We start from the raw sequence: 56,981 nt of genomic DNA, 5'->3' as shown, positions 1-56,981 counted from the left end.
GCGTATGCCAAAATCGAGCAGCGCCCACGGCGCGTGCTCTCTGCTGGAGCCGCAGCCGAAATTGTCGCCGGCGACCAGGATCTGCGCCTTGTGGTAGGCAGGCTTGTTGAGCACGAAATCAGGGTTTTCCGAACCGTCGTCCTTGTAGCGCATTTCGGCGAACAGTCCGCTGCCGAGGCCAGTGCGCTTGATCGTCTTGAGATAATCCTTTGGGATGATCATGTCGGTGTCGACATTGACGATCGGCATCGGTGCTGCGACGCCGGTGAGCTTGGTGAATTTTTCCATGGTCTTTGCCCGTCTTCTTTTCGCTGCGGGGGATGTGTTGGCGCCCGGTTTACACAAAGCTGCGGGCAAATAAAAGGCGGCTGTTTTTGCTCGCAGATGATCCAGCACAAGATCGACACCAAGCAGCTTCAAAACCATTGCCCTGTGGTACACTTTCACCGGCATGACAACGCGATCCAAAATCCTCTACGCCAGTGAACCAACCCTCGACGCTGCCGAGTTCCGCCGCGTGCTGGTGGAATCCGGCCTCGGCGCCACCCGGCCCACCGATGACGAAGCCCGTTTGAAGACGATGCTGGCCAGCGCGGATATGGTGTTGACGGCGCGCCTCGATGCGCCTGGCAAGCCGCTGATTGGCCTCGCCCGCGGGGTCACCGACTTCTCGTGGGTGTGCTACATTTCCGAGCTCGCCGTTTGCAAATCGGCGCAGGGGCTCGGCATCGGCAAGGGCCTGCTCGACGAAGTGCGGCGGCAGCTCGGGCCGGCCGTTGCCATCTCACTGATTTCCGTACCCGATGCCGTCGGTTTCTACGAGCGGATCGGCATGACGCGCATGGCCGACGCATTCTGGTTCGGCCGCGAGCACTGACGGCCGCTAAGACCATCGCGACGACAGTCACGTCGACTGCTGCGATCCTTCGCGCGCCCTATGTCTTGCCCTCAAATCACGTTCAGCTCGCGAAAAGCCCGGCCTTCAGCGACACGGCTATACCCAAACGCCGTGCAATCCACCGTGCGGTAGCCGCCATGCACGATCAACTCGGCCAGCGCCTTGCCGACGGCCGGCGCCTGCTGCAGGCCGTGGCCGGAAAAACCGTTGGCGAAGAGGAAATTCTTCACCTCGGGATGCGGTCCGATCACCGCGTTCTGGTCGAGCGTGTTATAGTCGTAATGACCGGCCCAGGCGCGTGTCGGCTTGATCGCCTCGAAGGCTGGAATACGGGTCGCCAGCACCGGCCAGATCATCTCTTCGAACAGCGGCCAGTCGGGCGCGAAATCGCCAGGATCGGCAGGACCGTCGCCCTCTTCCGGCTCGGCCCCGCCGGTGATGTAGACCGAGCCTTCCGGCCGGACATAGATGCCTGAGGGGTCGACCAGCAGCGGCATGTCGGTATATTTTTCGCGTGCCTCGAAGACAAAGACATTACGCTTGCGCGGCTCCACCGGCAGCGCCAGCCCGGCCATATCAGCCACCTTGCCGGCATTCGGCCCGGCGGCGTTGACGACGATGCCGGCCTCGAGCCGCTCGCCATTGTCGAGGCTGACGCTGGTGACACGATCGCCCTGCCGCTCGATGCCGGTCACATCAGCGGTGACGAAATCGATCTTTTTCTCGCGCAGCGCCTTGCGGAACAGTATCAGCATCGCATGCGCGTCGAACCAGCCTTCGCCGCTGCGGCCATAGGCGCCGGCGGTGATGCCCTCTGCCGACAGCCATGGGAAGCGACGCACCAACGTCTCGGCATCCTCAAGCACGATGTCGGCCCCCTCGGCCATCTGCGTCTCGTGGTTGGCCCGCAGGATCGGCAGCCCGTTCTCGCCGGCAAGGATGAGATAGCCGCCCTCGCGAAAGCCGATATCGGCGTCGGCGCCGAACTCTTCCGTCAGCCGCCGAAACAGTTTTAGCGTGAACTGAGACAGGCGGATGTTCTCGGGAATCGAAAACTGCTGGCGAATGGAAGCGCAGGACAGCGTCGTTGCCGCATGGGCGAATTGCGGGTCGCGCTCGACCAGCGCAATCGAGCCCGAAAATCCTTCCCCGCGCAGATAATAGGCAATCGAGGAGCCGACGATGGCTCCACCGATGATCACGACGTCGTAGCGCACTTTTTCGCTTCTCCAGTTCTAGAGCATGATCCCGAAAGCCGGTTTTCGGAATCAGGCTCCAATTCATACAACCGGCAGGATGATCTCGAAGCGCGTGCCGCGCTCGGAGTCAACCAGCCGGATCGTGCCATCATGCGCTTTCAGGAGGGCCAGCACGATGCCGAGGCCCATGCCGGTGCCGCCTGAATCGCGGCGTGTGGTGAAGAATGGCTCGAAGATGCGGGCCCGGTTGCTGGGCGAGATGCCGGCGCCGTCGTCGCTCACCAGGATCGTTGCCTTGCCGTCGACGCTCGCCGCCGTGATCGAAACCAGCGTTGCGCCATGCCGCGCCGAATTGTCGATGAGATTGGCCAGCACGATTGCCGCGTTCTCGGCCGAGATGCGCAGGCCGATATAACCGCCCGCCTCGATACGAACCGCCAGCCTGTCTTCGGCCGGCAGCAGCGCCAGTGCGCCGCCGAGCGACGTGCTTTCGCCGCTGGGGGCAAGATTTTCGGCGCGCGCCAGGTCGAGCAGACGACGCACCAGCAAATTGAGCCGCCCGGCGTCGGTGACGATGTTATTCGAGAACCGCCGCCGCTCGGCCTCATCCATCGCGCTGCCCGAATCGCGCAGCAGTTCGGCCGCCCCCTGGATCGCCGTCAGCGGCGATTTGAGCTCGTGCGAGACATGCGTGGCGAAGGTCTGGATGCTGTCCGAGCGCGCATGCAGCTTTTCGGCCATGTCGAGAAAGGCGGCGGACAGCGCTGCCATCTCGCTCGTGCCGTGGTGTTCGAGCGGCCTGATCGCTTCGCGGTCGCCGGCGGCGATGCGCTTCGTGCGTTCCATCAGCGCGTAGATCGGCCGGCTGACGGTGCGCAGGAAGACGAGCGCGATGAGCAGCGTGCCGCCGAGGATGGCGATCGCCGCCAGCACCACCTTGCCGCGCTCGCCATAGAGGTGCTTGACGATGTTGTTCGGCGTTCGCGACAGGTAGACCACGCCGGCGACCTTGCCGGCGACCGCGACCGGCAGGGCGACGAAAACGCGGACTCTCGTGCCGCGGCTCACCGAGTAGAGCGATGGCGGCGGCTCGTCGGAGATCCTCTGCCTGAGCGCGCTGGCGTAGCGGCCGACAAGTGCTGCGTGAACCTCCTCGACGGCGCTGAGCGACAGGCCGACCTCTTCGCGTCCGGCGATGACGACGCCTTTTGCGTCGAGCAGCCGGAAGCCGGCAAGCGTGGTTTTCTGCGTCTCGGCAAGAATGCCCGACAGGCGGGCCCCGACCGCCGCGAAGGCGGGATCGACGGCAGCGGCGGTGGCCGCGGGTCGGGTCGGCTGAACGGAGTCAGAGGCAAGATCGAGGCGCGGCTCGATCGGCCGGTAGGGAGAGTTCGGATCGCTGGCACTGGCGGCAGGCACGGCCGCTCCGAGCTTCTCGGCCGGGATGCCGGCGTCGCGGACCTCTTGCGCATAGATGGCGGCAAGGGCGGCACCTTGCGCGATCAGCTCGGCTTCGGTCTGGCGGATCAGCTGGTTCTCGTAGAGCCGGAAGAAGAACAGACCGACCAGCGGCAGCGCCATCACCATGATGAGGATGGCGACAACGATGGTGGCGAGGCGCGGCCGCCATTTGCTGCCAATCCATTTTTGGGCGCTCACGCGCCGCACCGGCCCAGCCGGAAGCCGACGCCATGCACGGTCTCGATCGCGTCCGTGCAGCCGGCCGCCGCCAGCTTGGCGCGGATGTTGCGGATATGGCTGTCGACGGTGCGATCGGCGACATGGATGTTGGCTGCATAGGCATTGGCCATCACCATGTCGCGGCCGAGCACATGCGCCGGTCGCGCCAGAAACCCTTTCAGGATCGCGAATTCGATTCCCGTCAGCACCAGCGGCCTGCCATCGAAGCTGGCGGCGTGGCTGGCCGGCACCAAAGCCAGCCTGCCATGCGAGAACTGCCTGTCGTCGGTCTGTTCCGCCTTTGTCGGACGGGCGCGTCGCAGGATGACATTGACGCGGGCGACCAGCTCGCGCGGGCTGAACGGCTTGGTGACATAGTCGTCGCCACCCATTTCGAGGCCGAGGATGCGGTCGATCTCTTCATCGCGCGCTGACAGGAACAGCACCGGCACGTCCGATGTGTGCCGCAGCCGCCGGCAGACCTCCAGCCCGTCCATCTCCGGCATGCCGATATCGAGCACGACAAGATCGGGGGCGCGGCGCTCGATTGCCAGCAGGGCGGCAGCGCCGTCGGACACGGCAACCGTCTTCATCCCGGCCTTTTCGAGCGCAAAGCAGATGATCTCGCGGATGTGCGGATCATCGTCGGCGACCAGGATGTGATGCGGCATGAATCAGCGGCCCGGCACGAAGGGTTCGGAGCCCTGAGGAACCACGAACGGGATACGTGTGTCGAGAGTGCGAAGCAGCCGCCAGTCGCGAAAGCTCCAGGCGCGCCAGTTTTCTTGGCGCGCGCGATAGTGGGCCTCGTCCTGCCCAAGCAAACGGGCGAGCTCGCGGTACGAGGAAACGCTGGCCGCATTCGTCTTGCCCTGATGCTCAAGGAAGCGATCGAGCGCCGGCCAGGCGTCAGGACCGAGCGAACGCAGATACCAGAAATCGAGCTCGGTGCCCTGGCCGGTCATTTCGAAGGAGTGCTCGACATTGTAGTTGGCGATCAGCGCCGCGAAGTTGATGAAGCAGCAGGCATAGAGCGTCATCGAAAGCGTCAGAAGATTGGCGGAAAGCAGCCATTCATTGGATTTTTCGAGTGCGATGCGGGCGATGATCAGGGCAAGGCCCGCCGCCACCAGCCCCATCCAGACGAAGGCGGCGATGCGCCAGTAGGTCAGCGCATAGATGCCGATATAGAGGTCGAGCCGCAGGATCGACGAGACGACCAGCATGATGTTCTGCGCCACCCAGATATAGACCAGCCGGCGGATGAGCGGATCGCCGGAGGTCGTGCTGCCTGGCCGCAGCGCTGCCAGGACGAAGCCAGCGGCGAGCAGCGCCGTGACGATCAAGGGATAGGCGCCGCGATGCGCATAGGCGGCGTAGGTCAGCCCGTCGGGCAGGGCGATGCCGCCCCACAGATAGGTGACGTCGAGCGCGGTCTGCATCGCAAACAGGATGTTGAAGACGACCAGCGCGCGAAGAATGGCGGCCTTGCCGAAGATGATGTCCTCGATTGCCGTGGCGGGTTTTGTCGTCGTCACCTGGCCGACAGGCATAGACGATACCACACGCGGAATGGAGCGAAGAGAGCGCGGCAGGCGCGGGCGCAGAAAGGCCCAGACGCCGGCAAGCACGAACAGCCAGAAGGCTAGCCGCGGCAGCTGGATGAGCTTGAGCCACGCGAGCAGATCGATCAGCGACAGCCAGTATTCGATGACCGGATTAGCGGCGCCGAACAGAGCGAGAAACACCGTTCCCAGCGACAGCGGCATGACCCAGACGGCGATCGCCGCGAAGCGGATGCGGCGCCGGCCAAGCCGCCGCGCCGCCTTGCGCCAGCGGAAGAAATCGTGGACGAGCCGGAATGGTGCCGCGAGCAGGAAGAGCGCGACCAGGCCGGCAATGCGGGCAAGCCCGCGCCGCAGCCGGCCGACCAGCGAAAGCGCGAAGACGGCCATGGCCACCAGCCCGATGGCGACGGACAGCGCACTGACATTTTCAATGAGCGGCAGCAGCCCGACAAACAAGGCGGCAAGTCGGAGCCACAGGCCGCGGACGCTGAGCGCCGAAGGCTGGATGGCCGCGGCTGCGGCGGCAAGCGTAATGCCGAACAGGAAAAGCGTGATGCCGACGGGCTGGCCGTAGAAGAAGAAATCGGCCAGCGCGGCAAGCAGGACCGCAACGCCGAAGCGCGCGCAATAGCTCGGCGCGGCCGTAAGCAACGATGTCATGATCGGACTTTCTCAGCGGCTTTGATCCGGCCGGCATATCTGGGCAGAGATTTGGGGATGAAGGGGAAGAGGGTCGCCGAAGTGCCGGGTGGATCGACGAGCCACCAATCTTCGCTACGGAGCCGGTAAGGCAGCGACCAACGGGGTTTTTCTCTCTCTTGCATGCCGCCCTTTTCGCCGGCCGAAATGCAGGCAGCGAGGCGGGTCCAAGGAGATTTTCGGGAGTTTTATGCAGTTTTTGTGCAGGCGAAGACGGCTTGCCTCGACCGGCCGCAGGCGGCATAGATCTGGGATGACGACCGAAACCTACCGCCCGCGCCGCTCGGTGCTCTACGTCCCGGCTTCGAACGACAAGGCACTGGCCAAGCTTCCGTCGCTGGCCTGCGATGCCGTCATCATCGACCTCGAAGATGCCGTCGCCCCGGCCGACAAGGTTTCCGCGCGCGAAAAACTGGCCGGCATCTTCGCCGATCGCCCCAGCCGCCGCTGCGAGATGGTCGTGCGCATCAATGCGCTTTCCAGCGAATGGGGCGCCGACGATTTGCTGGCTGCGGCACGCTGCGAGCCCGACGCCATCCTGCTGCCCAAGGTCGACACACCGCGCGATGTCCTCGAACCCGGCGACGTCCTCGACGACAATTTCGCACCGGACGCGGTGAAACTATGGGCGATGATCGAAACGCCCAAGGCACTGCTCAACATCGGACCGATTGCCGAGCTTGGCCGCGATCCGGCCTCGCGGCTGGTCTGTTTCGTTGCCGGAACGAACGATCTGGTCAAGGAAACCGGCATTCTCGCCACGCCCGACCGGCGCTATCTCACACCGTGGCTGATGCAGATGGTGCTCGCCGCGCGCGCCGGTGGCCTTGACCTGCTCGATGGTGTCTTCAATGATTTTCGCGACCTGGACGCTTTTGCGCGCGAATGCGGGGAGGCAGCCGCCATGGGGTTTGACGGCAAGTCGCTGATCCACCCGGCTCAGATCGAGGCGGCGAACCGGGCCTTTGCGCCATCTGCCGAGGCGGTGGCCGAGGCGCGCTCGGTGAAAGAGGCCTTCGCGCTTGCCGAAAATGCCGGCAGCCAAGTGATTGCGCTGAATGGAAAGATGGTCGAGCGGCTGCATCTGACACAGGCCGAAAAACTGCTGGCGAAGGCGGCCGCCATCGGGGCATGATTGGCAACTCACGACAGGAATGAAAAATGAAACTCTACCGCTTTCTGTCCGCTCCGGACGATTCCAGCTTCTGCCACAAGGTAACCGCGGCGCTGAACAAGGGCTGGCACCTGTTCGGCTCACCGACCTATTCCTACGACCAGGAGGCCAAGGCCATGCGCTGCGGCCAGGCCGTGGTGAAGGATATCGAGGGCCAGGAATACGGGCCCGACACCAAGCTCAGCGACTGGTAGGGCGCTGACATCGCTCGTCCTTCGTCATCCTAGTAAAACAAGCTTATCCTGCTGTCCGAGTGAGCAGTTCTTGGCGGAAGCCGGAACGGCAGCCAACGGCGGCGCGCACGACCCGATCAGCGCCAAAAATGCAAGTCTGGCGCACTTTCCAATGCTAGTCGCATCGCTGTCGGCCGCGAAAGGCGAAGCAAGCTCTATGACGGGCCGGCGTAGCTGTCCATTGTTTCCCTCGCGGTGCTATTTAGCCGTGTTACCGAGGGCGACCAATCACCGAAGGCGTCTGCGACAGAAGCTGATCCATGTCAGCTTGCTAAGTGAACAGTTTTAAAACTGTCCCCGGGTTCCCTGACGGCGGAAGGCCCGGCATCAAATGCTACGATTCCGAAACCGAATCGAAATCATTTCGCGGCTAAGAACGCCGATGGGCGCGCATTTGAGGGGTGGATTGCCATGAGGTTGAGGTTCGAATTGCGGTCGGCATTGGCCCGGATCGTCAGCGCCATGGCGACATCCTGCTATGGTCGTTTTGTCCATTCCCGCGCCGCGAACCTTTCCATCGTCATGGCGCTGAGCCTGCTGCCGTTGGTCGGGGCGATCGGGTTTGCGATCGACTATACCAACGTCCTCCGCGAAAAGAATGAGTTGCAGGCCCTTCTCGACGCCGCCCTGCTGGGGGGCGCGGCGCAGGGCGCCACCTCCGCCGAGACCACGGCGACGTCCCTGTTCAGCGGGTTCATCGCCGGCAGCCCGGATTTCGCGGCCGACCCGGACCTGAAGGCCAACATGTCCATCAAGCTGGACAACAGTACGCTCTCGGGCAGCGCGACCTACAGCTACCCGCGCTTGTTCCCATTTGTCTTGGGCGACCCGACCGTCAACGTTCGCGTCACGTCCGCCGTCAAGATGGCTACGTCGGCCGTCCCTTGCATCATCGTCCTTGCGAATAACCCGCAGGCGCTGCTGCTCAATAGTGGCGCCAACGTGGATGCCGAGTCCTGCGTGATCGACGTTCATTCTACCAGGGACCCGGCCTTCATCATGAATGCCGGCGTCACCATGAACATCAGCAAGCTCTGCGTGAAGGGCACGAAATACATCAAGAACGGCGGTACGCTGTCCAAGCTGGAGACGGCATGCGCCGTCACGGCGGATCCCTATGCCGGCGCCATTCCCGAGCCCGCCGTTCCCTCGACCTGCACCACATCCGGCGCGCATGACGGACAGACGCAGACCTTGAACCCGGGACTGCACTGCTGGGTGAACTTCAATGGCAGCCCTACAGTCACGTTCAATCCGGGCCTTCATATCATCAAGGGACCGATGATCATCAATTCCGGCGCCAAGGTCATCGCCGAAGGCGTCACCTTCTACTTCCCGGATACCGACAGCATGATCCAGGCCAACGGCGCCCTCACCATCACGGCCTCGGCCCCGAGCAGCGGTGCCTACAAGGATATCCTGATGTTAGAAAAGACGAGCGATCCCGCCAACAACGCCAACAAGCGCCAGTATGTGTTCAACGGCTCGAACGGCGAGTCTCTGACTGGGATCATCTATCTGCCCAACCGGGACGTCACCTACAACTCGACCACGAACATTACCTCCAGCAAGATCTCGATGGTCGTGAACACCATGATCATCAACTCCGCCACTGGAAATTCAGCGGCATCGCCGGCCAGTCGGCGAAGATCTATCTCTCACAGTGATGCGCGCCGGCGCAAATGACGCCGAACCGGAGCAGGATAGCGGCGACGAAGCGTGGGCCGTTACTCCGCCGCCTCTTCGATCCGCTCCATATCGTCGTCCGACAGGCCGAAATGATGGCCGATCTCGTGGATCAGCACATGGGTGACGATGTCGCCCAGCGTCTCTTCGTTCTCGGCCCAGTAGTCGAGGATGGCGCGGCGGTAGAGCGTGACGCGGTTCGGCCCCTCGCCGGTCTGCGGATTCCAGCGTTCGGCGATCCCGCGCCCCTCGAACAGGCCGAGCAGGTCGAAGGGCGTTTCCAGCGACAGATCGTCCATGATCTCGTCGGTCGGGAATTCGGCGATCTGGATGACGATCTCGCCGGTCAGCTTGCGAAATTCCTCCGGCAGATGGGCGTAAGCCTCCAGCGCCAGGAACTCCATTTCCTCCATCGATGGCGAAAGCTGGTCGTGCCAGACACGGGTCTTGTAGATGCGGGCCATGCTTTGTCCTTCTGATCCCGGCATATAGGCTTTCGAGCCGAAATCGGCAAATGGCCGGGTTGCCGTCCACACGCGGGCAGGAATAAATTCCCCATGACTCCGCTTGACTCTTCGGGCGCCCTCTGGAATCTATAAGAACATAACAGGAACAATTGTGAGTGGAAGCTGACCGTCATGGCGACAAACGCCGTGGCGCGGGAGACTGTTTTTGTCCTGCGCCGCCAGATCGCGAAGATCGAGGGAACGCTGCCCGAGCGCCTGGAGGCGCCGGCTGGCGCAACCCCCGTCGATGCGGATGTCACCCCCCAAAATCCAACAGCGGATGTCATACCCCAGGGTCTAACAATCGTCCGCCGCGGCCTCGCCGTGGCGCCGCCCGATGCGTTTCTGCGCACCGGCGCCGAGGGTCTCGATACCGCGCTCTGCGGCGGCCTGCCGAAGGCGGCGCTGAGCGAGATCCATGGCGCCGCGACCCGTGATGCCGGGGCCGTCGCCGGCTTCGCCCTGTCGCTCGTCAGCCTGATTCTCAAACAAGGGCCGCGACTGCCGGTCCTGTGGATCGGCACCGCGGAAATCTTCCGGGAGGCGGGCTTCCCCTATGCCAGAGGGCTTCACGCCGTCTTCGGCATCGAGCCGGAGCAATTGCTGTTTTCCGAGGCGCCAAGGCTCCTCGATGCGCTGTGGATCGCCGAGGAGGCCGCCCGGATGACGGCGCTCGCCGCCGTCATCCTCGAAATCCGCGGCAGCCCGCAGCGGCTGGATCTCACCGCGACGCGGCGGCTGCACGCCCGGGCCCAGAATGCCGGCCGGCCGGTGTTCCTGTTGCGCCAGGCCGGCGAACCCGAACCGACGGCGGCACCCGTCCGCCTCGTCCTGTCGGCGGCGCCGTCGGCATCCCGCGAAACGATCGCCGGGCCGCTTGCCGGCTCGATCGGCCGTCCCGCCTTCACCGTCAGCATCGGCAAGAGCCGCACGGCCTTGCCAGGACAATTCACACTGGAGTGGAACCCCGATGAACACAGTTTCGAAGAAAGAAGGGGCGAGGAAAGAAGGGCAGCGAATTCTGTCCCTGTGGTTCCCGCACCTCGCCGCGGAAAGGGTCCTGCGGCAGCGTCTGGGGCGGTCCTGGCGTTCCCGGCCGTCGGATCACCTGCCGCTGGTGATCAGTCATCGCCAAGGGAACGCGCAGCGCATCGCCGCCCTCGACGAGCGGGCTGAGGCGCTTCATCTGAAGCGCGGCATGGGCATAGCCGACGCGCGCGCCATGCATCCGTCGATCGACGTACTGGAAGCCGATCCCGAGGCCGACCGCCGCCTGCTCGAAAGCCTTGCCGACTGGTGCGACCGCTACACCCCGCTGGTGGCGCTCGACGCAGCCGATGGCCTGTTCCTCGACGTCACCGGCTGCACCCATCTTTTCGGCGGCGAACGGTCGATGCTGGACGACATCCTGTCGCGCTTTTTCCACCAGGGTTTTGATGTCCGCGCCGGCCTTGCCGCCACACCAGGTGCTGCCTGGGCGGCAGCGCGGTTTGCCAGTGACCGCATCGTCCCCGGTGGCGAGGAGGAAGCGCTTCTCGCACCCTTGCCGCTGGCGGCGCTGCGCATCGAGCCTGATATCCGCGCCAGCCTGGAAAGCGTCGGCCTGCGCACGGCGGGCGCCGTCATGGCAGCCCCCCGCGCGCCGCTCGCCCGCCGCTTCGGTGTCTCGCTGCTTTTGCGTCTCGACCAGGCGCTCGGCCGCCTCGACGAGGCGGTGTCGCCGCGCCTGCCGGTCGCGCCGCTTTCGGTCGAACGCCACCTCGCAGAACCCATCATGCTGACCGACGAAATAGAGCGGCTGGTGAAAATGCTAGCGACGACTTTGAAGGCGGATCTCGAGCGCCGCGGCGAGGGCGCAAGAAGGCTGGCGCTGCTGCTCTTCCGCGTCGACGGCGCCGTCAGCCGCATCGCCGTCGGCACGTCGCGGCCGTTGCGCGAGCCGCTGCTGATCCAAAAATTGTTTCATGAAAGGCTTGCCGCGCTCGAGCAGGACATCGATGCCGGCTATGGCTTCGATCTCGTGCGCCTCTCGGTCCTGTCGGCCGCGGCCTTCGACATGCAGCAGGCGGATCTCGCCGGCGAGACGCGCGATGACGGCGCCGATATCGCCCTTTTCGCCGACCGCATCCGCGCCCGGCTCGGCGACAGCGCGGTCCTGAAACCGGTTGCCGTCGAGAGTCATCTGCCTGAGCGCGCCGTCGCCACGCTTCCCTTCGCGGAGGCGCCGCAAAGGGTCTCTCCGCCGAAGAAGCCGGACAAGATGAAAGACACTTCATCCAAGCCTGTCTTTCGGCCGGAGCGGCCGATCCGGCTGTTCCGTTCGCCCGAACCGATCGAGGTGCCTGTCACCGAAATGCCTGAGGGACCGCCGATGAACTTCCGCTGGCGGCGCGCGCTATACCGGGTCGCGCGCGCCGAAGGGCCGGAACGCATCGCCCCGGAATGGTGGCGGGAGGCGGCGGGGCAGGAAGACGCGCCGACCCGGGATTATTTCCGCATCGAGGATAGCGACGGCCGCCGTTACTGGCTCTACCGCCAGGGTCTCTACGGCGCCTCTCAAGTCCCGCCGCGCTGGTTCATGCATGGGGTCTTCGCATGAACGCGCTGGCGGTCGTTCCCTATGCCGAATTCGGCATCCAGTCGAATTTCTCGTTCCTGCGCGGCGCCTCGAAACCGGAGGAGCTGGTGGTCGCGGCAAAGTTTTTGGGATTCTCGTCGCTCGGGCTTGCCGACCGCAACACGGTGGCCGGTGTCGTGCGCGCCTGGCAGCAGGCCAAGGTGGAAGGACTATCCTATCATCCCGGCTGCCGTCTGGTTTTTTGCGACGGCACGCCTGATGTTCTCGCCTATCCACAGAACCGCAAGGGCTGGGGCCATCTGTGCCGCATGCTGACGCAAGCCAATATGCGCGACGAAAGCGAAAAGGGCGCACCGCTTCTCTATCGCGACGACCTTTTCGAATGGGGCGATCTCATGTCGCTGGCGATCCTGCCGGACCTGTCGGCGCCGGCGGAGGACGATCTCAGGCTGATTAGCCGGCTCAAGGATCGCTTCGGCAAGAACCTGCGGCTTGCCGTTTCGCCGGACTATCACGGCAACGACCGCTTCCGCATCGAGCAGGCAGTTGCCATGGCTGAGGCATCGGGCATTCCGCTGATGGCGACCAACGACGTTCTTTACCATACGTCCGAACGGCGCCGGTTGCAGGACGTGCTGACGGCGATCCGCCTCAACGTGCCTATTGCCGAAGCGGGGCTGGAACTGGCGACCAATGCCGAGCGCCATTTGAAGCCGCCAATGGAGATGGCGCGGCTTTTCCGCAGGCATCCGCAGGCACTGGCGGAAACGCTGCGCTTTGCCGGCGAATTGAGCTTCTCTCTCAGTGACCTCCAATACAATTATCCCGACGAACCGACGGAATCCGGCCTCGGGCCACAGGCCGAGCTGGAAAGGCTGGCTCGAGAGGGAGCCGCGATACGCTATCCCTCAGGCGTTCCCGCCTATGTGACGAAGCGCATCCGGGAAGAACTCGCTTTGATCGAGCGCCTGAATTACGCGCGCTACTTCCTGACTGTCTACGACATCGTCAAATTCGCCCGCAGCCAAGGCATACTCTGCCAGGGACGCGGCTCCGCGGCCAACTCGGTGGTCTGCTATTGCATCGGCATCACCGAAGTGGGCCCTGAGCGGATCGACTCGCTTTTCGAGCGCTTCATTTCCGAGGAAAGAAACGAGCCACCCGACATCGATGTCGATTTCGAGCATGAAAAGCGCGAAGAGGTCATCCAGTACATCTATTCCAAATACAGCGCCAGGCGCACCGCGCTTGCCGCGGCCGTCGTCAGCTACCGGGGCCGGTCGGCGATGCGCGAAGTGGCCAAGGCGATGGGCCTGTCGGATGATGTCCGGAGCGCTTTGTCCAGCTCGATCTGGGGTTGGTCGACCTCGGAGCTCGGCGAAAAGGAGACCAGGGCCGGCGGGCTCGATCAGACCGATCCATCGACAAGGCATGTGATCGAATGCGCCAACGAGATCATGGGCTTTCCCCGTCATCTGTCGCAGCATGTCGGCGGCTTCGTCATCACCAGGGACCGGCTCGACGAGATCGTGCCCATCATCAAGACGGCGATGGACGAGCGCAAGATGGTCGAGTGGGACAAGGACGATCTCGACGCGGTGAAGATCCTCAAAGTCGACGTGTTGGCGCTCGGCATGCTGACCTGCCTGCAGCGCGCCTTCACCCTGCTTAGGGATTATTATCCTGATGAGCGGGACGAGTATGGCCAACCCTATGTGTTGGCCACCCTCCCTGCCGAGGACAAACATGTCTACGACATGATCTGCCGTGCCGACACGATCGGCGTCTTCCAGATCGAATCCCGCGCCCAGATGTCGATGCTGCCGCGCCTCAAGCCGAAAACATTCTATGACCTCGTCATCGAAGTGGCGATCGTGCGGCCGGGCCCTATCCAGGGCGACATGGTCCACCCCTACCTACGCCGCCGGCAGGGCAAGGAAAAACCCGAATATCCCAAGCCGGAACTGGAAGAGATACTCGGCAGGACGCTGGGCGTGCCGCTGTTTCAGGAACAGGCGATGAAGATTGCCATCGTCGCCGGCGGCTTCAGACCGGGCGAAGCCGATGAACTGCGCCGCGCCATGGCCACTTTCAAGCGCACCGGCACGATCGGCAATTATCGCAAGCGGATGGTCGATGGCATGGTTTTGCGGGGTTACGAAAAGGACTTCGCCGAGCGTTGCTTCAAGCAGATCGAGGGGTTTGGCGAGTATGGCTTTCCTGAAAGCCATGCCGCCTCCTTCGCCCTGCTGGTCTATGCCTCCTGCTGGTTCAAGACCTTCTATCCCGACGTGTTCTGTGCCGCGATCCTGAATTCCCAGCCGATGGGGTTTTATCAGCCGGCTCAGCTTGTCCGTGATGCGCGCGACCATGGCGTCGAAATCCGCGAGGTCGACGTCAATTTTTCCGGTTGGGATTGCGCGCTGGAGGAAGAGCCTTTCGATCCGGCCCGCATCCTTGAACGCCATACCCAGATGCGCGGTGTTATCCGGACCAATCATGCCGTCCGGCTGGGTTTCCGCCAGGTCAAGGGCCTATCGAAGGAGCGCATGGAGGTGTTTGTCGCCAGACGTGGTGACGGTTACGCAACCGTTCGCGATGTCTGGCTGCGCTCGGGCCTCTATGTCGATGAGATCGAGAAGCTGGCGCAAGCCGACGCGTTCCGTTCGCTCGGCCTCGACCGCCGTGACGCCCTGTGGGCCGTCCGCGCGCTCGACGGCAAGAGTGCCGCCGAGACCTTGCCGCTGTTCGACCGGCCGGCGATCCGTTTGCGCGACCTCGAGCCCGAAACCCGGCTCCCGACAATGCCGCTCGGCGAGCATGTCGTCCACGACTACCGTTCGCTCGGCCTGTCGCTGAAGGCGCATCCGCTTGCCTTTCTGCGCCAGCGGCTGGATCGCTCCGGCGTCACGCCCAATGCGCGCCTCCCCTCCGTGCCGGATGGCAGGCGGGTCTCCGTCGCCGGCCTGGTGCTCGTGCGGCAGCGCCCAGGCACTGGCAAAGCGATTTTCCTGACACTGGAAGATGAGCATGCCGTCGCCAACGTCATTTTTTGGGAAAGAACCTTCAATCGCTACCGACCCATTGTCATGGGGGCGCGGTTCGTTCGTGTCACCGGCAAACTGCAGTCGGAATCGAACGTCATCCATATCGTCGCCGAGAAGATCGAGGATTTGACGCCCTGGCTATCCGTGCTTTTGGAGGAGAAGCCCGATGTACCTGTCGTGCAAAGCGACCGGCAGGATATCCCGACGCTATCGGGGAAGGCAGAAAGCGTCATGCCCAAGGGGCGCAATTTTCAATAGGGGATACCGGTGCGGCGGTGCACAATCTTGCGAAATGTCGGCGCGAAAGATCACTACAGTTCAGGACGGTCCGCCCAGGCGCGGCGGCGGCAATCCGTCGTCGAAGGGGAGCGAGCGCGCCTCCGAAGGCAGCATGATCGGGATGCCGTCACGCACCGGATAGGCAAGCCGCGCGAGCCTCGAGATGAGCTCGCCGCGCTCCGGATCCCAGGTAAGCGGGCCCTTGGTCAGCGGGCAGGCCAGCAACTCCAGCAGCTTGGGATCGACATTGGCCTTCTTTCCGTCACGCCCATCCACCATTCGGCCCGTCCTCTCACCAGCATTTAAGCTTCGCGCGGCTCTTCCTTCTCCCCTTGTGGGAGAAGGTGGCCGAGCGCAGCTCGGTCGGATGAGGGGTGTTCCAGCTTGGCACCGACCGCGCTCCGTCCAGCACCCCTCAACCGTCTTGGCGCTACGCGCCAATCCACCTTCTCCCACAGGGGGAGAAGGAAGAGCCACCTATTGCAAACTCGACCCGAAATCCTCGTTTTCGCGCGCCAGCGCCATTTCGGTGATGGCGATCAGCGTTTCGGCGCGTGTCTTCAGGTCCGCCGCTTCGAGCAACGCCTGTTTCTCGGCCGGCCCGTAGGGAGCCATCATCGACAGCGCATTGACCAGCATGGCATTTTCGGCACGGCTGACACTTTCCCAGTCGGCTTCAAGATCGTTGGCCTGCAAATAGGCGCGAAACGCCTTGAGCAGCGCCGGCCGGTCGATCCCGGCCTCTGCCTGATCTTCATCGAGATCGGTGAGAAAGGGCGCAAACCGACACTGGCGGAAGGGCGTCTTGACCGCGAGCTCCTGCACGATACGGAACCGGCACACACCTTGCAGCGAAATCAGGTAACGGCCGTCGCCGCTCTCGGAAAGCGCGATGATGCGTCCGGCGCAGCCGACATTGCAAAGCTCCGGCTCGCCATCGGCACGCCGCGCACCGTCGAGGCTGGGCTGTATGACACCGATCAGCCGCGATCCGGCGATCGCCTCATCCACCATTTCCAGATAACGCGGCTCGAAGATGTTGAGCGGCATGCGGCCTCCCGGCAGCAGCAATGCGCCTTCAAGCGGGAAGATCGGCACCGTCGACGGCAAATCCGTATCGAGCCGGTAATGCGCGTTTCCCGCCTGCACTTCAGTCCTCCGCTCGCTTCATTGAGAAGCGCATCAAATCCGTCCACCCCATCGCAACTTGACGCGCAAATCGTCGGGAAGCGAAAAACGGATCGGTCTGGCCCCTAATCTGGCGCAGCCGCAGCCGACAGCAAGGCCATCAGGCAAAAACAGTCCATGCCGCGCTCAGGCAAACAGCAGCGATGACAATTTGCGCCGCGCCGCCAGCGTTGCTTCGTCGGTCATGCCCCATGCCTCGAAGAATTGTAGCAATTGCGTCTTGGCGCCGTCGTCGTTCCACGAGCGATCGGCCTTGACGATCGCCAGCAGATTGTCGGCCGCCGCCATGCGCTCGCCGTTGGCGTTCTGGATCATGGCAAGATCGAACCGTGCCTGGTGGTCCCCGGGGTTCTCAGCCAGGCGCCGCTCGAACTCCGCCGGATTGCCAAGAGCTGCCGCCTGCGCGGCAAGCGCCATCTTGGCGCGCACCGCGGCGAGCGGCGGCGCATCCTTCTTTGCTTCCGGCGCCCGGGCCAGCACGGCTTCGGCGCCCTCGGCATCGCCGGCCTCGAACAGCAGATCGCCAAGCCCGGCAATCGCCTCGATCGTCTCCGGCGCCTGTTCCAGGATCGCGTCATATATGTCCGCCGCGGTCTGCACATCGCCGGCGTCGCGCGCCTCCGCGGCCGCGGCAAGCGCCTCGGCCACCTGCGGCGCACCATTGTTCTTGCCGCCGACCTTCTCGATGAACGCGGCGATCTGGCTCTCGGGGATGGCGCCCATGAAGCCGTCGACCGGTTGGCCATCCCTAAAGGCAATGACCGCTGGGATCGACTGGATGCCGAGCTGGCCGGCGATCGAAGGATGGTCGTCGATGTTCATCTTGACCAGCTTGACCTTGCCGCTGGCGGCCGTGACCGCCTTTTCCAGCAGCGGCGTCAGTTGCTTGCAGGGCCCGCACCATGGTGCCCAGAAATCGACCAGCACCGGCTGACGGCGCGACTCCTGGATGACGTCGGCGGCAAATGCGGCGGTCGTCGTGTCCTTGATGAGGTCGACGGCGACAGGCGGCTCGCCAAGCGCGACTTTTGCGGGGGTGGCGTCAGTGCCGCCATACTGCACAGTGGTGGCATACTGCCCGCCATTGCTGCCAAATGGGCCGCCAAATTGGTTGTTGTCGCTCATCTCGTCACCCTTTCGGTCGCGCCGCCGGCCCACCGACCCGGCACAACGTCCATTTCCTCACTCAGAAGTCGGTTTTATCGTCATCCATGTGGCGATCATGCCGTGACTTTCAAGATAACAGCATCATGCCCGGTTGCCTCGACGAATTTGACGAGGTCGGCGGCGGCGATCGATGTCGTTGCCTCGTTGGTCAGCGGATGGGCGTTGATGATGGCATGGCCCATCAGCTCCTGGTCGAGGACGACCTTGACCCGCCGCTCGGTATCGTTGATCACGCCGAACACCGTGACCGCGCCCGGAAGGACGCCGAGAAGCTCCATCAGCATCTCTGGCTTGCCGAAAGACACGCGCCCGGCAGCCCCGATCACGTGGTGGATCTGCTTGAGATCGACCGCCGCCTCCTCGCCGACGCTGACCAGGAAGAAATTGTCCTTCCTATCCCTAAGGAACAGGTTCTTGGTGTGTCCGCCGGCGATTTCTCCGCGTAGCGCCTGCGAATCGGCGACCGTGAACAGCGGCGGATGACGCATGGTCGAGACCTTGATCCCAAGATCGGCGAGAAAGGCAAAGAGCTCGGCTTCGGTTTTCGGCATGTTGTTTCTTGTCGGACTTGTTGTTGTCGCGGTTTGGATCACGCCGTTTACGGCCAATGACGCGGCCGAGACAAGACCGTTGCGCAGCGAGGCTGCCGATTCCGTTGCTATCCACGCTACCGAAGGCTCGTTTACGTCGCCGGGTGCGGCCAAAAAACCTGCGATTTCCCTGTTGCAATCGCCGCGCCCTTCAGCCATATAGGCGCGGCTTGCGGCCAAAAAGCCGCGCGAGCGGGTGTAGCTCAGGGGTAGAGCACAACCTTGCCAAGGTTGGGGTCGAGCGTTCGAATCGCTTCACCCGCTCCAGTTTCTCTCAGGGAATCAAGCGATTAAATCGGCCGCCTTCGGGCGGCCGATTTGCTTTGTGGCCCTGTGTCGCGACCATGTCGCCACGGTGAGCTTTTCGTGCCAAAATCGGCGACGTATCGTCATCCATCTTTTCGCCTGGACCAGTTCAATCATAGATTGCCTTCATCTGAAGATGGGCCGTCAGTCTCACGCGGTGGTACTTTTTCGTTGACAGCCCGGAACGCTGAAAGGCGACCGCACCGGACAGCACTCGATCCGCATTAATGACCAATTCCGTGTCTGCTTTCGGTGGGTAGACGGCAACGCCGAGGACGTTGAAATCGCCGATTGCCATTGACGACCAAGAGTGGGGACGACCAAGAGTTGGAGATCTGCAATGCTACACTTTACTTCGCCGATCCACCCTGGCGAAATCTTGCGGGAGGAGTTTCTTGCCCCTCTGGGTCTGAAGCCTTACACGCTCGCCAAAAAGCTCCATGTGCCACGGACCAGGATTGAGCGCCTTGTGGCCGAAGTGACGCCCGTCACTCCCGACACTGCGCTTCGCCTTGCCAAGTTCTTCAATACGACGCCTCAGTTCTGGATGAACATGCAGGCCGCGTTTGACCTCACTATGGAAGCTGACGCGAAAAAGGAAGAGATCGCAGCGATTGACAGCTACGCCGAAGCGCCGCTTGCAGCTTAGCAGCAGGCGGACATCTTCGGCCGCCATATACGCCATTGATGAGAACCCGCTCGCCAGCTTGGGAACCGCATCGGTAGTCGGTCATTATATCGAGGAGCCGGCGGCTCCCCCCGTTCGGATGGAGAAATCATGCTGCGGATACCGATTGCTTTGTCTTTTCTTCTTGCCTTCAGCGCGCCCTCGACCACCTTCGCGCAGGACCCTTCCAAGAGCATAGAGAGCCAAACAGGCCGCATTGCTGTCGAGACCTTTGCCGAAGGGCTCGAACATCCCTGGGGCGCGACCTACCTGCCCGACGGCACGCTGCTGGTCACCGAGCGTCCGGGGCGCCTGCGGCTCGTCTCGACCGACGGGGCCGTTTCCGATCCGATCGACGGTGTGCCGGACGTCCTCGCCGACGGACAAGGCGGCCTGCTGGATGTGGCGCTCGATCCGGACTTTGCCAACAACCGGACGGTTTATCTCTCCTATTCGGAGCAGCGGAGCGGCGGCGCGGCCACGTCCGTCGGCCGTGGACGCCTGAACGAGAACGGGAGCGCGCTTTCGGGCTTCGAAGTGATCTTCCGGCAGGAACCAGCCGTCTCGAGCCGGCACCATTTCGGTTCCCGCCTGGTGTTCGCGCCGGACGGCAAGCTCTTCGTTACGCTCGGCGAGCGCGGCAAGGCGCAACAGGCGCAGGACGCGAGCAATCATCTCGGGACGGTCGTCCGCATCAATCCCGATGGTTCTGTGCCTGACGACAATCCCTTCGTCGGCAAGGACGGCGCCGACGAGATATGGTCCTACGGCCATCGCAATGTGCAAAGCGCAGCGATCCATCCCGAAACCGGCGTGCTCTGGACGGCGGAAATGGGGCCGCGCGGCGGCGATGAGCTAAACATTCCGGAAGCCGGCAGGAATTACGGCTGGCCCGTGGTCAGCTGGGGGCGGCACTATTCGGGCAAACGCATCCCCGATCCATCGACACGGCCGGAGTTTGCCGGCTCCATCCATAGCTGGACACCGGTCATCTCGCCTTCCGGCATGACCTTCTGCACCGGCGACATGTTTGCCGATTGGCGAGGCGACCTCCTGATTGGCGGACTGTCCGCGGCAGGCATCGTTCGTGTCAGAATTGACGGCGAGCAGTTCGCCGGCGAGGAAGTCCTCGCTCTCGGCAGCCGCGTCCGAGACGTGGTGCAGGCTCCCGACGGCGCGGTAATGGCGTTGACCGACGAGCCAGCGGGAAGGATATTACGACTGGCGCCGGCAGCGTCGCAGTGATCCCATGCGGCGCGACAGGAGCGGCACTTCGCGCGCCCGGCGTTGGCGGTCCTTTTGCAGAGATCGTCGGGGTTAAAACGCAATAGGCGGCAAGAACCGCCAGTGGTTCCTACCCTCGCACCGCAGCCAGCCGCGATGTGTATCGCGTGATCGCGGAGGATTGCGTCTACGCGCTCCCATCGATTTCGCTATCTCGCTTTGCTGGCTTGTGACCAGCAAGCGTTTGTTCGCCGCGCAATACGCCCCGGATAGAGTTAGGACTTTTGCTTTTCAATCTCGGACCAAGGTCCCTTGCGGACGGCTGTATTTAAACGAAACTGGCTAAATAGTGGACCTTCATATTAGAGAGTCCTCACATTTATGATCCAGAACCAACCTGGCGGGACGGCGACTCGTAAGGAGAAACCATGAAAACTCGAACCAGTCTGTTCGCAACGGTCGCCGCTCTCGCCCTTATCGCGTCTCCCGTCTTCGCCGGACCCGGCGGCAATGGCGGCGGACACGGTAACGGCGGGAGCAACGGCAACGGCGGAAACTCTGGCGGCGCCGGATCGCAGGGACACGGAGCCGCAACTTCTGCGGCGGCTAAGGATAAGACGACGAGCGGAATTGCTCATGCGATGGCTGTCGTTTCGACGACGCCGGCCTCACCGCAGGCCACCCTGTCCTTGCAGGCAGCTTTGGACAAGTTCCTGGCAAGAGAGGCCGGGGATGACCCGGCAGAATCTTCCGACGAGACGTCAGGCGAAATTCCTGACGCAGCCGAATAAAATTGCAATTCGTGCGTCCGCGGCGGCGCACCGCAACTATCGAAAATTCTTGCCCGGCTGGCGGGCTCCTTCATCTGTTTGGCCGATGCCATGGGTCAAGGAAGAGCCCACATTGAGCCCAGATCCTCGGGGATCGCTGGACGGTCCTGCCCCTACAGACTGTCCAGAGAGCACCACCGGCTCCGGCCGGTGGTGCGTTTTTGCGTGGGCGCTCAACTGCACCAGCGGGGACTGGCACGGCATCGACGCCCGACTTTCAAAGGCCGGCCCTCGATGCCAGATAGGGGGCCAGGGCAAGCGAATAGCTGGCCGTCAAATGGTGAAGGTCGCGCCAGACGATGATGTTGCCGGCGACTGCGGGACATAGGAGCGGGCCGCATATGGCATCGGTCATATCCACGAAGACCACATTCTTCTGCGACTTTGCTGCCAAGGCAAACGTGCTGTTCGATTCGACTTCACTGCGCTTGGTGAAGCATTTGGCCGGCGTGGTGCTCAAGCAATCGCCGGGATCGAATTTGATATAGGGCGTGTTGCGAATCGCGACGATTTGCGAGCCTGTTTCCACCAGCTCGCTCCAGACGCTCCGCAGGCCCTCGAGCATCTGTTCTTGTGGCACTGTGCCGTAGCCGGATTGACTGGTAAATATCAGATCCGGCTTCAGTTTGATGATCTCGGCGAGCACGTTCTCCCGCCATTCGGCACAAGACACGAAGGGTTTGCCATAGGCGACGATCGGGACACGGCTGAATGGACAGGCGGACTTTGTAAACGTGACCAGCTTGAGCTTGCGGCCCATGGCAATCCTGTCCAGCGCCGGGATCCATTGGGCGGCGTGAGAATCCCCCACAAGCACGATGGCCCTCGCACCGGCCGGATCGCCGAGAGAGCATCTCAATGGTTCTGCGCCTTCCTCCTGGTGGCACTTCGATAGATACGCAATCGGCAAATCCCGCTTCAACCGGGCAAGGGGAGGAAGGAGATCCACGCCGTCGGGAACGGGAGCGTCGATGAGCAGCGCAGCCGGACCAGGATAGGAAGGCGTCCCGATCAAGGCCGTGTCGATGCTTTCGGTGCGCAGCGAATAGAGCAGGCCGCCGGACACCGCCACACAAGCAAGTATCGCAAAAGTGCCGTATCCCAGCGGTTTCCATTCGACACGGGCGCGAGCCTCTCGATATCGTTGTTCCACATATCGATAAGACAAGTCCGATAGTGCGGTGGTCAGCACAATCAGCCCAAGACCGTTGACCAGCGACACGGAGTAGCCCTGCGCCAGAAAGAAAATGATCAGTGGCCAGTGCCACAGATAGATCGAGTACGACCGGTCGCCGATGAAGCGAAGCATTTTCGAATCAAGCCCGCGAAACCGACCGCGTTCAACCTCGCCGGCCAGGATGACAAGAACGGTAGCGAGGGTCGGCAGCAAGGCGCTTGCGCCTGGGAAAGGCGTTGACGCGGAGAACAACAGGGCGGATGCGAGGATGCCTGCCACGCCCGCCGCCGCCAATGACTGTCGTGCGAACGCTCCCAGTCGAAACCCGTGTCCGGTGAGGGCCAACAGCCCTCCCAGCGCCAATTCCCATATGCGCGTTTGGGTCACGAAATAAGCCTGCGCAGGGTCCATCTCGGTCAAGATCACCGACGCGATCAGCGACCCGGCGAAAACGAGCGACAATGCCCCGATCAATGAAAGTCTCAGCGGGAATCCCTGGCGACGCGCCAGCCAGATCGCCGCAACCATGAGGAGCGGCCAGACGATGTAGAACTGCTCTTCTATCGAGAGCGACCAGTAATGCTGTACCGGGCTCGGCAGGCTGTCGGCATCGAGATAGCTGACGGCGATCGAGGCCAGCCGCCAGTTCTGGACATAAAGGGCGCTGGCGCCGATCTGGTTGGCTGTTTCCTCCCAGCGCGCCTTCGAGAGGAAAAACAACGTTCCGCACAGCGTCACAAGCAGCACCAGGGTTGCTGCTGGCAGAAGCCGCCGGATTCGCCGGGAATAGAATTCGATCAGCGAGATCCGGCCGTCGCGCACTGCTGTTCGCGCAAGCAAGCCTGTGATGAGATAGCCCGAAATAACGAAAAAGACGTCGACGCCGACATATCCGCCGGGAAGAACATCCGGCCACAGATGAAAAACCACGACCAGAGCGACCGCGAGACCACGCAGCCCCTGTATATCCGGCCGAAACCGAGGTCCCTCGCGCACTGGCTGAAAACTGTCCCGCAATTCCGAACGGCCTGTCTCAAGAGAAATGTCGGACCGCAAACGTCAGACCACATCACGGGTCATTAGACGATATCAAAACCCGCTGGCGGCCACCATACCGCCGCACGCACCAAACGCGACGCACTGGAAGGGCCAGCGGCGTCAGTTCCGGGGAACCGCGAACATGTCGAAATTCTTCTTCCTGCCGAGATCGTTTTCGGTGAGTTTCGGACCGAACAGCGTCGTCGGCCCCACCAAGTGGACATCGTAGCCCTTGTCGGCAAAGAACCGGCGCATCCGCACCCGCTCGTCCATCGAAAGATTGTGATTGACCTCGGACTTGATGTAGGGCCGGCATTCGTCGATCAGCGCGCCGATCGAGATCAAAACCGACAGATCATGCTGCTCCACATCGGTCTTGATGTAGCGCAGGCGCTTGATGCGCTGGCCGAGCCGGGCACGGATCAACGGCTCAATTCGCCGTCCCTCGACCGGGATACTGAAAGCGCTCCCGTGCTTCCACCGCGACACGCCGGTGTGGTCGCCGCCGTTCTCAAATCCCGGGTTGCCGTAGTCGAAGACGAACGACCCATCTTCCGGCGTCGCCGCGTAGGGAATCGGAAAAATATTCAGTCTGCAAGGGTTGAGCGCGGCATTGGCGCCGAGGATCGTGAAGGCAAAAGGGTTCGGCTCGAAAGCGAGGACCAGGCCCTGCGGCCCGCAGGCGAGGGCGATCGGTATCGTGCTGTCGCCAACCTGGGCACCAACGTCGATCGCCACGTCGCCATCGCTCAGGAACGTCCGCAGGTCATCGACTTCGCCCTGGGTGAGATCGAGGTCTGCCCCGCGCGGGTTCTTCCAGCGAGCGAATTCAATCTTCCCGTCTTTCGGGAGATCGATGACTTGTATCGAGTGGCCGTAAACGCGTGTTCTTGGCTTCAATCCAAGCAGATAGAAATATTCTTTTAGTCTCACCCCTTGCTGATAACGCAAACCAGGACGGCATTTCAACCCGGGACTATCTGACGCCAGCGCCTCTGCGAAAATCCGACGGCGACATGCCGGCCAGCTTGCGGAACGACTTGTTGAAGGCGCTGAGCGAGCCGAAGCCGGAGTCCATCGCGACGCGCAGCACGTTGGCATCCTGGTGCATCAGCAGTGCCTGCGCGTAGCTGAGCCGCAGCAGGTTGACATATTCGTTGAGCGTCATGCCGGTCGATTTCTTAAAGATGCTCATGGCGTATTTGGGATGGATATCGGCCGTCGCCGCGATGTCCACACAGTCGATCTCGTAGAGGAAATTCTCCGCTATGAAGTCGCACATGCGCCCGACATTGCGCAGGGATTGCTGATCGAAAGGATTGCCTGCTTCCTGCTCGATCGAGGTTTCGGGTGCGAGCCGGTAGGGCTCGAACCGCACCCGCTCCAGCCGCAGCAACAGCTCATTCACGGCGTGCTCGGCCTTGGCTGGATCGCCTGACCGGACATAGCGGTTCCAGCGCTCGAAATTGTCGCTGTCGGACCGGTCGGTGGCATTGGTCACCAATGTCGCGCCCGTCATCAGCCGGTTGCGAGTATCAGCGGGCAAATGCAGCCGGAAGAAATGCACCAGTGGCAGATGCGCGCCGGCGAAGACGGCATCGTCCGATGCATCGATCATCTGATGCGGCAGGCCGCCCCAGAACAGGCACATGTCGCCGGCCGAAAGCGAGATCTCGTGATCGCTCATGCGGTAGTGGACAGTGCCGCACATGATGAAGTTCACCTCGACCTGGGCATGCCAATGCGGCTTGAGCATCACCAGGGGATGATTGTGAAACGTCTGCAGGAGCAGCGGCAGGCCCTCCACGCTGCTGGCGCCAGGCTGGTAAAACGGTCTTTCAGGCATCTTACTTTCCGCCAATTCTTTATTCCCTTTGTCGCGGACAAGCCTTCGCCAGTGCCTAGTCTAGCCATGCTCGCGAAGAGAGAGCAAATGAAATGGGAGGATTTCGATGCGCACCACATTGACCTGCGCCGCGCTCGCGCTTGCCCTGGGCTCAGCCCCGGCCTTTGCGCAGTCCGGCGAAATCACGATCTGGAGCTGGAACGTCGCCGCTTCATCGCTGAAGGCCACTATAGAAGGCTTCAACAAGCAGTTCCCCGACGTCAAGGTCACGGTCCAGGATCTCGGCAACCAGCCGACCTACGACAAGTCGATAGCCGGCTGCGCCGCCGGCGGCGAGGGACTGCCTGATATAGTGACGATCGAGAACGGCGAGGCCGAGAACTACTGGAGCCAGTTCCCGGACTGCTTCGTCGACCTTCACACGCTGGGCTACACGGCCGAAGACCAGGCAAAATTCCCCGATTTCAAGCGCACCGAACTCGAAGTGGAAGACAAGGCCTATGCGATGCCATGGGATTCGGGCCCAGTGGCGATGTTCTACCGCCGCGACTTCTACGAGAAGGCCGGCGTCGATCCCGCGTCGATCAAGACCTGGGACGATTTCATTGCCGCCGGCAAGAAGATCCAGGACGCCAATCCCGGCGTGACGATGACCAACGCCGATTTCAACGGCGACTCCGAATTCTTCCGCATGATCGCCAACGAGCAGGGCTGCGCCTATTTCGCCGCCGATGGGCAGTCGATCACCGTCAATCAGCCGGCCTGTGTGGCGTCGATGACCAAGATCAAGGAGATGAAGGACGCCGGCATCATCACCTCGGCCGACTGGAGCACCAAGATCACCAACAACACCGCCGGCACTGTCGCCACCCAGATGTATGGCGGCTGGTATGAGGGCACCATACGCACCGAATCGCCCGACGGTAGCGGCAAATGGGGCGTCTATCTGATGCCGAGCCTCACCGCCGACGGCCCGCGCGCCGCCAATCTCGGCGGTTCGTCACTCGCCATCACCTCGGTGTCCAACAACAAGGAGGCCGCCTACGCCTACCTGAAATACTCGCTTGCGACCAATGAGGGCCAGATAGCGATGCTGAAGGGTTTTGGCCTCGTGCCGTCGCTGATCTCGGCGCTCGACGACCCCTATGTCTCCGAAGGCCAGCCCTATTGGGGCGGCCAGGCGGTGTGGAAGGACATCCTCGGCACCTTGCCCAAGGTCGTCCCAAGCCGCGGCACGCCGTTCCAGAGCGACGCGGAGATCATCGTCCGCGCGGTGCAGACCAAATATCTGGGCGGTGGCTATCCCGATGCCAAGGCGGCGCTCGACGATGCCGCAAGCCAGATCGCCTCGGCGACCGGCCTGCCGGTCGAAGAGTGATCTTCACGCGGCTCTCCCTTCTCCCCTTGTGGGAGAAGGTGGCCTCGCGAAGCGAGGTCGGATGAGGGGTGTTCCAGCTTGGCAGGACGGCATTCCTTCCAGCACCCCTCAACCGCGCGCCAATCCACCTTCTCCCACAGGGGGAGAAGGTAAGACAGCGGCGGCGCCGACTTCGACAGCAAGCCGGCAAACCTAGAAACGAGAGGCAAAGGAGGGCAACGATGCGCAATCAGAACGCCACGGCATATCGCTTCCTCGCGCCCTACCTGCTGATCTTCTCGATCTTCTGGCTGTGGCCGATCATCAACTCGTTCCTGATCTCCTTCCAGGCGACGCGCACCGTGCCGTGGCGGTTCGCGCCGACCTTCAACTGGGGCCGGTTGATCGGCGACCCCGCCTTTTTCAATGCCTTGAAGAACACGCTGCTCATCCTCGTCATCCAGGTGCCGGTGATGATCACTTTGGCGATCATCATGGCTGTGCTTTTGAATTCGCCGCTGCTGAAAGCCCGTGGCCTGTTCCGCTTCGCCTTCTTCGCCCCGGTGGTGGTCGGCGAAGTCGCCTATTCGGCGGTGTTCCGGCTGATGTTCAACCTCGATTACGGCATCATCAACAAGCTGCTGAACAGTGTCGGCCTGCCCCGTATCGACTGGTTTTCCAACGTCACGCCGGCGATGGCGGTCATCATGATCGCGGTGACCTGGCGCTGGGCCGGCTACAACGCCATCATCCTGCTCGCCGGCCTGCAGTCCATCCCCCAGGATGTCTACGAGGCGGCGACGTTGGACCGCGTCAGCAAGCTCAAGCAGTTCTTCTACATCACCCTGCCGCTGCTCAAGCCGATCATCGTGTTCTGCGCCGTGCTGTCGATCATCGGCACCATGCAGCTGTTCACCGAGCCGTTCCTGATCACCGAACGCGGCGGACCGGGCGGCGGCACCGAAACGCTCGGGCTGCTGCTTTACCGCCAGGGCTTCAGGTCGCTCAACTTCGGCTACGCCTCGGCCATCGCCTACACCATGGCCGGGCTGGCGATCGCCATCTCGCTGGTGCAACTGTGGCTGACGAGGGACCCGAAATGAGCTCGCGTTCCTCTTCAAAACTGGGGCGCAGCATCGCGCTGCATCTCTTCCTGACGCCGCTGGCGATGATCTGGCTGTTTCCTCTGTGGATGATGGCGGTTTTCTCGACCATGCCCGACAGAGGCATCTTCAGCCCCAGCATCGAGCTTTTGCCGCACGGCAGTTTCCTCGACAATGTCAACAATCTGCAGCGCGACACCAATTTCATTGGCGCCATCGGCATCTCCGTCTCAGTGGCGGTGACCTATACGTTCCTGTCGGTGCTGCTCACCTCGATGGCCGGCTGGGCGCTGGCGCGCTACCAGTTCTTCGGCAAGGGCGTGGTCGTCGCCATCATCCTCGGCACCATCACGCTACCCTATGCTGTCGTGCTGATCCCGCAATTCATCATGGTGGCGCGCGACTTCAAGCTCGCCAACACCTGGGTGGCGCTGATCGTGCCGCCGCTCTTCAATTCGCTCGGCGTGCTGTTCATGCGGCAGAGCTTCTCGATGATGCCGGGCGATCTGTTCGACGCCGCTCGGGTCGAGGGGGTCAAGGAGTGGCGGATCTTCCTGTTCGTAGCGCTGCCGCTGGCGCGGCCGATGCTGGCGGCGCTCGCCATCATCCTGTTCCTTGCCTCCTGGAACAACTATCTCTGGCCGCTGCTGATCAATTCCAAGCCCGGCGCGATGACGGCGCCGGTGGCGCTCGGCACGCTGATCGGCCTCACCAAAGTGTCGTGGGGCGGCATCATGGCGGGCGCCGTGATGCTCACCGTGCCGATGCTCGTCGTGGTCGTGCTCTTGCAGCGCCATTTCGTTGCCGGCATTGCCGCCGGCGCCATCAAATAGGATCAGCATGGCAGCGGTCACACTCAAAAATGTCGTCAAGCGCTTCGGCGGCTTTCAGATCATTCACGGCGCTGACATCGACGTCAATGACGGCGAATTCGTCGTCTTTGTCGGCCCCTCCGGCTGCGGCAAGTCCACGCTGCTGAGGATGATCGCCGGGCTCGAGGACATCAGCGGCGGCGAGATCGCCATCGGCGGCAAGGTGGTGAACGACGTCGAGCCGGCCGATCGCGGCATCGCCATGGTGTTCCAGTCCTACGCGCTCTACCCGCATATGAGTGTCGAGCAGAATCTGAGCTTCGGGCTGAGGATGAACGGCAACCCGAAGGCCGACACCGAGCGGCGGGTGAAGCGGGCCTCCGAGATCCTGCGCATCGCCGAGCTGATGAAGCGCCGCCCGCGGCAATTGTCGGGCGGCCAGCGCCAGCGCGTCGCCATCGGCCGCGCCATCGTGCGCGAGCCGCAAGTGTTCCTGTTCGACGAGCCGCTGAGCAACCTCGATGCCGAGCTCAGGGTGCAGATGCGGGTCGAGATCTCGCGCCTGCACAAGGAGCTCGGCGTCACCATGATCTATGTGACGCACGACCAGACCGAAGCGATGACGCTGGCCGACAGGATCGTGGTGCTGCGCGACGGCTATGTCGAGCAGATCGGCAGGCCGCTCGATCTTTACAGTGACCCCGACAATCAGTTCGTCGCGGGCTTTGTCGGCTCGCCGAAGATGAACTTCATCAAAGCTCGGGTCCTGGGGCACAGCGCTTCCGGCGTGACGGTCGAATTGGCAGGCGGGACGCGTCTTACACAGCCGCTGAATGGCCCGGTGCCCGAACCGGGAAGCAAGGTAGTGGTGGGCGTTCGCCCAGAACATTTCGGTCATGCCGGAAAGGGCGACGCCGACCTTTCTGTGACCATCGACGTGGTCGAGCATCTGGGTGGCACGAGCTTTCTCTACACCCGTACTGCGGCTGGCGACGATATCGTCATCCAGCGCGACGCGGCCGAGGTGCCCGACGCCCCTGAGATCACCGTTTCCATCCGCAAATCTTACTTATTCGACGACAACGGACGGCGGCTGCGCTGACGGCCAGCTCGTCTCAAATCCCAGGAGAATGACAATGACTTCAATCGCGCCCATCCGCTGGGGCATTCTCGGGCCCGGCGCCATCGCCAAGGCCTTTGCCGGCGGCGTGGCACATTCGCGCACCGGCACATTGGTTGCCATTGCCGCGCGCAATCCCGGCAAATCAGGCCTCGCTGAAAACTTCCCCGGCGCCCGCATCCTCGACGGCTACGAGGCTTTGCTCGCGGACCCGAACGTCGATGCGATCTACATTTCGACGCCGCATCCCAGCCACGCCGAATGGGCGATCAAGGCGGCCGAGGCCGGGAAGCATGTGCTTTGCGAAAAGCCGATGGGGCTGACCGCCTTCGAGGCCGATGCGATGATCCATGCGGCGCGCAAGGCCGGTACCTTTCTCGGCGAAGCCTTCATGTACCGGCTGCATCCGCAGACGGCAAAACTGGTCGAGCTGATCAGGTCCGGCGCGATCGGCGAGGTGCGCATGGTGAAGTCGAGCTTCGGCTTCGCCATGCCTGATTTCATGCCGGAGCACCGGCTCTACGCCAACGACCTCGCTGGCGGCGGCATTCTGGACGTCGGCGGCTACCCCGTTTCGATGGCGCGGCTGATTGCCGGGGCGGCGGTCGGAACGCCCTTCGCCGAGCCGGACAAGGTGGTCGGCGCTGCGCATCTCGGCCAGTCCGGCGTCGACGAATGGGCCTCGGCGCTCCTGCATTTTCCCAATGGCATCGTCGCCGAAGTTTCCTGCGGCATTTCGCTGGCGCAGGACAATGTCCTGCGCATCGTCGGCACCAAGGGTCGCATCGAGGTCGCGGATTTCTGGTATGCGAGCGGCAGGGAAGGCGGCACCGGCGAAATCCGCATCATCCGGCCGGGCGGGGAGGAGGTGGTCGAGGTCAGGGAAGACCGCTGGCTCTACGCTTTCGAGGTCGACGCCGCCGGCGAGGCCATCCTGGCCGGGAAGCAGGAGTTTGCCTGGCCGGGCATGGGCTGGGCCGACAGTCTCGGCAATCTGCGCGTGCTCGACAAATGGCGCGCCGCGATTGGCCTCGAATACGAGATCGAGAAGCCCGAAAAACGCCTCAACACCATCTCCGGCCGGCGGCTGCGCTCCGGCGGCACCACCATTCCGAAGCGCGAGATTCCGGGCCTGCCGCGGCCGGCCTCGTGTCTGGCGCTCGGCTTCGAGGATTTTCGCACGTTCTCCTCGGGCATGATCCTGCTCGATGCCTATTTCGAAGCCGGCGGCAACGTCTTCGACACCGCCTATATCTATGGCAGCGGCTACACCGAAACGCTGCTCGGCCAGTGGCTGACGAACCGCGGCGTGCGTGAGCAAGCGGTGGTCATCGGCAAGGGCGCGCACACCCCGCTCTGCTATCCCGATGTGATCGGCAAGCAGCTCACCCAGTCGCTCGACCGGCTGCAGACCGATCATGTCGATGTCTATTTCATGCACCGCGACGATCCGGACGTGCCGGTCGACGAGTTCGTCGACGCGATGGACAGGGAGGTCAGGGCTGGCCGCATTCGCGGTCCGTTCGGCGGCTCGAACTGGACAAGGGAACGCATGGACGAGGCTATTGCCTATGCCGAGCGGACCGGTAAGCAAAAGCCTGGCGCGCTTTCGAACAATTTTTCGCTGGCCGAAATGCTGGTGCCGATCTGGCCAGGTTGCGTCACATCGTCGAGCGATGAATGGAAGGCCTGGCTGACCGCCCGGCAGATGCCGAACTTTGCCTGGTCGAGCCAAGGGCGGGGTTTCTTCACCGGCCGCGCCGGGCGCGACCAGCGTGACAATGAAGAGCTGGTCCGGGTTTGGTACTCGGAGAAGAATTTCGGCCGCCGCGACCGGGCAATCGAGCTCGCCAACAGACTGGGCAAGAGCCCGATCCATGTCGCGCTCGCCTATGTCCTGGCCCAGCCGTTCCCGTCCGTCCCGCTGATCGGACCGCGCACGCTCGACGAGTTGGAGGACAGTCTGCGGGCGCTCGACATTGCGCTTTCGCCGGACGACATCGCATGGCTGGATGGCGGTTCGGATCAGAAGCTAGCGCGGGGCACGGGTTGACCTACCTTGCCTTCTCCCCTTGTGGGAGAAGGTGGATTGGCGCGCAGCGCCAAGACGGAAGAGGGGTGTTGGACGGAGTGGCGTCGGTGCCAAGCTGGAGCACCCCTCATCCGTCGCCTTCGGCGACACCTTCTCCCACAGGGGGAGAAGGGGAGCCGCGCGAGGCGCAACGCCACGGCTCCCCGGAACAGGTGATGGCGAGGGCGAACGAGACCTACCCCCTCACCTTCGGCCGCCGATCCTTCCACGGCATCTCCCGTTCCAGCTGCGTGGAGACGGCGAGCACGGTCGCTTCGTCGCCGTAGCGGCCGACCAGCTGCACGCCGATCGGCACGCCGCCGGCTGACCAGCCAAGCGGCAGCGAGATCGCCGGCTGTCCGGAGATGTTGAAGGGGAAGGCGAAGACGGCGTCCGTCCACTTCGCATTGTAGCGGTCGATGTCCGGTTCCGACATGTCGTAATAGCCCAACGGCCTCGGCAGTTGCGTCAAGGTCGGGGTGATGAAGAGATCGTAGGGCGCGAGATCGCCGACGATGTCGCGGCCGATTTGCCGGATCGTCTCGACGTCGGAGATGTGGCGGATGCCGCTCGTTGCGCGGCCGCGCTCGATGATCGCCCAGGTTACCGGCTCGACGTCGCTTGGCGTCACCGGCCTGCCGATCACCGTTTCGTGGTAGCCGAAGGTTGCCGCCGTCTGCACGCAGGTCATGTTGGTGTAGGTCTTCCACACCGCGTTGGCGTCGAGCGGCATGTCGTGCTCCTCGACATCGTGCCCAAGGTGCTCGAGCGCGGCGACCGTCGCCAGCACCGTGGCCTTGACCTCTGGGTCGATGTTTGGCGGCGTGACGGTAAAGCCGACGCGCAGTTTCTTCGGCGCACGCGACGAGAGGCTGAGCCAGCTGCCGCCCGGCACCGGCGGCGTATAGGGATCGCCCGGCAGCGCGCCGGCCACGGCATCGAGATAGGCCGCCGTGTCGCGCACCGTCCTGGAGCAGCACAGGAAATAGGCGCCGCCATACCAATAGTCGCCGAAGGGCGCCAGGCTGACGCGTCCGCGCGACGGTTTTAGGCCGACGATGCCGCAGCAGGAGGCCGGGATACGGATAGAGCCAGCGCCATCGCTGGCCTCGGCGATCGGCACCATGCGCGAGGCGATGGCTGCGGCCGCGCCGCCGCTCGAGCCGCCCGGCGTGATGCCGTGCTTCCAAGGGTTTTTCGTCGCGCCGTAAAGCTTGGGTTCTGTGCTGATCGACCAGCCATTCTCGGGCGCATTGGATTTGCCGACAAGCACCAGGCCCGCCGCCTTCATGCGGCGCACGACCTCGGTGTCGAAATCGGCGACGACATCTCTCAGGAAAGAACAGGAGTTGGTGTTGGGCGCTCCGGTCCAGGACGAGCCCAGTTCCTTGAGCAGGAATGGTACGCCGGCAAAGGGCGCGCTTCTATCGACCGTCTCAGCCGAAGCCCGCGCCATGTCGTAGAGCCGGTGAATCACCGCGTTCAGCGCCGGGTTGAGTCGCTCGATCATGGTGATCGCCGCCTCGACAAGCTCGGCCGGCGAGACCTCGCCGCGCTTCACCAGCTCGGCCAGATCCAGCGCGTCGGATTCGGCGTAGGTTTCCAGGAAGCTGTCGGTGATTTCGGCCATGCCTCTCTCCCTCGTTCTGCCGTGCGCAAACGGCGTCCTTTCTTCCTTCTCTCCTTGTGGGAGAAGGTGGATTGGCGCGTAGCGCCAAGACGGTTGAGGGGTGCTGGACGGAGTGCAGTCGGTGCCAAGCTGGACCACCCCTCATCCGGCCGCGGAGCCTGTCCTCGGGCTTGCCGGAGGCAAGACCTGTGGGCGGCCACCTTCTCCCACAAGGGGAGAAGGCGGAGCTAGGCCTCAGGCCAGCTCGACGGTCCGCCCTTCCGCGATGCTTTGCTCGGCGGCAAGCACGATGCGCAGGCTGTTGACTGCGGCGTCCATCTGCTCCGACAAGTCGAGATCCTCGCGGATGGCGCGCAGGAAGAATGCCTGCTCGCGGTCGCAAAGCTCCTGATGGCCGGGTTCGTCCTCCATGCTGACGATCTCGTCCGGCTTGCTGAAATTCTTGTCGCCGTCGACCTGTGCGTAGTGGATCTTGAGCGCATCGGTCTTGGTGTGGCGATCGATGTCGGCGGAGTTCGATACCTCAGCCAGTTCGGCCGCACTGCTCGCCTGCTGGCCGGCGACTATGGAGACCGCGCCCTTGGGGCCGACCACATCCTTCACGAAATAGGCCGTCTCGCTCATCATCGGCCCCCAGCCCGCCTCGTACCAGCCGACCGAGCCGTCATCGAAAGTAACGTGCAGATGGCCGTAATTCTGCTTGGCGGCGTCGGCCCACAGTTTGGCGCCGATGCCGTGAACGCGGACCGGCTTGGCGCCGGTCAGCTGGCACATGACGTCGACATAGTGGACGCCGCAATCGACGATCGGGATCAGCGAATCGATCAGGTTCTTGTGCCAGTGCCAGGCGCTGCCGCTGCTCTGCTGGTTGAGGTTGAGGCGCATGACCAGCGGCTTGCCGAGCGTCTTGCCGACCTCGATGAACTTGATCCATGATGGGTGGACGCGCAGGATATAGCCGAGCACCAGCTTGCGGTTCTTCGCTCGCGCCGCGGCGACGACCTTTTCGGCATCCTCGATATTGGTGGCGAGCGGCTTTTCCATGAACACATGGCAACCGGCGGCAATCGCCTTCAGCGCATATTCGGCATGCGTGTTGGGCCAGCTGTTGATGGAAACGGCTTCCGGCCTGGTCTCTTTCAGCGCCTGATCGAAATCCTCGTAGAGCGGATAGCCGGCTAATTCCGCCGGGATCTTTGTGTTGCTCTTGATCGTCCGGCTCATGATGCCGACGATCTCGAAGCCATCCAGCCGGTGGTAGGCGCTGGCATGCGACGCGCCCATATTGCCCAGCCCAATCACCAGCACTTTCACCTTGTTGGTCATCTCAGCCTCCCAAATTCTTCATTGAGTTGTGCGCGGCGATCGGTTGCCGCTCGTATGTCTATCTGGGACAATCACCTCAGATCAGTCGCCGCCGCTCATTGCCCGGCGCTTTCCTCTCCCCCCTCGATCGGGGGAGAGGTGTCGAGCGAAGCTCGACGGAGTGGGGGTCGACCTTCGCGCCCGCCTGAGGTTACTTGCTCGCCAGATTGTGCCTGTCTTACGGCGACTGCGCGTTTGGCGAACGCCTTCCCCCACTCCGTCGCCGCTTCGCGGCGCCACCTCTCCCCCCTCCGGAGGGAGAGGAAAGGAGCCAAGGCAGGCCAAGGGCAGCGCCGACATAGACAATTGCAGCCTTTACTTGACCGCCGAGTCGAACAGATGCGCCTTGATGTTATCAACATCGAGCGCGGCAAAGCCCTCTGACAGCTTGTAGCCGTTGGCATCGGCCTTGACCTTGGCCTTGTCGAAGCTGTTGGCGGGGCCGATCAGCTCGTTGGTGCAGACGTCCTCGGCCTTCACCGGGCTGGTGATCTGGCCGATCTTGTGGATCTCGTCGAAGAAGCCCTGCCAGCTCGCCATGTCGTGCGAGCCCCAGCCTTCGCGCTTGTCCATGTCGCCGCGGAAGACGTTGATCTGCTGCAGGATCGAGGTGGTGCCGAGCTCGGGCCCGAGATTCTTGGCCAGCGTCGGGAACTGCTCGAACACCGCTTCGACGGCGGCGCGTGGATTCTGGTAGCCGAACTCCAAACCCATCGCCCAGCCGCGCAAATACTTTTCCAGGAACGCCTTGCGGTCGGGGTCCTCGAGATCTGCTGCGCGCACGACGAAAGTGTTCGCCGGCAGCTTCGAATTCTGCACGCCGAGCCAGTATTCGAAGTCGAGGTTCTTGGCGATCCATTCGGCCCGCAGCCCTTCCCATGACAGGGCGGCGTCGCCCTGGCCGCCGGCAAGTGCGGTGCCCCAGGTCGGCCAGCCGGCCTCGACATATTTCACCTTCTTGATGTCGACGCCTTGCGCCGCCAGCAGCGGGTCGGTGATCGACTGCCAAGCAGCGGAGCCGAGCAGAATGGTCTTTCCTTCTAGCTGCTTCAGGTCGTTTGTTCCCTCGCCCTTGCGGAAAGCGAAGCTGAACGTGTCGCGCGCGCCCATGTGGAACACGGATTTGAGCTTCATGCCGTTCTGGATGGCGAAGGAGAAGACGCCGGGCGAAGGGAAGCCCATGTCGGCTTGGCCGACATCGACGAACTTCACCGTCGCGGTGCCGTCCGATGGTCCCGGCTGCATGTCGGTGTCGAGATCGCCGAAATAGCCTGCTTTCTTGGCCGCCCAATAGGGATAGTCGTCGAGCACTTCGAGCGTGCCGCGCGGCGAGATCCAGGTGAATTTTTCATAGGCCTCGGCCTTGGCCCTGAGGCTGGATGCGCCGAGCGCAGTCGCCGTTACTAGGCCGGCACCGGTCACCTGCAGGAAATAACGGCGACTGATCCTCGCACTATGGCTGATTGAACTTTCTTTGGTCATGGCATTCCCCTTTTTTGTTGATTTTCAGTCTCTTGCCGCCCGCCTCCCGGGACCTTTCGCTCACGCCTCCCAGCTCGCCCACTTCTTGCCGATCAGGAAGAACAGCACATAGATCAGGATGCCGAGGGTCGAGAGGATCAGAACCACGGCGAAGAACTGCGGCATCTGGATCATCGACGAATAAGTGGTCAGCCGGTTTCCGAGGCCGAAGCCGCCGCCGACCATCTCGGCGCCGACCGCGGTCAAAAGCCCGAAGATCGCGCCGATCATCAGCCCGACCAGGATCATCGGCAGCGCCATCGGCGCCCGGATCTTCCAGAATATCTGCAAGGTGCTGGCGCCATAGGAACGCGCCAGCGCGATCTTGGCGCTGTCGACGCGGCGAAAGCCGGTCGCCGCATTGATCATCACCATTGGGCCGGCGGCGAGCGCCACTGCGATGATGCGCGGCGTGTAGCCAAAACCGAAGCGCAGGATCAAAAGCGGCACCAGCGCCAGCATCGGCGTGGTGACCAAGAGCAGGATGTAAGGCGCCACGATCTTCTCGGCGAAGGGAAATTGCGTGATCACCGCAGCCATCACCAGGCCGATGATGGCGCCGATCGAGAAGCCGGAAATAAGCTCGACCAGCGTGTAGCCGAGATGCGGCGCAATCAGTGGGAATTCGTCGAACAGCGCGTAGGCGATCGCGCTTGGCGCCGGCATGATGTAGTGCGGCACATTGAAGAGCCGCAGCGCCAGCTCGATGCCGCCGATGATGATCACCGCGACCGCGATGATGGCGGCGACCTCGGCACCCGACCTGATGCCGGGGCCGCTGGCGAAGGCCGAAAGATTGGTCAGGCTGACGTCGTGCCCGTCGCCCGACTTTGTCTTCGAGAATTCCGGTATGGCGTCGCCTCCGCTCACGGCCTGATCCTCACAATTTCGGCGGTGCCGCGCTCCCGCGCCTTCGGCCGCACGCGTTCGCCGACAATGTCCATCTTGATCGTGTTGGTGAGATCGAAGACCTCCTTCGTCGCCATGATCTCCAGCGAGCGCGGGCGTGGGAATGGCACGCGATATTCCTTGGCGACGCGCCCCGGCCGCGCGCTCAGCACCACCACCCTGTCGGAAAGGAAGATCGCCTCCTCGATGCTATGGGTGATGAAGACGATGGTGGTCTTGGTATCGAGCCAGATCTCCTCGACGAGACGGTTCATCTCCTCGCGGGTAAAACTGTCGAGCGCGCCGAAGGGCTCATCCATGAGCAGGACGGAGGGCTTCAGCGCCAGCGCCCGCACGATCGCCGCGCGCTGCTGCATGCCGCCCGAAAGCTCGCGCGGAAACTTGCCGCCGAAGCCGTCTAGCCCGACGCGATTGACGAGATGGGCAATCCAGGCGCGATCCGGTTTCTCGCCCTTGATCTCGAAGGGAAAATGGATGTTGGCGTCGAGATTGCGCCAAGGCAGCAGGTTCGCCTCCTGGAAGACGATGCCGATATCCGGATGCGGCCCGGTGATCTCTTTGCCGTCGAGCCGGATGGTCCCGCTGGACAGGCGATGCAGCCCGGACATCGACCACAAAAGGGTGGTCTTGCCGCAGCCGGAGGGGCCAACGATCGAGACGATCTCATTGGCGTGAACGTCGAGGCTGCAACGGTCCAGCGCCAAGAGGTCGCCGGAAGCCGTATGATAGATCTTGGTCGCGTCCTGCACGCCAAGCTTCGGGGTTTTTGCACTGCCCTCGTTCATGCGCCCCTCGGAGATTGCGCGATGATCCAGTGGGTCATACGGTCGCAGAAATCAGTCTGTAACTATCCTACTTTACTGTCAAGCGGCGACCGCCGCTATCGCTGGCAAGATCGCTAGGGCTAGCCGTATCTGTTTGTTTAAATTACATTTTCTATTTCTTGAAAAGCTTGTTGCTTTCCTACATACTTCGGAAAACACGCCGCGTGAAGCGGAGCAGGCAAGCGGTGCGCAAACATGGTAGAGGTCGAGTTCCACGAACGTCAGGGGAATGACTCATGACCGAAGCTGAAGGCCATGCACGACTGACTTCGGATGGCGAGCCGGATACACGCGACCATGTCAGGCGCATCCCCGACATCATCTCGCTGGTCAAGGACTCTTACCGTGAACTGCGCCCGGCGGAGCGCCGCGTCGCCGACGTCGTGCTCGACGACGTCAGGTTCGCGGTCGACGCTTCCAACGCCGTGCTCGCCCAGCGCGCCGGGGTGAGCGAACCGACCGTGACCCGGTTCTGCCGCGCCATCGGCTGTGAAGGTGTGCGCGACTTCAAGCTGAAGCTGGCGCAGAGCCTCGTCGTCGGCGCGCTCTATCTGAGCAAGCCGCCGCCCGCGAGCGCCGACAATGGCATGCCGTTCTGGAATGCCGTGTTCGGCGAGGCACGCCGGGCGCTGCAGGAAGCCGAACGGCAGCTCGATCCGGCGCAGCTGGTGAAGGCGGCCGAGCTGATCGCCAAGGCACGCCAGGTCACAGTGTTCGGTCTCGGCGGCAGCTCCTCGGCGCTGGCGCAGGAAACCCAATACCGGCTGTTTCGCTACGGCATCACCGTCAGCGCCCAATGCGACCCCTATCTGATGCGGATGACCGCCTCGACCTTGAAGCCCAGCGATCTGGTGATCGCCATCTCGGCGACGGGACGCACGCGCGAAGTGATCGAGGCCGTCGAGCTCGCCAAGCATTACCGCGCCAACGCGATCGGCGTGACCGCGCCCGACACCGACCTTGCCCGCGCCTGTGATGTCAGGCTGACGGTCGCGGTGCCCGAATATCCCGACACGCTGAAGCCGACGGCCTCGCGGTTCGCCTTCCTGGCCGCGATCGACCTGATGGCGGTGGCGGCCGCCTACAAGCTCGACGGCTCAGCCCGCGAAACGGTCCGCCGCATCAAGTACAACGCCCAGATCCACAGGACGGGCAAGGAGATGGAACCGCTCGGGGACTGAAGGCCCTTTTTCCTTCTCCCCTTGTGGGAGAAGGTGGATTGGCGCGCAGCGCCAAGACGGATGAGGGGTGTTGGACGGAGTGAGACGTTGGTGTCCTCTGGAACACCCCTCATCCGACCGAGCTTCGCTCGGCCACCTTCTCCCACAGGGGGAGAAGGAAAGACCGGGCGGCGCCGACTTGAAAAGGGAAAAGGAAAACAGATGCTCGACATGGCACCATCGAAACAGGCGGCCACTTGGCTTTCTTCCCTCGCCCGCGCGCTCGAGGCGGGCGACGCCGAGGCCGCGACCAATCTGTTCGCCGAGGACTGCTACTGGCGCGACCTGCTGACCTTCACCTGGAACATCAAGACGATGGAAGGCCGCGCGACGATCCGCGACATGCTGGAAACCACGCTGGCGACGGCACAGCCGACTGCTTGGCAGCTCAGTGGCGAAGCAAGCGCGGACGAAGGCATCATCGAAGCCTGGTTCACCTTTGAGACGTCATCGGCATGGGGCCAGGGCATCATGCGCCTGCAGGACGGCCGGTGCCGGACGCTGTTCACGGCGATGACCGACCTCAAGGGCTTTGAGGAGCGCAGTGGGCCGGCGCGGCCTCTGGGTGTCCGCCACAAGGCCCACCCGGACCGAGAGACCTGGTCGGAGGCGAGAGCGCGCGAGACGCGTGAACTCGGCGCCGGCCAGCAGCCTTATTGCCTGGTCATTGGCGGCGGCCAGGGCGGCATTATGCTGGGTGCGCGGCTCAGGCAAATGGGCGTGCCGGCCATCATCATCGAGAAGAATGCTCAAGCCGGCGATTCCTGGCGCAACCGCTATCGCTCGCTCGTGCTGCACGACCCTGTCTGGTACGACCATCTGCCCTACATCCCGTTTCCGGAGAACTGGCCGGTGTTCACGCCTAAGGACAAGATGGGCGACTGGCTGGAAATGTATACGCGCGTCATGGAGCTCAACTATTGGACCTCCACGAGATGTGTCGGCGCGTCCTATGACGAAGTCGCAAAAATCTGGACGGTCGAGGTCGATCGCGCCGGCGAGCGCATCACGCTGAAGCCGAAGCACGTCGTCTTTGCGACCGGCGCCTATGGTCCGCCGAGGCGGATCGACCTGCCCGGCGCCGAGGCGTTCAAGGGCGAGATCCTGCATTCCAGCCAATATTCCAGCGGCGAGAAATTCCGCGGCAGACGCGTCGCGGTCATCGGCGCGGCAAGTTCGGGACATGACGTCAGCGTCGACCTCTGGGAGAGCGGCGCTGAGGTGACCATGATCCAGCGCTCGCCGACGACGGTGGTCAAGTCCGACACGCTGATGGAGGTCGGCTTCGAGATCTTTTCGGAAGATGCGCTCGCCCGCGGCATCACCACCGAGAAGGCCGACATGATAGTCGCCTCGACGCCGTTCGCGCTGCTGCCGCAAAGTCAGCGCGCGCTCTACGAAATCATCAAGGCGCGCGACGCGGCCTTCTACGACCGCTTGCGCGGCGCCGGCTTCGCCATCGATTTCGGCGACGACGAGACCGGGCTGCTGATGAAGGCCTACCGCACCGGCTCGGGCTACTACATCGACGTTGGCGCCTCGGATCTGATCATCGACGGCGAGATCGGCATCCGCAGCGGCGTCGAGATCAAGTCGCTGACGCCGACAGGAATCCTCTTCGACGACGGCACCGAGCTGGCGACCGACGTGATCATCTCCTGCACCGGCTATCAGTCGATGAACGAAACTGTGGCGACGACCGTCTCGCGTGAGGTCGCCGACAAGGTCGGCCCGTGTTGGGGAATTGGCTCGGGTGTGAAAGGCGACCCGGGGCCGTGGCAAGGCGAATTGCGCAACATGTGGAAGCCGACGGCGCAGGAAGCGCTATGGTTCCACGGCGGCAATCTGGCGCTGTCGCGTTTCTATTCGAAATATGTGGCGCTGCAGATCAAGGCGCGCATGGAAGGCATTGCGACGCCGGTTTATGGGGCGCCGGGGGTGAAGCCGTAATCTCCCTCCTTGAGGGGGAGATGGCCGGCAGGCCAGAGGGGGGTCGCCGCGGTCTAGCGCCAACCTCCATCCGTTGCAGGAAGGCGAGCCCGGTCGAACCGCCCCCCTCTGTCGCCTTCGGCGACATCTCCCCCTCAAGGGGGGAGATCACCCACGCCCGAAATGCCTAGCCACGACATCGATATGCGTGTCATGCGCATGCGCTTCGAAGCGCTCGGTATCGCCGAGATCGTTAGCCGCCTCGTTCGGCCACCAGGTGCCGCCGATCACGATGCCGTCCGAGATCAGCCTTTGCTCGGCGACCAGCGAGGCGCCGACCGCATCGACAAAGGTGAAACTGCCCGGGCGCAGCCGCAGCACGGCGATATCGCCGACGGCGCCGACCGTAAGCGCGCCAAGATCGGTCCGCCCGATCGCCTCGGCCGGGCGCTGTGTCGCCGCGTGCAGCACATCGACGAGCGGCATGCCGAGCGCGAGCAGCTTCGACATGCAGACCAGGATGTCGAAGGCCGGCCCGTCGACACAGTAGAGATGCACGTCGCTGCTGATCACGTCAGGCGCCAGCCCTTCGCTGAGCATCGCCTTGGCGACCTCGAAGTCGAACGAACCCATGCCGTGGCCGATGTCGAAAATGACGCCGCGTTCGCGCGCCAGCCGCATGTCGGGCCGCACCGCGCCCGAGGCGAAGATCGGTGCGTTGGGAAACGGCCGGAAGCAGTGGGTGAGAATGTCGCCCTTGCGCAGCCGCGGCAGCACTTCCGAGCGACCGGGCGGCGGCTCGTCGATATGCGCCATCAGCGGCAGGCCCGCCTGGTCGGCGGCCTCGAGCGCCAGATCGACCGGGGCAATGCCGCTGGTGCCGCCGGCATGGCGACCCGAGCGGACTTTCACGCCGACAACCACGTCTGCGTGCTCGCGCATCGCCGCCACCGTCTCGCGCGGTTCGCAGAGCCGGAGATCGCTGCACTCGCCGACCGAAACGGTCTGCGAGAAGCCGAAAATGCCGGCAAAGGAAATGTTGACATAGGCCAGGATGCGGACTTTCGAGCGCTCGATGACATGGCGGCGAAAGCCGAGGAAGTTGCCGGCGCCAGCACTTCCCGCGTCGATGAACGTGGTGGTGCCGCTTTTGGCGGCGAGGCGGTCGGCGTCGACGCCGAGCGAGGTGCCGCCCCAATAGACGTGGCTGTGCAGGTCGATGAGGCCGGGCGCGACGATGGAGCCCGTCGCATCGATGACGCGCGCGGCACGCTCGAACGGAATGTCGGCATCGATCGCCGCGATGCGGCCATCGGCAATGGCCAGATCGCGTTGCGCGTCGAGGCCGGACGCCGGGTCGATGACGCGGCCACCCTTCAGGAGGAGATCAAATTGCATCGGCGTCCGCCTCCGTTCTGTCTAGACCGGCCTGTAGGCGACGGCCTCGACCTCGATCTTGATGTCGATCATCAGCCGCGATTCGACGGTGGTGCGCGCCGGCGGATCCTTTGGAAAATGCCTGGCATAGATGGCGTTGAAGGCGCCGAAGTCGCTGGCGTTCTCGAGCCAGACCGTCGTCTTGACCACGTCCTCCATGGTGCAGCCGGCCAGCGCCAGCGCTGCCCTCACATTCACAAGCACCTGCTCGGTCTGCTCGGCGATGCCGCCATTGACCACCACGCCGTCGCTGCCGACCGGAACCTGGCCCGAGACATAGACCATGTCGCCGGCCCGGACCGCCGGCGACAGCGGCACATGGGATGTTCCAAAACACTGCTTGGGCAAGGAATGGCCTCCTATTCAAAAATATCGGCGCTTTGTTATCCGGCAATCGCCGCAGAGCCGCGCGGTTCGGGCTCTTTCGCTGCGCCGGTTTGCCCGTTTCCTGCTGGAAGGTCTACGCCTGTCCCGGCGATTCTCATACAGGCTGTGTTGGAAAGCAACATTTTTTGGAATTCATGTTGCTTTATTACAAGAGCATCAGCATCCTGCTCGATCAGCGATTGCTTCGATGCATCCGGCAGGCGAGGATTGGGCGAAGGAAAAGCGAGGAGCCGCATGATCGATTTCGGTGGTGGCAGCGTGGTCGTGACGGGCGCGGCCGGCGGCGTCGGCAGCGCGCTGGTCGCCGTCCTGTCCGCCTGCGCGGCAAGGGTGGTCGCCTGCGATCGCGAGGGCACCGACTTGACCAGCGCCGGAATAGAAGAAGCGCATCATTTCGACCTGCTCGATGACGCCGCCGTGGCGGCGTTTGCCAAGCGCATCGGTAAAGGGGCGGCCCCAATGGCGGTCATCTCCAACGCCGGCTGGACGCGGGCAGAAACGCTCGCCGAGGTCTCGACGGCCGCCCTCGATCACGAAATGGATCTGAATTTTCGCAGCGCCGCACTGCTGTCGCAGGCATTGCTCCCCGTCATGCGCAACCAGCCGCAAGGCGCCGCCTTCGTGTTCATCTCCTCGGTCAACGCGCAAGCCCATTTCGGCAACCCCGCCTACGCCGCCGCCAAGGCAGCGCTCAACGCCTGGATGCGCGCCATCGCCACCGAGGAAGGCCGCAACGGCATCCGCGCCAACGCCGTCATTCCCGGCTCGATCCGGACCGGGGCCTGGGAGCATCGCCTTGCGCACAAGCCGGAGATCCTCGCCGCCGTCGGCAAGCTCTATCCGCTAGGAAGACTGGTCGAGCCGGTCGAGGTCGCCCGCGCCGCGGTGTTCCTGGCGTCGCCCTTTGCCAGCGGCATCACCGGCACGACCCTGAATGTCGATGCCGGCCTGATGGCAAGCAATCTGCCGTTTCTGGACCAGATCGGCGACTGATCGGATCAAGTCGAGCCTTCAATCGAGCGAAACATCGCAACACCCAAAACATCGCAACATAGGGGAGCAGAAGTGACCTTCGACAAGAATCCGTTTCCGCCCGGCGACGCCGACCGCCATGCGCTCTGGGAGATGCTGGTGCGCCGCGACATCGACGCCTTCCTCGGCCAGGACTGGACGATGGTCGAGGATGATTTCGTCGCCTCGAGCTTCTTCGGCATGCACGCCCATTTCCTCAGCGATGCGGATGCCTGGCGGCTGCAATTCCCGACGCTTCGCAGCTACCGCGACGAGTGGCTGCGCCAAGCCAGGGAAACCGCGGCGACCAAATTCGCCGAGCCGCTGCGCGAGGCGCTGTTCCGCATCACCAACATGCGCGACATCGATGTCGACGGCGACCGCGCCGTGCTGCACAAGAAGTTCAACGGCTCGGTCGCCAAGACGGACGGCAGCGCCGAGAGACTGAAATGGCAAACCCTGTATTTTTGCGCCAAAGTCGAGGGTCGCTGGAAAATATCGGGCTTCGTCGGCTACATGCCGCACCCGCTCGGCAGCTAGAGGCCGGCCATCACGACGATGCCGGAACCTTTTGATGCCAGCGGGACAGCGCCCCCCTCTGTCCTGCCGGACATCTCCCCCACATGGGGGGAGATCGGCCGTCATCCCGGCTTTCGCCAATCTCCATCGTTGCAGAAGTGAGCGGGGCGCTGAAGCTGCCAATCTCCCCCCTCGTGGGGGAGATGCCCGGCAGGGCAGAGGGGGGCGCGAAGGATCGCTACAGAACGGCTTTAGTTCTGCCGCTCAGCGGTCGATCCGCGTCGACAGGATGATCGAGGACGACGTCCGCTCGACCCCGTCCATCGCGCCGATCTGGTCGAGAAGCGTGTCGAGATCCTTGATCGACGGCGCGTCGACGATGACGATCATGTCGAAGTTGCCGCTTACAGAATGCAGTGTCCGCACCGATGGCAGCGCCTGTAGGCTGCGCACCACCTTGTCGGCAAGCTTGGGCGTGACGGTGAGCAGGACATGCGCCCGCACCAGTCCCTGTTCGTAATCGGGTGAAAGCCTGACGCCATAGCCGGTGATGATGCCGCGCTGCTCCAGCCGCTCGATCCGGCTTTGCACGGTTGTCCGCGACACGCCGAGCCGCCGCGCCAACTCGGCCGTCGAGGCGCGCGCATTCGTCCGCAGCAGGGAGAGCAGGGCCTGTTCGGCGTTGCTAAGCACTTTCGACGAACCTCATCGGCATATTAATCAAGAAGCCACTTCGTTTCGAACAATTCCACGCTTCCTTTCGACAGGCAAGCTGCGATTCTATCGTCTTGAGAGAAGGTAAGGCGAGGGAACTGTCATGAAGAAAATCATCGTTGTCGGCGCCGGCAAGATCGGCTCGACCATCGCCGAGATGCTGGCTTCCACCGGCGACTATCACGTCACCCTCGTCGACCGCTCGGCCGCACAGCTCGGCGCGGCCGAACTGCCTGACACGGTCGAGACGCTCGAGCTCGACATCGAAGCCGCCGGCACGCTTGAAGCGGCCTTGGCCGGCAAGTTCGCGGTGCTCAGCGCAGCGCCCTTCCATCTGACCACGCGCATCGCCGAGGCGGCAGCCAGCGCCGGCGTCCACTATCTCGACCTGACCGAGGACGTCGTCGCGACCCGACGCGTCAAGGAGCTGGCGCGCTCGGCCAACAGCGCTTTCATCCCGCAATGCGGGCTGGCGCCGGGCTTCATCTCGATTGTCGCCAATGATCTCGCCAGCCGCTTCGACACGCTGGAAAGCGTGCGCATGCGGGTCGGCGCGCTGCCGCAATACCCCTCGAATGCGCTGAACTACAATCTGACCTGGAGCACGGACGGCGTCATCAATGAATATTGCGAGCCTTGCGAGGCGATCGTCGAAGGCGAGTTGATCGAGGTGCCGCCGCTGGAGGAGCGCGAGGAATTCTCGCTCGACGGCGTCACCTACGAGGCGTTCAACACGTCGGGTGGGCTCGGCACGCTGGCAGAGACGCTGAAGGGCAAGGTGCGCACACTGAACTATCGCACCATCCGCTATCCCGGCCACGCCGCGATCATGAAGGCGCTGCTCAACGACCTCGGCCTGCGCCACCGCCGCGACGTGCTGAAGGACATTTTTGAGAGCGCCCTGCCGGCGACGCTGCAGGACGTGGTCATCGTCTTCGTCACCGTCAGCGGCCGCAAGAACGGCCGCCTGCTCCAGGAGACCTACGCCAACAAGATCTACGCCAAGCGCGTCGGCGAAATAGTGCGCAGCGCCATCCAGATCACCACGGCCTCCGCCATCTGCGCCGTGCTCGACATGCTGGCCGACGGCACCTTGCCGGCGAAGGGCTTCATCAAGCAGGAGGACATCGCGCTCGACGCTTTCCTCGCCAACCGCTTCGGCCATGCCTATGCGCAGCATGAGATGGTTAGCCGGCTGGCGGGGTGAGGTGCCACCTCTGTGGAGAAGGATGGGAGCCGGAAGGAATAAGTTCGCGCCATTCCTCTCCCCCGTCGACCGGGGGAGAGGTGTCGAGCGAAGCTCGACGGAGTGGGGGTCGACCTGGCTCGGGCGCCGTTATTTCAGATCGGGGCGATGCCTCGCCCTAATTGAGCCCCTGTGGTGAGTTGTCAGCGGCGGCGCATTTGAGGACCGGCTTCCCCCACTCCGTCGCTGCTTCGCAGCGCCACCTCTCCCCCCGCCGGAGGGAGAGGAAAGGCGCCTGGCGACGTAGGTTCGCGCCGTTCCTCCCCTTGTGTCCAACAAGAGGGAAGGGTGAAGCACCTCAAATATGCAGCGCATGCCCCATCGCCTTCAGCGCCGCTTCTTGAAAACCCTCGCCTTGTGTCGGATGGGCATGGATGGTGCCGGCGATGTCTTCCAGCCGCGCGCCCATTTCCAGCGCCAGGCCGAAGGCCGTCGACAGTTCCGACACGCCTTGGCCGACCGCCTGGATGCCGAGCACAAGATGGTTGTCCGCCCGGGCAACGACCCGGACGAATCCCTCCTCACCCATCTTCGTCATGGCGCGGCCATTGGCGGCGAACGGAAACAGCCCGACCTTGATCTCGCCGCCGAGCGCCTTTGCCTCGTCCGGTGACAGACCGGCGGTGACCAGTTCCGGATCGGTGAAGCAGATGGCGGGAATGCAGCGCTTGTCCCAGCTGCGCTTGTGGCCGGCGACGATCTCGGCGACCATTTCGCCTTGCGCCATCGCCCGATGCGCCAGCATCGGCTCGCCAGTGACGTCGCCAATGGCAAAGATACCGCGCATCGAGGTGCGGCACTGGTCGTCGATGCGGATGAATTTCCCCGCCATATCGAGGTCGATCTGGTCCAGCCCCCAGTCTTCGATCACCGGCTTGCGCCCGACGGTGACCAGGATCCTGTCGGCAGCGATCTTGGCATTCTTGCCGTCCTTCGTCTCGACCAGCAGCGCATCGCCCTTAGTCGACAGCCCCTTGGCCTTGGCGCCCACCAGCACCTCGATACCGAGCTCGGTGAGCCGCTTCACGACTGGCCGCGTCAGCTCTGCATCATACAGCGCCAGCACGCGCGGCAAAGCCTCGACCACGGTCACCCTGGCGCCCATCTTGGCGAAGGCAATGCCGAGCTCGAGCCCGATATAGCCGCCACCGACGACGGCAAGCCTTTCCGGCACTTCGCTCAGCCCAAGCGCTTCGGTCGACGAGATCACTGGCCCACCAAACGGCAGCGACGGCAGCTCGACCGGCGCCGAGCCTGTCGCGATCACCACCGTCTCCGCGCGGACCACCTGCATCCCGGTCTCGGTCTGGACCTCGACGGTCTTGCCGTCGCGGAATTTCGCCCAGCCGTGCACGGTCTTGACCCCGGCCTTCTTGAGCAGGCCGGCGACGCCACTATTCAGTCGGCTAACAATACCGTCCTTCCAGGCGATGGTGGCTTCGAGATCAATGGATGGTGCTGCGATTGAAATGCCGAGCGGGCTCTTGCCGCCGGCCATGTGGGAGATCTTCTCGAACTCCTCGGCCGCATGGATCAGCGCCTTGGACGGAATGCAGCCGACATTGAGACAAGTGCCGCCCGGTTTGCCGAACTCGACGATCACCGTGTCGATGCCGAGCTGGCCGGCGCGGATGGCGCAGACATAGCCGCCAGGCCCGGCGCCGATGACGAGCAGCTTGCAGGAGATTTCCTTCATCATGGCACCTTGGTTCGTCGAGCCGGCGGGCCAGCGCCCCCCTCTGCCCTGCCGGGCATCTCCCCCTCAAGGGGGGAGATTGGCAGCTTTGGCGCTCCGCTTAGTCTTGTAACGCTGGAGATTGTCGAAAGTCGGGATGAGAGCCGATCTCCCCCCTTGAGGGGGAGATGTCCGGCAGGACAGAGGGGGGCGCGAAGGATCGCTACCGCTCTCATTCTGCGCCACTGCGATCCTCTGTTCATGGCCCTAATCCACAAAAATCAGCGCCGGGGTCTCCAGCAGCGTCTTGATCCGTTGAATGAACACCGCGGCGTCCCAGCCGTCGATGACGCGATGGTCGAAGCTGGAGGACAGGTTCATCATCTTGCGCGGAATGAACTGGGTTCCGTCCCATACCGGCCGCACCATCATCTTGTTGACGCCGATGATCGCCACTTCCGGGTGATTGATCACCGGCGTCGTCGCGACGCCGCCCATGGCGCCGAGCGAGGTGATGGTGATGGTCGATCCCGAAAGCTCGTCGCGCATCGCCGTGCCTGATTTGGCGGCCTCGGCCAGCCTGATGACCTCGGCGGCGCAATCCCAGATGTCGCGCGCCTCGGCGTGCTTGACCACCGGCACCACCAGCCCCGAAGGCGTCTGCGCGGCGATGCCGATATGGACGCCGCCATGCTGGTGGATGATGCCGGCCTCGTCGTCGAACAGCGCGTTGATATTGGGCTGGTCGGCAATCGCCCTGACTATCGCCCGCATCAGGAACGGCAGCAGCGTCAGCTTCGGCCGTTCCGCGCCGCCGCGCTTCTCCTTGTTGAGCGCGGCGCGCAGATCCTCGAGCGCGGTGACGTCGATCTCCTCGACATAGGTGATGTGCGGGATGCGCGACTTGGCCAGCGCCATTTTCTCGGCGATCTTGCGCCTGAGCCCGATGATCTTGATGTCCTCGACCGCCTCGTTGCGGGCGAGGCCGGAGACTTTCGCGAGCTGCGGTCCACGCGCCAGAAACGCCTCGATGTCCTCATGCTGGATGCGGCCGGCCGGGCCCGTTCCCGCGACCTGCCGAAGATCGACGCCGGCCTCTTTCGCTCTCAGGCGGATAGCGGGCGACGCCAGCGGCTTTTCACCTTCGGGGCGCGGCGCGCTGCTAACCCTGGACCTGACGCCGTCATCCTCGGGCTCGTCCCGAGGATCTACCGACCTCTCGGAACTGGTCGCGTCATATCCGTGTGGGACGGCAGATCCTCGGGACGAGCCCGAGGATGACGGCGCTAAATTGAGTGATGACGGCTCCAAGCCCGAGGACGGGCGAGCCCGTGCATCGTCAGTACCCTCCGCCGTAACGTCCGCAAGCGCCTCGCCCGCGCTGACATTGCCCTCGCCCGCCACCTTCAGCCGCACGATCGGCGAGCCGATCGCCACCGTGTCGCCGATCTCGGCGCCAAGCCACAGGATCTCGCCGTCGACAGGCGACGGAATCTCGACCGTCGCCTTGTCGGTCATCACAGCGGCAAGCACCGCGTCCTCGCGCACGAGATCCCCGACCTTGACCTGCCATTCGACCAACTCGGCCTCGGCGACGCCTTCGCCGACATCGGGCAGCTTGATTACATATTCGCCCATCGTCAGGCCTCCCCTACCGAGGCGTTTGCGCTGCCCCTCACCCCTGCCCATTCCGGGGCGAGCCGCTTGTCTCGCCCGTCCTTCGGACCCCCGTGAAGAACGGGGAGAGGGGGATCGCCTGCGTGGCGGCCAGCCCCTTCTCCCCGTCCCTCACAGGGAGAAGATGCCGGCAGGCAGATGAGGGGCGGCGCCATGGTTGGCAATTGGTCCGAAGGGATTGCTCTGCCTCCCATCATCAGGCCTCCATCGTCTCAAGCAAGGCCCGGCCAAGCCGGGCGGGACCTGGAAAATAATCCCACTCCTGCGCGTGCGGATAGGGCGTGTCCCAGCCGGCGACCCGCGCCACCGGCGCTTCCAGATGATAGAAACAATTTTCCTGCACCAGCGCCGACAGCTCGGCGCCAAACCCCGATGTCAGCGTCGCCTCGTGCACGACCACGCAGCGGCCCGTTTTTCTCACCGAGGCGACAATCGTCTCGAGATCGAGCGGCAGCAGCGTTCTCAGATCAATGACCTCGGCGTCGATGCCGGTCTCCTCGGCCGCCGCCTGCGCGACATAGACCATCGTGCCATAGGCGAGCACGGTGACAGCGGCACCCGGCCGCCGGATCACCGCCTTGCCGAGCGGGACCGTGTAATGGCCGTCGGCGACCTCGCCGAGGTCATGTTTCGACCACGGCGTCACCGGGCGCTCGTGATGACCGTCGAACGGGCCGTTGTAGAGCCGCTTCGGCTCCAGGAAGATCACCGGATCGGGATCCTCGATCGCCGCGATCAGCAGGCCTTTGGCATCGTGCGGATTGGACGGCACGACGACCTTCAGGCCGGAAACGTGGGTGAACAGCGCCTCCGGGCTCTGGCTGTGGGTCTGGCCGCCGAAGATGCCGCCTCCGGTCGGCATCCTGACCACGATCGGACAGGTGAAATCGCCGTTCGACCGGTAACGCAGCCGCGCCGCCTCCGAGACGATCTGGTCGTAGGCCGGATAGACATAGTCGGCAAACTGCACCTCGACGCAAGGTTTTAGGCCGTAGGCGGCCATGCCGATGGCCGAGCCGACGATGCCGGCTTCGCTGATCGGCGCATCGAAGCAGCGGCTCTTGCCGTACTTCGCCTGCAAGCCCTGCGTGCAGCGGAAGACGCCGCCGAAAAAGCCAACATCCTCGCCATAGACGATGACGCGTTCGTCGCGCGCCATCGACACGTCCATGGCGTCGCGGATCGCCTCGATCATGGTCCGCCTTGGCATGGTCAGACCCCTGCCTGCTGGCGCTGGCGCCTGAGATGCGGCGGCATCTCGGCATAGACGCCCTCGAACATGTCGCGCGCCGAGGGCTTGCCGCCGGCATGCAGCGTGCCGTGCCGCTCGGCCTCCCTTTGCGCCGCGATCACCGTTTCGAGGATTTCTGCCTCGGCCTGGGTGTGGCGCTCGTCAGACCAAACGCCGCGCTGGATGAGGTGGTTTTTCAGCCTGACGATCGGGTCGCCGAGCGGCCATGCGTCGGACTCGGCCTTCGGCCGGTAGGCGGACGGATCGTCGGAGCTCGAATGCGCGCCGACGCGGTAGGTGACGTATTCGACCAGCGTCGGCCCGAGATTTTTCCGCGCCCGCTCGGCGGCCCATTTCGCCACCGCATGGACGGCGAGATAATCGTTGCCGTCGACCCGCAGCGAAGGAATGCCGAAGCCGAGACCGCGCGCGGCGAAAGTGCCGGAGCCGCCGCGGGCGATGCCCTGAAAAGTCGAGATCGCCCACTGGTTGTTGACGACGTTGAGCACGACCGGCGCCTTGTAGGTCGAGGCGAACACCAGCGCCGAATGGAAGTCGGACTCGGCGGTCGAGCCGTCGCCGATCCAGGCGGCGGCGATCTTCGAATCATTGCTGATCGCCGAAGCCATCGCCCAGCCGACCGCCTGGATATATTGCGTCGCCAGATTGCCGGAGATCGAGAAGAAGCCATGCTCCTTCGACGAATACATGATCGGCAATTGCCGGCCCTTCAGCGGATCGGCTTCGTTCGAATAGATCTGGTTCATCATCGTGACCATCGGATAGCCGTCGGCGATAAGCAGCCCTGCTTGCCGATAGGTCGGAAAGTTCATGTCGCCCGGCGCCAGCGCCTTGCGGAAGGCGCAGCTCACCGCCTCTTCGCCGAGGTGCTGCATGTAGAAGGAGGTCTTGCCCTGCCGCTGCGCCATCTGCATGCGGGCGTCAAAGCTGCGCAGCGTCACCATGTGGCGCAGCCCTTCCAGCAATTCGTTGTCGGAAAGCAGGCCGGCCCATGGCCCGACGGCTTCGCCGGCGCGGTTGAGCACCCGGATGATCGAAAAAGCCAGATCGCGGATGGTGCGCGGATCGACATCGATCTCGGGACGCGGCACCGAGCCGGCCTTGGGGATGGTCACGTCAGAGAAATCCGGCGTACCGCCCGGCCGCACCTCCGGCTCCGGCACATGGAAGCGCAACATTCCTGCATCGGCCATGACCAAGATCCTCCAATGTTGCCCGGTCGGATAGTTGCACACTGCCAGACCAGTGCCAATTCGTCGGGCAAGGCTTCAGGCCAGCGACGCACCGGCCAGCGCTCGCCAAGATGAAGATATGTCGGCGAAATTTCTTGTCGATCTTCCGCCGCCACGCGCAATTTGGCGCATGATTGCGCCGGGTTTCCCGCCAGATGAGCAATTCTCGGCGGATTGAGGGGCTTCGCGCGGCGTCTCCTTCTCCCCTTGTGGGAGAAGGTGGCCGAGCGAAGCTCGGTCGGATGAGGGGTGTTCCAGCCTGGCAAGGACGGCGCTCCGTCCAGCACCCCTCAACCGTCTTGGCGCTGCGCGCCAATCCACCTTCTCCCACAAGGGGAGAAGGAAGAAGGAGCCCCGCCGTTCACCCCGCGCCCGCATCATGCTAACCATCCCCCATGGCACAGAAGAAAGGTTACGAGGTCGATTCGTGGTTGGCGCGGCCCGATCCGCGCATCTCGATCGTCCTGCTCTATGGTCCCGATCGCGGGCTCGTCGCCGAGCGGGCGAAGGCCTTTGCCGGCAAAACCGGCCTGCCGCTCGACGATCCGTTCTCGGTGGTCAGGCTGGACGGTTCGGAAGTCGATCGCGACGAGGGCCGCCTGCTCGACGAAGCCCGCACTGTGCCGATGTTTTCAGACCGGCGCCTGCTCTGGGTGCGCAACGCCAGCGGCCAGAAGGCGCTTGCCGACGACGTCAAGGCGCTGACATCAGAGCCCGCGCAGGATGCGATCATACTCATTGAAGCCGGCGACTTGAAGAAAGGCGTCGGCCTGCGCGCCATCGTCGAGGCGGCCGACATCGCCATGGCCTTGCCGTGCTACGCCGACGAAGCCCGCGACATCGACACGGTCATCGACGACGAATTGCGCAAGGCCGGCATGTCGATGACGCTGGAGGCGCGCCAGGCGCTGCGCCGGAACCTCGGCGGTGACCGGCTGGCCTCGCGCGGCGAGATCGAGAAGCTGGTGCTTTACGCCCATGGCCAGACCGAGATCGGCCTCGACGACGTCAGGGCGACGTCGGGCGACGTTTCCGGTCTCTCTTTCGATGACGCCGTCGATGCTTTGCTAGAAGGCAAGGTCGGCGACTTCGACATGGCCTTTACCCGCCACTGCCAGTCCGGCGGCCAGGCTTTTCTGGTGCTGTCGTCGGCGATGCGGCAGCTGCAGGCGATCCAGGCGATGCGCGGCCAGATGGACACCGGCGGCCGCAACGCCGCTTCGGTCGTTGCCGCGGCGCGCCCGCCAGTTTTTTTCACGCGGCGCAAGCTGGTGGAGAAGGCCCTCGAACGCTGGAACAGCGAGGCGCTTGGCCGCGCTTTGACCAGGCTGCAGACGGCGGTCCTGCAGACGCGGCGGCGGCCGGACCTCTCGGTCGCGCTGGCACGGCAGGCGCTGCTCGGCATTGCGGTGGAAAGTGCCCGGCTGGCTCAGAGGTAGAAGAGCGTGATCTCCCCCCTTGTGGGGGAGATGTCGCCGAAGGCGACAGAGGGGGTCCCAGCGCGTGGAATGCCGACGCCTTTCGCGACGACAGACGACGTACGCGCTTTATGTGAGCCGACCCCTTCTGGCCTGCCGGCCATCTCCCCCTCGAGGGGGGAGATCAGCAGCCTCGGCGATTTCGCCAATTACCAGAGCACTGAAAAAGGAAGGGCGGCATTCGCCAGCCCTCGTTGTATTACCAGGGCGAAGATGTCCGCCGGGTTGCTCCTAAGCCGAAGATTATTTGCCGGCTAAAAACAGGAGTGCCTCAGCACCTACCGCTCCTGCTTCAAGCGCCGGCAGAGCTCATCGAGCTGGTCCAATGTCCGATAGGCGACGCGCAGCACGCCGCCGCGTTCCTTGTGCTCGATCGTGACGATCATGCCTATCGTGTCGGTCATCAGCTTTTCCAGCGCCAGCGTATCGGCATCTTTTTGCGCCGGTTCCGCAGGCTGTCGTTTTACGGTTGGAGCGCCGGCCGGCATCTGCGCCAGCGCTTCGGCCTGGCGCACCGAAAGCCCCTCCTCGACGATCCTCTTGGCCAGGCCCGCCGGATCCTCCGCCGTCACCAATGTGCGGGCGTGGCCGGCCGATAAGGCGCCGTCGACCAGCATGTCGCGGATCACGTCCGGCAGCTTCAGCAGCCTCAGCGTGTTGGCGACATGGCTGCGGCTCTTGCCGATCACCTGGCCGAGATCAGCCTGGGTGTAGCCGTGATCGTCGATCAACTGCTGGTAGCCCATCGCCTCCTCGACCGGATTGAGGTCGGTGCGCTGGACGTTTTCGATGATCGCCAGTTCGAGCGCGGTGCGATCGTTGACATCGCGCACGATGATCGGGATCTCGCTCAGCCCGGCGCGCTGCGCCGCCCGCCAGCGCCGCTCGCCGGCGATGATCTCGTAGCGGCCAGCTTGCGTCGGCGACGGCCGCGCCACCACCGGCTGCACCACGCCGTGCTCGCGGATCGACTGGGCAAGATCGGTCAGGTCGGCGTCGCCAAAATGCCGGCGCGGATTTTTAGGGTTCGGGCTCAGGAACTCGATCGGCACCTTGCCGTCGGCATTCATGCCTTGCTTTTCCACTGCTGCCGGACGATCGATTTCGCCGATCAGCGCGGCCAGTCCCCGCCCCAGTCTTTTTCTTGAAAGGTCTTCGCTCATCGTCTGTCCAGATCGTTTCGGTATCGAATTAGCTTCTGCATACCAGTTCCCAGTTTTGGGCGACTGCATCAAGCGGCGCGCAGTTTGCGCTCGCGGCGGATCACCTCGGAGGCAAGCTGCAGATAGGCCTGGCTGCCGGAGCATTTGAGGTCGTAGAGGATCGCCGGCTTGCCATAAGACGGTGCCTCGGAGACACGCACATTGCGCGGGATGACGGTTTCGTAGACCTTGTCGCCCATATGCGCCCGCACATCCTGCACCACCTGGTTGGCGAGGTTGTTGCGGCCGTCATACATGGTCAGCACGATGCCCTGGATGATCAGATCGGGATTGATCGAGCGGCGCACCTGCTCGACCGTCTCCAGCAACTGGCTCAAGCCTTCAAGCGCGAAGAATTCGCATTGCAGCGGCACCAGGACCGAATCGGCCGCCGCCATCGAGTTCAGCGTCAGCAGATTGAGCGACGGCGGGCAATCGATCAGCACATAGCCGAAGGGGGCGCCACGCTCGCTCGCGGCACGGAGAGCATTGCGCAGCTTGAGCACCCGGTCGGGCGCGGAAGCGATCTCCATCTCGATGCCGAGCAGGTCGAGTGTCGACGGCACGATCGACAGCCCGGGCACCGCCGTCGGGATCGCCGCTGCTTCCAGATCCAGCTCGCCGGTCAGCACGTCATAGGACGAGACGGTACGGTCCTTGCGGTCGATGCCAAGGCCTGTCGAGGCATTGCCTTGCGGATCGAGGTCGACGATCAGCACCTTTTCGCCGATCGCCGCCAGCGCCGTGGCCAGATTGATGGCCGTCGTCGTCTTGCCGACGCCGCCCTTCTGGTTGGCTACGGTGATGATTCGGGGGCCATTCTTCATCATGGGTCTATGCCAGAAATTCATTCCGAGGTCGCCGATCTAAGTCAGTTGGCGCAAATCAGACAGTTCGAGGATGACGCCATGAGCGTCGGTCGCGCTGGCATGTTCTACCAGATCGAACGACCATCGTTGAGCGCTTTCTGCCACTTCGGCGCGGTAATCCCGGCCTTTGTGGAACAGGCCGCGCGCGCCCGCCGTCAGCCACGGCGCCGATAGGTCAAGCAACGTCGGAAGCGACGCCAGCGCCCTGGCCGTGACGATTTGAGGTGTCGAAACAAGCGGATAGGCATCATCGATGCGCCGCGCGATGACTCTCGCCGGCAGATTGAACTGCCCGACGACCGCTTGCAGGAACGACGCTTTCTTCCGGTTGCTCTCAACCAGATCGATGCTGGCGCCGTCACGCTCGGCAAGCAGGAAGGCAAGCACCAGGCCGGGAAAACCGCCGCCCGAGCCGAGATCGACCCAGCGCTTTGCGTCCGGTTTGATTCGCGCAAGCTGCGCGCTGTCGAGGATGTGGCGGCGCCAGACATCGGCCTGCGTAGATTGCGCCGCCAGGTTTATCCGGCGGTTCCATTTCTGGAAGACCGTCTCGAACTCGACCAGGCGATCGAATGTTTCACGTGAAACCGGACCTGCAGCCTCTTGCAGGCTCACCCATGAGGCAGCATTCACGCAACATTCCTTCGCGCGGCAGCCTCGGAATTGCGGACGTGGGCAACAATGATCGCCAGCGCCGCCGGGGTCATGCCTTCCATCCGCTGTGCGTCGGCGATGGAACGCGGCTGCCGTGCCAGCATCTTCTGCTTCAGCTCGTTGGACAGGCCCGGCACAGAAGCAAAGTCGAGCGAAGCCGGGATCAGCCGGCTTTCCTCATGCCTGA

General features: G+C 63.5%; 52 protein-coding genes, 1 tRNA gene and 1 pseudogene (2 of these 54 only partly in view). 24 read left to right on the top strand and 30 right to left on the bottom strand.

Going from position 1 to position 56,981, the window contains the following annotated elements; translation table 11 throughout:
- Positions 1-288, bottom strand: the start of a protein-coding gene (gene leuD, locus EOC94_RS23945) for a 3-isopropylmalate dehydratase small subunit (protein ID WP_127293909.1). The gene continues 318 nt to the left of window position 1, outside the view; 288 of the gene's 606 nt are visible here — the first part of the coding sequence; its start codon is at positions 286-288; the stop codon falls past the left edge of the window.
- 163 nt (positions 289-451) lie between these two features.
- Here leuD and EOC94_RS23940 point away from each other — a divergent pair, with 163 nt between their 5' ends.
- Positions 452-877, top strand: coding sequence for a GNAT family N-acetyltransferase (locus EOC94_RS23940; RefSeq protein WP_127293907.1), 426 nt, complete (start codon positions 452-454; stop codon positions 875-877).
- 71 nt (positions 878-948) lie between these two features.
- Here EOC94_RS23940 and EOC94_RS23935 read toward each other — a convergent pair whose 3' ends face one another.
- The 4 genes from EOC94_RS23935 to EOC94_RS23920 form a co-directional block, all read right to left on the bottom strand.
- Positions 949-2,115 (bottom strand): FAD-binding oxidoreductase, encoded by a 1,167-nt coding sequence (locus tag EOC94_RS23935; protein WP_127293905.1) that lies wholly within the window; start codon positions 2,113-2,115, stop codon positions 949-951.
- A gap of 63 nt (positions 2,116-2,178) precedes the next feature.
- The gene (locus EOC94_RS23930; RefSeq protein WP_127293903.1) at positions 2,179-3,765 is read right to left on the bottom strand and encodes an ATP-binding protein; all 1,587 of its coding nucleotides are present in this window, start codon (positions 3,763-3,765) and stop codon (positions 2,179-2,181) included.
- Entirely contained in the window at positions 3,753-4,448 is a 696-nt protein-coding gene (locus EOC94_RS23925) for a response regulator transcription factor (RefSeq protein ID WP_095484830.1), read from the bottom strand. Before EOC94_RS23925 ends, EOC94_RS23930 begins: the two co-directional genes overlap by 13 nt.
- A 3-nt stretch (positions 4,449-4,451) precedes the next feature.
- Positions 4,452-6,005: a DUF4173 domain-containing protein gene (locus EOC94_RS23920; protein ID WP_127293901.1), complete on the bottom strand. Its 1,554-nt coding sequence runs from the start codon at positions 6,003-6,005 to the stop codon at positions 4,452-4,454.
- A gap of 292 nt (positions 6,006-6,297) precedes the next feature.
- Between EOC94_RS23920 and EOC94_RS23915 the strand changes: the two genes are divergently transcribed.
- From EOC94_RS23915 to EOC94_RS23905, 3 genes are all read left to right on the top strand, one after another.
- Complete coding sequence (locus tag EOC94_RS23915) at positions 6,298-7,179, top strand: CoA ester lyase (RefSeq protein ID WP_164897543.1); 882 nt, start codon at positions 6,298-6,300, stop codon at positions 7,177-7,179.
- A gap of 26 nt (positions 7,180-7,205) precedes the next feature.
- Positions 7,206-7,412, top strand: coding sequence for a DUF1737 domain-containing protein (locus EOC94_RS23910; protein ID WP_095484827.1), 207 nt, complete (start codon positions 7,206-7,208; stop codon positions 7,410-7,412).
- Positions 7,413-7,913: 501 nt separating this feature from the next.
- Entirely contained in the window at positions 7,914-9,137 is a 1,224-nt protein-coding gene (locus EOC94_RS23905; RefSeq protein ID WP_185928319.1) for a pilus assembly protein TadG-related protein, read from the top strand.
- A 41-nt stretch (positions 9,138-9,178) separates the two neighbouring features.
- Here EOC94_RS23905 and EOC94_RS23900 read toward each other — a convergent pair whose 3' ends face one another.
- Entirely contained in the window at positions 9,179-9,601 is a 423-nt protein-coding gene (locus tag EOC94_RS23900) for a metallopeptidase family protein (protein ID WP_095485111.1), read from the bottom strand.
- A 174-nt stretch (positions 9,602-9,775) separates the two neighbouring features.
- Between EOC94_RS23900 and EOC94_RS34665 the strand changes: the two genes are divergently transcribed.
- Genes EOC94_RS34665 through EOC94_RS23885 form a run of 3 tightly spaced genes read left to right on the top strand, consistent with a single transcriptional unit; the run spans position 9,776 to position 15,526 of the window.
- Positions 9,776-10,819, top strand: coding sequence for a hypothetical protein (locus EOC94_RS34665; protein ID WP_127293895.1), 1,044 nt, complete (start codon positions 9,776-9,778; stop codon positions 10,817-10,819).
- Positions 10,761-12,242, top strand: a complete 1,482-nt coding sequence (locus tag EOC94_RS23890) for a DUF6504 family protein (RefSeq protein ID WP_127293893.1) — start codon at positions 10,761-10,763, stop codon at positions 12,240-12,242. The genes EOC94_RS34665 and EOC94_RS23890 overlap by 59 nt, the downstream gene beginning before the upstream one ends.
- Positions 12,239-15,526, top strand: coding sequence for an error-prone DNA polymerase (locus EOC94_RS23885; RefSeq protein ID WP_127293891.1), 3,288 nt, complete (start codon positions 12,239-12,241; stop codon positions 15,524-15,526). Before EOC94_RS23890 ends, EOC94_RS23885 begins: the two co-directional genes overlap by 4 nt.
- A 60-nt stretch (positions 15,527-15,586) precedes the next feature.
- On the opposite strand, the gene EOC94_RS23880 is transcribed toward EOC94_RS23885, so the two are convergent.
- From EOC94_RS23880 to EOC94_RS23865, 4 genes are all read right to left on the bottom strand, one after another.
- Positions 15,587-15,826: a Trm112 family protein gene (locus EOC94_RS23880; RefSeq protein ID WP_095484822.1), complete on the bottom strand. Its 240-nt coding sequence runs from the start codon at positions 15,824-15,826 to the stop codon at positions 15,587-15,589.
- A 198-nt stretch (positions 15,827-16,024) separates the two neighbouring features.
- A complete protein-coding gene (locus EOC94_RS23875) occupies positions 16,025-16,696 on the bottom strand; it encodes an LON peptidase substrate-binding domain-containing protein (RefSeq protein WP_095495673.1) in 672 nt (223 codons plus the stop codon).
- A gap of 165 nt (positions 16,697-16,861) precedes the next feature.
- On the bottom strand, positions 16,862-17,860 hold the full coding sequence (gene trxA, locus EOC94_RS23870) for a thioredoxin (RefSeq protein ID WP_127293889.1): 999 nt from the start codon (positions 17,858-17,860) through the stop codon (positions 16,862-16,864).
- Positions 17,861-17,955: 95 nt separating this feature from the next.
- Entirely contained in the window at positions 17,956-18,453 is a 498-nt protein-coding gene (locus tag EOC94_RS23865; RefSeq protein WP_127293887.1) for a prolyl-tRNA synthetase associated domain-containing protein, read from the bottom strand.
- Between EOC94_RS23865 and EOC94_RS23860 the strand changes: the two genes are divergently transcribed.
- The 6 genes and pseudogenes from EOC94_RS23860 (at position 18,452) to EOC94_RS23835 (ending at position 21,480) form a co-directional block, all read left to right on the top strand.
- Positions 18,452-18,655: a hypothetical protein gene (locus tag EOC94_RS23860; protein ID WP_127293885.1), complete on the top strand. Its 204-nt coding sequence runs from the start codon at positions 18,452-18,454 to the stop codon at positions 18,653-18,655. The genes EOC94_RS23865 and EOC94_RS23860 overlap by 2 nt on opposite strands.
- 29 nt (positions 18,656-18,684) lie before the next feature.
- A tRNA-Gly gene (locus tag EOC94_RS23855) sits at positions 18,685-18,759 on the top strand.
- Between the two features lie 226 nt (positions 18,760-18,985).
- Positions 18,986-19,099, top strand: a pseudogene (locus tag EOC94_RS23850) (type II toxin-antitoxin system RelE/ParE family toxin); the annotation flags it as partial.
- A gap of 39 nt (positions 19,100-19,138) precedes the next feature.
- Positions 19,139-19,447: a HigA family addiction module antitoxin gene (locus tag EOC94_RS23845; RefSeq protein ID WP_095484819.1), complete on the top strand. Its 309-nt coding sequence runs from the start codon at positions 19,139-19,141 to the stop codon at positions 19,445-19,447.
- 129 nt (positions 19,448-19,576) lie between these two features.
- Positions 19,577-20,710 (top strand): PQQ-dependent sugar dehydrogenase, encoded by a 1,134-nt coding sequence (locus EOC94_RS23840; protein WP_127293883.1) that lies wholly within the window; start codon positions 19,577-19,579, stop codon positions 20,708-20,710.
- Between the two features lie 407 nt (positions 20,711-21,117).
- Positions 21,118-21,480, top strand: coding sequence for a hypothetical protein (locus tag EOC94_RS23835; RefSeq protein ID WP_127293881.1), 363 nt, complete (start codon positions 21,118-21,120; stop codon positions 21,478-21,480).
- A gap of 256 nt (positions 21,481-21,736) precedes the next feature.
- Here EOC94_RS23835 and EOC94_RS23830 read toward each other — a convergent pair whose 3' ends face one another.
- The 3 genes from EOC94_RS23830 to EOC94_RS23820 form a co-directional block, all read right to left on the bottom strand.
- Positions 21,737-23,692 (bottom strand): acyltransferase family protein, encoded by a 1,956-nt coding sequence (locus EOC94_RS23830; protein ID WP_281032978.1) that lies wholly within the window; start codon positions 23,690-23,692, stop codon positions 21,737-21,739.
- 162 nt (positions 23,693-23,854) lie between these two features.
- The gene (locus EOC94_RS23825; protein WP_164547076.1) at positions 23,855-24,667 is read right to left on the bottom strand and encodes an FkbM family methyltransferase; all 813 of its coding nucleotides are present in this window, start codon (positions 24,665-24,667) and stop codon (positions 23,855-23,857) included.
- Positions 24,668-24,710: 43 nt separating this feature from the next.
- Positions 24,711-25,580, bottom strand: a complete 870-nt coding sequence (locus EOC94_RS23820; RefSeq protein ID WP_127293877.1) for a helix-turn-helix domain-containing protein — start codon at positions 25,578-25,580, stop codon at positions 24,711-24,713.
- Between the two features lie 106 nt (positions 25,581-25,686).
- Here EOC94_RS23820 and EOC94_RS23815 point away from each other — a divergent pair, with 106 nt between their 5' ends.
- The 5 genes from EOC94_RS23815 to EOC94_RS23795 all read left to right on the top strand — a co-directional run bounded on the left by EOC94_RS23815 (position 25,687) and on the right by EOC94_RS23795 (position 32,025).
- Positions 25,687-26,958, top strand: a complete 1,272-nt coding sequence (locus EOC94_RS23815; RefSeq protein ID WP_127293875.1) for an ABC transporter substrate-binding protein — start codon at positions 25,687-25,689, stop codon at positions 26,956-26,958.
- Between the two features lie 221 nt (positions 26,959-27,179).
- A complete protein-coding gene (locus EOC94_RS23810) occupies positions 27,180-28,040 on the top strand; it encodes a sugar ABC transporter permease (RefSeq protein ID WP_127293873.1) in 861 nt (286 codons plus the stop codon).
- Positions 28,037-28,873 (top strand): carbohydrate ABC transporter permease, encoded by an 837-nt coding sequence (locus tag EOC94_RS23805; protein WP_127293871.1) that lies wholly within the window; start codon positions 28,037-28,039, stop codon positions 28,871-28,873. Before EOC94_RS23810 ends, EOC94_RS23805 begins: the two co-directional genes overlap by 4 nt.
- 7 nt (positions 28,874-28,880) lie before the next feature.
- Entirely contained in the window at positions 28,881-29,954 is a 1,074-nt protein-coding gene (ugpC, locus tag EOC94_RS23800; RefSeq protein WP_095484811.1) for a sn-glycerol-3-phosphate ABC transporter ATP-binding protein UgpC, read from the top strand.
- Between the two features lie 34 nt (positions 29,955-29,988).
- Positions 29,989-32,025, top strand: coding sequence for an aldo/keto reductase (locus tag EOC94_RS23795; RefSeq protein WP_127293869.1), 2,037 nt, complete (start codon positions 29,989-29,991; stop codon positions 32,023-32,025).
- Positions 32,026-32,239: 214 nt separating this feature from the next.
- Here the strand turns inward: EOC94_RS23795 and EOC94_RS23790 are convergent, their stop codons facing one another.
- From EOC94_RS23790 to EOC94_RS23765, 5 genes are all read right to left on the bottom strand, one after another.
- Complete coding sequence (locus EOC94_RS23790) at positions 32,240-33,673, bottom strand: amidase (RefSeq protein ID WP_127293867.1); 1,434 nt, start codon at positions 33,671-33,673, stop codon at positions 32,240-32,242.
- A gap of 234 nt (positions 33,674-33,907) precedes the next feature.
- Positions 33,908-34,999, bottom strand: a complete 1,092-nt coding sequence (locus EOC94_RS23785) for a Gfo/Idh/MocA family oxidoreductase (protein WP_127293865.1) — start codon at positions 34,997-34,999, stop codon at positions 33,908-33,910.
- 354 nt (positions 35,000-35,353) lie between these two features.
- A complete protein-coding gene (locus EOC94_RS23775; protein ID WP_127293863.1) occupies positions 35,354-36,520 on the bottom strand; it encodes an ABC transporter substrate-binding protein in 1,167 nt (388 codons plus the stop codon).
- Between the two features lie 60 nt (positions 36,521-36,580).
- Complete coding sequence (locus tag EOC94_RS23770; protein ID WP_127293861.1) at positions 36,581-37,429, bottom strand: ABC transporter permease; 849 nt, start codon at positions 37,427-37,429, stop codon at positions 36,581-36,583.
- Positions 37,426-38,253 carry an ABC transporter ATP-binding protein gene (locus tag EOC94_RS23765; protein WP_127293859.1) on the bottom strand — a complete coding sequence of 276 codons (828 nt, stop codon included), beginning with the start codon at positions 38,251-38,253 and terminating at the stop codon, positions 37,426-37,428. Before EOC94_RS23765 ends, EOC94_RS23770 begins: the two co-directional genes overlap by 4 nt.
- Before the next feature lie 275 nt (positions 38,254-38,528).
- Here EOC94_RS23765 and EOC94_RS23760 point away from each other — a divergent pair, with 275 nt between their 5' ends.
- Positions 38,529-39,473 carry a MurR/RpiR family transcriptional regulator gene (locus tag EOC94_RS23760; RefSeq protein WP_127293857.1) on the top strand — a complete coding sequence of 315 codons (945 nt, stop codon included), beginning with the start codon at positions 38,529-38,531 and terminating at the stop codon, positions 39,471-39,473.
- 201 nt (positions 39,474-39,674) lie between these two features.
- A complete protein-coding gene (locus tag EOC94_RS23755; RefSeq protein ID WP_127293855.1) occupies positions 39,675-41,462 on the top strand; it encodes an NAD(P)/FAD-dependent oxidoreductase in 1,788 nt (595 codons plus the stop codon).
- A 147-nt stretch (positions 41,463-41,609) separates the two neighbouring features.
- On the opposite strand, the gene EOC94_RS23750 is transcribed toward EOC94_RS23755, so the two are convergent.
- The 3 genes from EOC94_RS23750 to EOC94_RS23740 are packed head-to-tail and all read right to left on the bottom strand — an operon-like array spanning position 41,610 to position 43,501.
- A complete protein-coding gene (locus EOC94_RS23750) occupies positions 41,610-42,839 on the bottom strand; it encodes an amidohydrolase/deacetylase family metallohydrolase (protein ID WP_126104277.1) in 1,230 nt (409 codons plus the stop codon).
- A 21-nt stretch (positions 42,840-42,860) separates the two neighbouring features.
- The gene (locus tag EOC94_RS23745) at positions 42,861-43,226 is read right to left on the bottom strand and encodes a RidA family protein (protein ID WP_127293853.1); all 366 of its coding nucleotides are present in this window, start codon (positions 43,224-43,226) and stop codon (positions 42,861-42,863) included.
- 35 nt (positions 43,227-43,261) lie between these two features.
- Positions 43,262-43,501 (bottom strand): hypothetical protein, encoded by a 240-nt coding sequence (locus EOC94_RS23740; protein WP_126104275.1) that lies wholly within the window; start codon positions 43,499-43,501, stop codon positions 43,262-43,264.
- Between EOC94_RS23740 and EOC94_RS23735 the strand changes: the two genes are divergently transcribed.
- Both EOC94_RS23735 and EOC94_RS23730 read left to right on the top strand, forming a co-directional pair.
- Positions 43,500-44,258 (top strand): SDR family oxidoreductase, encoded by a 759-nt coding sequence (locus tag EOC94_RS23735; RefSeq protein WP_126104274.1) that lies wholly within the window; start codon positions 43,500-43,502, stop codon positions 44,256-44,258. The two genes, EOC94_RS23740 and EOC94_RS23735, sit on opposite strands and share 2 nt — an antisense overlap.
- Positions 44,259-44,330: 72 nt before the next feature.
- Entirely contained in the window at positions 44,331-44,816 is a 486-nt protein-coding gene (locus EOC94_RS23730; RefSeq protein WP_127293851.1) for a hypothetical protein, read from the top strand.
- Positions 44,817-45,059: 243 nt separating this feature from the next.
- On the opposite strand, the gene EOC94_RS23720 is transcribed toward EOC94_RS23730, so the two are convergent.
- The gene (locus tag EOC94_RS23720; protein WP_127293847.1) at positions 45,060-45,488 is read right to left on the bottom strand and encodes an Lrp/AsnC family transcriptional regulator; all 429 of its coding nucleotides are present in this window, start codon (positions 45,486-45,488) and stop codon (positions 45,060-45,062) included.
- A gap of 124 nt (positions 45,489-45,612) precedes the next feature.
- Between EOC94_RS23720 and EOC94_RS23715 the strand changes: the two genes are divergently transcribed.
- Positions 45,613-46,716, top strand: a complete 1,104-nt coding sequence (locus EOC94_RS23715) for a saccharopine dehydrogenase family protein (protein ID WP_127293845.1) — start codon at positions 45,613-45,615, stop codon at positions 46,714-46,716.
- Positions 46,717-47,053: 337 nt separating this feature from the next.
- On the opposite strand, the gene lpdA is transcribed toward EOC94_RS23715, so the two are convergent.
- The 4 genes from lpdA to EOC94_RS23685 form a co-directional block, all read right to left on the bottom strand.
- A complete protein-coding gene (gene lpdA, locus EOC94_RS23705) occupies positions 47,054-48,451 on the bottom strand; it encodes a dihydrolipoyl dehydrogenase (protein WP_127293972.1) in 1,398 nt (465 codons plus the stop codon).
- Positions 48,452-48,697: 246 nt separating this feature from the next.
- On the bottom strand, positions 48,698-50,068 hold the full coding sequence (locus tag EOC94_RS23700; RefSeq protein ID WP_127293843.1) for a dihydrolipoamide acetyltransferase family protein: 1,371 nt from the start codon (positions 50,066-50,068) through the stop codon (positions 48,698-48,700).
- 235 nt (positions 50,069-50,303) lie between these two features.
- On the bottom strand, positions 50,304-51,317 hold the full coding sequence (locus EOC94_RS23690) for an alpha-ketoacid dehydrogenase subunit beta (RefSeq protein WP_127293839.1): 1,014 nt from the start codon (positions 51,315-51,317) through the stop codon (positions 50,304-50,306).
- A 2-nt stretch (positions 51,318-51,319) separates the two neighbouring features.
- Complete coding sequence (locus EOC94_RS23685) at positions 51,320-52,552, bottom strand: 3-methyl-2-oxobutanoate dehydrogenase (2-methylpropanoyl-transferring) subunit alpha (protein WP_127293837.1); 1,233 nt, start codon at positions 52,550-52,552, stop codon at positions 51,320-51,322.
- 434 nt (positions 52,553-52,986) lie between these two features.
- Here EOC94_RS23685 and holA point away from each other — a divergent pair, with 434 nt between their 5' ends.
- On the top strand, positions 52,987-54,030 hold the full coding sequence (gene holA, locus EOC94_RS23680) for a DNA polymerase III subunit delta (protein WP_127293835.1): 1,044 nt from the start codon (positions 52,987-52,989) through the stop codon (positions 54,028-54,030).
- Positions 54,031-54,347: 317 nt separating this feature from the next.
- Here holA and EOC94_RS23670 read toward each other — a convergent pair whose 3' ends face one another.
- The 4 genes from EOC94_RS23670 to mnmG all read right to left on the bottom strand — a co-directional run.
- Positions 54,348-55,232: a ParB/RepB/Spo0J family partition protein gene (locus EOC94_RS23670; RefSeq protein WP_127205783.1), complete on the bottom strand. Its 885-nt coding sequence runs from the start codon at positions 55,230-55,232 to the stop codon at positions 54,348-54,350.
- A 68-nt stretch (positions 55,233-55,300) separates the two neighbouring features.
- Positions 55,301-56,101: a ParA family protein gene (locus EOC94_RS23665; RefSeq protein ID WP_095484788.1), complete on the bottom strand. Its 801-nt coding sequence runs from the start codon at positions 56,099-56,101 to the stop codon at positions 55,301-55,303.
- A gap of 36 nt (positions 56,102-56,137) precedes the next feature.
- Positions 56,138-56,773, bottom strand: coding sequence for a 16S rRNA (guanine(527)-N(7))-methyltransferase RsmG (gene rsmG / locus EOC94_RS23660; protein ID WP_095484787.1), 636 nt, complete (start codon positions 56,771-56,773; stop codon positions 56,138-56,140).
- A protein-coding gene (mnmG, locus tag EOC94_RS23655; RefSeq protein ID WP_127293831.1) for a tRNA uridine-5-carboxymethylaminomethyl(34) synthesis enzyme MnmG crosses the window boundary here: on the bottom strand, positions 56,770-56,981 show its 3' end. Its footprint extends 1,663 nt past the window's final position; only the last 212 of its 1,875 coding nucleotides appear in the window; the start codon falls outside the window, past its right edge; its stop codon occupies positions 56,770-56,772. The genes rsmG and mnmG overlap by 4 nt, the downstream gene beginning before the upstream one ends.

Source organism: Mesorhizobium sp. M6A.T.Ce.TU.016.01.1.1 (assembly GCF_003997065.1).
Taxonomy (GTDB): Bacteria; Pseudomonadota; Alphaproteobacteria; order Rhizobiales; family Rhizobiaceae; genus Mesorhizobium; species Mesorhizobium mediterraneum.
This window is presented reverse-complemented; position numbering and strand designations above follow the sequence as displayed.

Coding starts and splice junctions, on each gene's coding strand:
- EOC94_RS23940 (WP_127293907.1), top strand. CDS start 452: ATGACAACGCGATCCAAAATCCTCTACGCCAGTGAACCAACCCTCGAC.
- EOC94_RS23925 (WP_095484830.1), bottom strand. CDS start 4,448: ATGCCGCATCACATCCTGGTCGCCGACGATGATCCGCACATCCGCGAG.
- EOC94_RS23920 (WP_127293901.1), bottom strand. CDS start 6,005: ATGACATCGTTGCTTACGGCCGCGCCGAGCTATTGCGCGCGCTTCGGC.
- EOC94_RS23915 (WP_164897543.1), top strand. CDS start 6,298: ATGACGACCGAAACCTACCGCCCGCGCCGCTCGGTGCTCTACGTCCCG.
- EOC94_RS23910 (WP_095484827.1), top strand. CDS start 7,206: ATGAAACTCTACCGCTTTCTGTCCGCTCCGGACGATTCCAGCTTCTGC.
- EOC94_RS23905 (WP_185928319.1), top strand. CDS start 7,914: ATGGCGACATCCTGCTATGGTCGTTTTGTCCATTCCCGCGCCGCGAAC.
- EOC94_RS23900 (WP_095485111.1), bottom strand. CDS start 9,601: ATGGCCCGCATCTACAAGACCCGTGTCTGGCACGACCAGCTTTCGCCA.
- EOC94_RS34665 (WP_127293895.1), top strand. CDS start 9,776: ATGGCGACAAACGCCGTGGCGCGGGAGACTGTTTTTGTCCTGCGCCGC.
- EOC94_RS23885 (WP_127293891.1), top strand. CDS start 12,239: ATGAACGCGCTGGCGGTCGTTCCCTATGCCGAATTCGGCATCCAGTCG.
- EOC94_RS23880 (WP_095484822.1), bottom strand. CDS start 15,826: ATGGTGGATGGGCGTGACGGAAAGAAGGCCAATGTCGATCCCAAGCTG.
- trxA (WP_127293889.1), bottom strand. CDS start 17,860: ATGAGCGACAACAACCAATTTGGCGGCCCATTTGGCAGCAATGGCGGG.
- EOC94_RS23860 (WP_127293885.1), top strand. CDS start 18,452: ATGTTGTTTCTTGTCGGACTTGTTGTTGTCGCGGTTTGGATCACGCCG.
- EOC94_RS23865 (WP_127293887.1), bottom strand. CDS start 18,453: ATGCCGAAAACCGAAGCCGAGCTCTTTGCCTTTCTCGCCGATCTTGGG.
- EOC94_RS23845 (WP_095484819.1), top strand. CDS start 19,139: ATGCTACACTTTACTTCGCCGATCCACCCTGGCGAAATCTTGCGGGAG.
- EOC94_RS23840 (WP_127293883.1), top strand. CDS start 19,577: ATGCTGCGGATACCGATTGCTTTGTCTTTTCTTCTTGCCTTCAGCGCG.
- EOC94_RS23835 (WP_127293881.1), top strand. CDS start 21,118: ATGAAAACTCGAACCAGTCTGTTCGCAACGGTCGCCGCTCTCGCCCTT.
- EOC94_RS23820 (WP_127293877.1), bottom strand. CDS start 25,580: ATGCCTGAAAGACCGTTTTACCAGCCTGGCGCCAGCAGCGTGGAGGGC.
- EOC94_RS23815 (WP_127293875.1), top strand. CDS start 25,687: ATGCGCACCACATTGACCTGCGCCGCGCTCGCGCTTGCCCTGGGCTCA.
- EOC94_RS23810 (WP_127293873.1), top strand. CDS start 27,180: ATGCGCAATCAGAACGCCACGGCATATCGCTTCCTCGCGCCCTACCTG.
- EOC94_RS23805 (WP_127293871.1), top strand. CDS start 28,037: ATGAGCTCGCGTTCCTCTTCAAAACTGGGGCGCAGCATCGCGCTGCAT.
- ugpC (WP_095484811.1), top strand. CDS start 28,881: ATGGCAGCGGTCACACTCAAAAATGTCGTCAAGCGCTTCGGCGGCTTT.
- EOC94_RS23795 (WP_127293869.1), top strand. CDS start 29,989: ATGACTTCAATCGCGCCCATCCGCTGGGGCATTCTCGGGCCCGGCGCC.
- EOC94_RS23790 (WP_127293867.1), bottom strand. CDS start 33,673: ATGGCCGAAATCACCGACAGCTTCCTGGAAACCTACGCCGAATCCGAC.
- EOC94_RS23785 (WP_127293865.1), bottom strand. CDS start 34,999: ATGACCAACAAGGTGAAAGTGCTGGTGATTGGGCTGGGCAATATGGGC.
- EOC94_RS23775 (WP_127293863.1), bottom strand. CDS start 36,520: ATGACCAAAGAAAGTTCAATCAGCCATAGTGCGAGGATCAGTCGCCGT.
- EOC94_RS23765 (WP_127293859.1), bottom strand. CDS start 38,253: ATGAACGAGGGCAGTGCAAAAACCCCGAAGCTTGGCGTGCAGGACGCG.
- EOC94_RS23760 (WP_127293857.1), top strand. CDS start 38,529: ATGACCGAAGCTGAAGGCCATGCACGACTGACTTCGGATGGCGAGCCG.
- EOC94_RS23755 (WP_127293855.1), top strand. CDS start 39,675: ATGCTCGACATGGCACCATCGAAACAGGCGGCCACTTGGCTTTCTTCC.
- EOC94_RS23750 (WP_126104277.1), bottom strand. CDS start 42,839: ATGCAATTTGATCTCCTCCTGAAGGGTGGCCGCGTCATCGACCCGGCG.
- EOC94_RS23735 (WP_126104274.1), top strand. CDS start 43,500: ATGATCGATTTCGGTGGTGGCAGCGTGGTCGTGACGGGCGCGGCCGGC.
- EOC94_RS23740 (WP_126104275.1), bottom strand. CDS start 43,501: ATGCGGCTCCTCGCTTTTCCTTCGCCCAATCCTCGCCTGCCGGATGCA.
- EOC94_RS23715 (WP_127293845.1), top strand. CDS start 45,613: ATGAAGAAAATCATCGTTGTCGGCGCCGGCAAGATCGGCTCGACCATC.
- lpdA (WP_127293972.1), bottom strand. CDS start 48,451: ATGAAGGAAATCTCCTGCAAGCTGCTCGTCATCGGCGCCGGGCCTGGC.
- EOC94_RS23700 (WP_127293843.1), bottom strand. CDS start 50,068: ATGGGCGAATATGTAATCAAGCTGCCCGATGTCGGCGAAGGCGTCGCC.
- EOC94_RS23690 (WP_127293839.1), bottom strand. CDS start 51,317: ATGCCAAGGCGGACCATGATCGAGGCGATCCGCGACGCCATGGACGTG.
- EOC94_RS23685 (WP_127293837.1), bottom strand. CDS start 52,552: ATGGCCGATGCAGGAATGTTGCGCTTCCATGTGCCGGAGCCGGAGGTG.
- holA (WP_127293835.1), top strand. CDS start 52,987: ATGGCACAGAAGAAAGGTTACGAGGTCGATTCGTGGTTGGCGCGGCCC.
- EOC94_RS23670 (WP_127205783.1), bottom strand. CDS start 55,232: ATGAGCGAAGACCTTTCAAGAAAAAGACTGGGGCGGGGACTGGCCGCG.
- EOC94_RS23665 (WP_095484788.1), bottom strand. CDS start 56,101: ATGATGAAGAATGGCCCCCGAATCATCACCGTAGCCAACCAGAAGGGC.